We start from the raw sequence: 56,526 nt of genomic DNA, 5'->3' as shown, positions 1-56,526 counted from the left end.
CTCAGCGCGCAGGGCGGGCGGATGCCCCCGGCGCGCACCATGCTGGCGGGCGCCTTCCTGTGGTTCGCGCTGCTGCTTGTCTTCGCGGTGGTGCGCACGGCGGGCAGCGGCATGGTGCTGCTGGCGGTGGCGGGCTTCGTGCAGTCCTTCTGCATGGTGCCGATGGCCGTGGTGATCCTGCGTGTCGCGCATGAGCGGATGCGCGGCCGCGTGATGGGGCTGCGCATGCTCGCGGTCTATGGGTTGCCGCTGGGGCTGCTGGCCTCGGGGCCGCTGATCGCGTGGTTCGGCTTCGCGGCGACGGCGTTGCTCTATGCCGGGCTGGCGATCGCCAGCACCGGGGCGATCATGCTGCGGTGGCGGGCGTCGCTACTGCCGCTGGACGCGCCCGCCAACGCGTTGCAGCGCTGATTCCCGCGGCCGCCGAAGGCGGCCGTTGGAGTCGTTGTTGGACCTCAATCGCCGGCGCGCCCATCCGGGCGCTCGGCTTTCGCGCCATGCACTGTTGCATCGTCGAGCGCTGTCGGTCTGGGCGCGGTCGCGCTGTGCGCTCCCGGCCCGATGCATGGCATCGGCCCGAAGGTTGGCGCGATCGACAACTGTTCCTGCTACTCGGCCACAAGATTGAGCCGGCGGATCAGCGGGGCCCAGCGCTCGCCATCGCGCTTGGCGCGTTCGGCGAAGACCTCGGGCGGATGCGGGTCGGCCGGGTCGGCGCCGACGCGGGCATAGGCGGCGCGCACCTCGGGGTCGCGCAGCGCCGCCTGCAGCGCATCGTTCAGCCTGGTCACGATCGGCGCCGGCGTCCGCGCAGGCACTGCCAGGCCGAAATAGGTCGAGGCCTCGAAGCCCGGGATCACCTCCGCCACCGTGCCCACGCCAGGCCATTCGGGGCGCGGCAGCGGCGTGGTCACGGCGATCGGGCGAACGCTGGTCACGGAACGCAGCGGCTCGCCTTCCGGCAGGCCGAGGCAGCGCGCATGCACGCGACCGGCCATCAGGTCGGTCATCGCATTGGTCGTCTGGCGATACGGCACATGCACCATGTCGAGGTTCAGCCGCGCCCCGATATCCTCCATGATGATGTGGGTGATCGCGCCGACGCCGGCCGAGGCGTAGTTGAACTTGCCGGGATTGGCGCGGATCCACGCCACCACCTCGGCGAAGTTGGCGCCGGGGATCGAGTTGTGCACGATCAGCAGGTTGGAGGTGGTGCAGAACATCCCCACCCCGGTGAAGTCGCGCGCGGCATCATAGCCGACCGATCGGTACATCAGCGCATTCAGCCCGCTGTTGGTGCCCATGGTGGCGACCAGCATGGTGTAGCCATCGGGTGCCGCGCGGGCAACCGCCTCGGCCGCGGTGTTGCCCGCGCCGCCGGGGCGGTTGTCGGCGACCACGGGCTGGCCCAGGCGGTGCGACATCGCCTCGGCCGTGACGCGGGAGACGATGTCGGTCTGCCCGCCGCCGCCATAGGGCACGACAAGGCGGATCGGCTTGTCCGGGTAGCCCGGCTGAGCGAGCGTTGGTGCCGCGAGCAGTGTGCCCGCGGCGCCGAGCATGATGGCGCGGCGCGAGGCTTCGGTGCTGATGCTGCCCATGGTTTCCTCCGGTCGATCGTTATCGTTGGAAGGAAGCCTAGGGCAGCGGCGTCACGTCAGGAAGGCGCCGCCATTCACATGGATGGTCTGGCCGGTGATGTAGCCGCCCTCCGGCCCCGCCAGCAGGCGCACCACATCGGCGATCTCCTGCACATCCGCCTTGCGGCGCTGCGGAATGCCCTGGTCGCGGCCGAGGCTGTTCGGCATCGCGCCCGCGCTCGCCCCGCGCGTCGTGTCCACCGCGCCGGGGGCGACACAGTTGGCACGGACGCCCTGCGGCCCGAATTCCACCGCCACGGCGCGCATCAACCCCTCGAGCCCGGATTTCGACGCCGAGACATGCGCGCGGTTCGGCGTGCCCACATGCGTCGAGATGCCCGACAGCGCGATGATCGACCCCCCCCCGCGCGCCACCATCTGCGGCAGGAAGGCGCGCGACAGGATGAAGGCGCCATCGAGCGCGACGGACAGGATCTCCCGCCATTCCGCCAGGGACATGTCGAGGAAGGCGGTCTGCCGCCGCAGCCCGGCATTGCAGACCAGGATATCGACGCCGCCGAGTTGCTTCGCGACCGCCGCCGCCATGGCGGCCACCGCGTCCTCATTCGACACATCGGCGCGCAGCGCGATGGCCTTGCCGCCAGCTGCGTTGATCTCGGACGCCACCGCCGCGATCGCCGCGGCGTCGGACCGCCCGTTCACCACCACCGTCGCGCCGTCGCGCGCCAGCGTCAGCGCGATGGCGCGCCCGATGTTCTTGCCCGCGCCCGTCACCAGCGCGACCTTGCCCGTGAGTGTCCCCGCCATGCGTTCCTCCTGCGTCGTCGCCCGCGATAGCACGCGGTGCCGTCAGGCGGCAGGCGGGGGCAGGCAATCGGCCAGCGTCGTCGCGTCGAGCCGCGCGAGGAAAGCCTCCCGCGCCTGCCACAGCACGCCGCGCAGCAGGCATTCGGGGGACAGGCAGCAGGCGCCGCCATCGGCGCGGAAGCATTCGACCAGCGCCTGGCCGGCCTCGAAGCGACGGACCACCTCGCCCAGGCGGATCGCGGCCGGCGCGGCGGCGAGTTCGACGCCGCCGCCGGCCCCCCGCCAGGTGCGCAGCAGCCCGGCCTCGGCCAGTTCCTGGATGATCTTGTGGACATGGTTGCGCGGCACGCCGACCTCCTGTGCCAGCGCTTCTGCGCTGCGCCGGCGGGCGGGATCGGCGGCCAGGCGCATCAGCACACGAAGGGCGACATCGGTGGCGGCCAGGAGGCGCAAGGAGGTTCTCCAGTGAATTAGTATTGACGATACCACAATTCGGAGGCACCGTAACTGGCATTGGAGATACCACTTTGCAGCCCTCCCCGCCCATCCCGGAAGGTCCCGAACGCCGCGCCGCCCTGACCGCCGAGATCACGGCCGGCACCGGCCTGAATCCGTCGGCAATCGAGCACTTCCTGCGCGCCTTCTACGGTGCCGCGCGGACCGATCCGCTGCTCGCCCCCGCCTTCGCCGGCGTGACGGATTGGGAGGCGCATATCGCCACCATCACCCGCTTCTGGTCATCCGTGGCGCTGATGACGGGCGGGTATCACGGCCAGCCGATGCAGGCGCACGCGCATCTGCGGCTGACGCCGTCACATTTCGCCCGCTGGGTCGCGCTGTTCGAGGAGATCGCCCGCGCGCATTTCAGCGCCGCCGGTGCCGCGCACATGATCGATCGCGCCCGGCGCATCGCCCGCAGCCTGGAGATGGGTCTCATTCCCCTGACCCTGCCCACCGCGCACGCAAGCGCGCCACAAGGAGCCCTGTCATGAGCGCCAGCTTCGCCCAACGCACCATCGGGGAGATCGCCGCCACCCTGCCCGGCGCGACCGCGATCTTCCGCCGCCACAAGCTGGATTTCTGCTGCGGCGGCGGGGTGTCCCTGGCCGAGGCCGCGACGAAGCGCGCCGCGCCGCTGCCCGAGATCGAGGCGGCGCTGGCCGGCCTCGCGCCATCCGATGCCGCGCTGCCGCAATCGACTGCCGCGCTGGTTGACCTGATCGAGCAGCGCTACCACGCGGTGCATCGCCGTGAATTGCCGGAGCTGATCGCGCTGGCCCGCCGCGTCGAGCGCGTGCATGCCGGCAACCCCGACGTGCCCGCCGGCCTGGCCGATCTGCTGACGACGATGGAGGCGGAGCTGTCCGACCACATGGCGAAGGAGGAGCATGTTCTGTTCCCCATGATGCGCCGTGGTGGCCACCCGATGATCGCCCAGCCGATCGCGATGATGCGCGACGAGAATGACGACCATGGCGAGCACCTGGAGGCGATGGACCGCCTGACCCATGGCGGGCAGCCGCCGGAAGGGGCCTGCAACACCTGGCGAGCGCTGTATGCCGGCACGCGCAAGCTGGCCGAGGACCTGACCGAGCATGTCCACATCGAGAACAACATCCTGTTCCCGCGCTTCGTCGGGTGACCATGGCCGCGGCCGCGATCGGCATCCTCACCGTCTCCGATCGCGCGAGCCGGGGGGCGTATGAGGACAGGGGCGGGCCGGCCATCGCGGCGGAACTTGCCCGTATCCTCGCCTCGCCCTGGCAGGCCGTGCCGCGCCTGGTGCCCGACGAACAGCCGTTGATCGAGGCGGCGCTGCGTGACCTCGCCGACCAGCACGGTTGTTGCCTGGTGGTGACGACTGGCGGCACCGGCCCCGCCCCGCGCGACGTGACGCCCGAGGCGACGGAAGCGGTGTGCGAACGCATGCTGCCGGGCTTCGGCGAAGCGATGCGCGCCGCGTCGCTGCGATCGGTGCCGACGGCGATCCTGTCGCGCCAGACGGCAGGCACGCGCGGGCGCTGCCTGATCGTGAACCTGCCGGGCAAGCCCGCGGCGATCGCGGAATGCCTCGGCGCGGTCTTCCCGGCGATCCCCTATGGCATCGACCTGATCGGCGGGCCGCGGCTGGAGACCAACCCCGGCATCTGCCGCGCTTTCCGCCCGGCGGGGACCTGACCCGGGTGCGCGGCGGCGCTATGCCGCCTGCGCCACCTGCCGGTCCTGCACCCACAGCCACGTCACCGCGCCGAGTGCCGCGACCAGCAACAGCACCGCGAAGCCGTTCAGCGCCAGCCAGCCCATCCGTTCCAGCAGGAAGCCGGCCAGGAAGGACGCCGTCGCGGTGGTGCCGAACACCAGGAAGTCGTTCAGCGCCTGCACCTTGCCGCGCTCGTTGGGCCGGTAGCAGGTGGTCACCAGCGTCGTCGCGCCGACGAACAGGAAGTTCCAGCCCACCCCGTTCAGCGTCAGCGCGATGCGGAAGTTCCAGGCATCGATGCCCTCCACCCCGGCCAGCACGCCGAAGGAGAGCAGCAGGATGCCGGCGAACATCACCGGCGTGGTGCCGAAGCGGGTGATCAGGTGGCCGGTGAAGAAGGCCGGCACGAACATCCCCATGACATGCATGAAGATGACCCAATGCGCCTCGGCATGCGGCAGGCCGCAGGCAACGATGGCGAGCGGGGAGGCGCTCATCAGGAAGGACATGGTGCCGAACGCCACCATGGCGGAGATCACCGCGGCCATGAAGCGCGGCTGCGCGGCGATGGTCGCCAGCGGCCGCGGCGGTGCCGGCGGCGCGGCCGCCACGCCGGGCACCGGCGCGCTGCCCACGGGCACGGCGGGGAACCGGATGAAGGAGACGACGGTGAAGACCAGCGCATGGAGCACGAACATCGCCGCATAGGTCGCCAGATAGACCGGCGCCCAGGCGTCATGCGTCAGCCGCACCAGAGATGGCCCGAGCACCCCCGCCACCACGCCGCCCGCCGTGACCCAGGAGATGGCGCGCGCGCGGTAGCTGCCCGGCACCAGTTCGACCGCAGCGAAGCGATACTGGTGCAGGCTGGCCACGGCATAGCCGAGCAGCAGCCCGCCCAGGCACATGATCCAGAAATTCGCCAGGTACAGCCCGCTGCCGATCACCGCCGCCCCGGCCATGCCGAAGCTGGACCCGACCCGGAAGCCGAGCCGCCGCCCCCGCCGCTGCATCAGCAGCGCCGCCGGAAAGACCGAGAGCATGACGCCCACATGCGTGAGTGTCGCCGGCAGGGTGGCGAGGTCGCGGTTCGGGTAGAAGGTGACGATCGACAGCGCGGTTGCCGCCACCATCATGGTGTTGCTGGCCTGCCCCAGCGCCTGGCAGGCGGCGAGGAGGAAAAGATTGGCCTGGGTGGGACGATCCAGGGTTTGAATCGGCTGTGCGGGCGGCGTCATGGAGAAATATCTCGCCCAGACCAAGCCCGGCGGAAAGCACCGCCCGGGCCGGGTCTGGCATGCGTCAGGCGGGGGGCGCCGCCTCGATCAATGGAAGATGCGGCCCGCGTCGATGACCACGGTTTGGCCGGTCATCGTGCCGGTCCGGCACATGGTCACCACCATGTCGGCGCAGTCATCCTTGTCGGCGGGCTTCCGCAACAGGGCGTTGCCGGCGGCATTCTGCACCTGTTCGGGCCGCAGGTTGGCGGTGGCGCGGGTGCCTTCGAGCAGGCCGGGGGCGACGCAGTTGACCAGCGTCTCGGGCGCCAGCGCCACGGCCATGCACTTCGTGAGATGGATCAGCCCCGCCTTGGACACGGCATAGGCGATCGACGACCCGGTCGGCCCCAGCCCGGCCACCGAGGCAATGTTGACGATCCGCCCCTGCCCCTGCGCCTTCATCACCGGCGCGACCGCCTTGGTCAGGCGCATCGGGCCGGTGAGGTTCACCGCCATGATCTTGTCCCACACATCCTCGGTCAGGTTGTCGAGGTCCGGGAAGGGGATCGCCTTGTTGAAGGCGGCGTCGTTCACCAGGATATCGAGGCGGCCAAAGCGGGCCGCGACATCGGCGACCAGGCGCGTGACGGCCGCGCCATCGGTGATGTCGCAGGCGAAGGCGGCGGACTGCACGCCATGCTGCGCGGCGAGGTCACGGGCGACGGCCTCGGCCTGGTCGCGGCTGGCGGCATACATCACGGCGACATGAGCGCCTTCGCGCGCCAGGGCGTGACAGATGCGCTGGCCAAGCCCGCCATTGCCGCCCGTGACCAGGGCGACGGCGCCTTTGAGTTCCATGGGGTTCCTCCTGCCTGGCGCGCAGGGTGCGTCGGATGAGGAAGTGCGGCAAGGCTGGAGGGGCGCCGCCCCTCCAGACCACCCCGCCAAAGGCCAGGGGGCCTTTGGAATGCCGGCCCCAGGTGCCGGGCACCGCGGCTGCGACCGGACGCCGTGGTCCTGCCTATGGCATCGAGGGATGGCGCGTCGGCGTCAGGCGGGCGGCGCGGGGAATCTCTGCATCCAGTGGCGGGCGATCGCCTCGCGGCTCGTGACCCAGACGCTGTCGCCATGGGCCGCGACGTGGTCGAGGAAACGCGCCAGCCCGCCGATGCGCGCCGCGTGGCCGACCATGCGCGGGTGCAGGCCGACCGACATGATCCCGCCCGAACCTTCCGCATGCAGCCAGTCGAAGGCATCGCGCAGCAGGGTGAAGAATTCGCCGGCGGTGTTGATGGTGCCGGGGCTCAGCTTGCAGTCGTTGGTCACCAGTGAATACGGCACGACCAGATGCGGACGATCGGCGACCTGCACCCAGTAGGGCAATTCGTCGTCGTAGGCGTCGCTGTCGTAGAGAAAGCCACCATGCTCGACGAGCAACCGGCGGGTGTTCTCGGAAGGGCCATAGCGGCAGCACCAGCCGGTTGGCGCGACGCCGACCGTGCACTTGAGGCTCTCGACAGCGCGGGCAATGTGGTCGCGTTCCTCGGCTTCCGTCAGCGTCCAGTGCTTCACCCAGCGCCAGCCATGGCAGCAGATATCGGCCTTGCTGGCGGCGATGGCACGCGCGAGTTCCGGCGTCTTCTCCAGCGCCTGTGCGCAGGCGAAGGCGGTGAAGGGCATGGCGCGTTCGGCGAAGACGCGCAGCAGGCGCCAGGCGCCGACACGGCTGCCGTAGTCGAACATCGATTCCGCGGCGAGGTCGCGGCCCTTGATGCCGACATCCATGCCGACGGATTCCGTCAGCGCCCAGTCAGTGATCGGGTCGCCATTCTCAGCGCAGTATTCGCTGCCTTCCTCGATGTTGATGGCGAAGTTCAGCGCGAGGCGCGCGCCGCCCGGCCAAGCGGGGTCGGGGCGCGCGTCGGCGTAGCCGCGGCGGTCGCGCGGGGTCATTGGCGCGCCGGTGAGCGCGCGAAGGTTGGAGGGGCGCCGCCCCTCCAAACCACCCCGCCAGGGACCAGCGGGTCCCTGGACCGCGGGATTTTGGGGTGTTTGGGGACGCAGTCGCGCCTGTGGGGCCCGGTGTCCGGATCCGCGTCGCATGGCGCCAGAACCAAGGCCACCTTGCGTCTCGGGCCCTCGGAAAGCGCCCTGTGGCGTCGCGACGCTGCGCTGCCCCAAACCTGTCGCGTAGACGCTGCCCGACCGCCGCGCCCGGCGCCCGAAAACCGCATTCCAAAGGCCCGCTGGCCTTTGGTGGGGGAGGTCCGGAGGGGGCAAGGCCTCTTCCGGCGCTTCCACATCACAGCAGCCATAGCGCGATCCCCGGCACCCACAGCAACATCAACACCGCGAGGATATACACCGCCAGGAACGGCATCACGCCGGCGAAGACATCCTCAATCGGCCCGGCCGGCTGGCGCATGCCCTGCAGCACGTACAGCACCGTGCCATCGGGCGGAGAGATCATCGCGATCTCGACCAGCATGGTCACGATAACGCCGAACCAGATCGGGTCGTAGCCGAGTGCCTTCACCAGCGGGAAGATCACCGGGATGGTCGTGACGATCATGGAGAAGCCCTCCATGAAGGTACCGAGCGCGATGTAGAATCCGATGATGAACAGCATCAGCACCCAGGGCGGGAAGGGCAGTCCGCCGACCGCCTGGGCCAGCGCCTGCGGCACGCCGACCGAGGCCAGCACGAAGTTCAGCAGATAGGCACCAAGCAGGATCAGCCCGATCATGGATGTCGCGAGGGCGGTCGCCACCAGGCTGTCGCGCAGCAGCGGCCAGTTCATCTTGCGCTCGATCACCGCGAGGAGCATCGCGCCGACCACGCCGAACGCGGCGCTTTCCGTGGGCGTGGCGACGCCGGCATAGATGGTGCCGAGCACCAGGCCCATCAGCAGCAGCGTCGGTATCAGGTCGAACAGCGACTGGACCTTCTCCGCCCGTGTCGCCTTCGGTCCCGCTGGCGCCGGGTTGCGCCAGCCATGCACGACGATGACGAGCGCGAACAGCGCGACCACCAGGATCGACGGCCCGATCGCCGCGACATAGAGCTGACCGACCGAGGTTTCCGTGATCAGCGCATAGACGATGAAGGTGATCCCGGGCGGGATCAGGTTGCCCAAAGCCCCGCCGGCGGCGAGCGAGCCCACCACCATGCGCGGTGAATAATGCGTGCCGCGGAAATAAGGCAGCGCGACCGAACCCATCGTCGCGGCGGTGGCCACCGACGACCCGCTGATCGCCGAGAAGACGGCGCAGGAGGCGATGTTGGTGTGCAACAGCCCGCCGGGGAAGCGGTTCAGCCACACGCCCATGGCGCGATACAGCCGGCCGGACAGCCCGGCGCGCAGCATGATCTCGCCCATCAGCAGGAACAGGGGCACCGAGACGAGCACGAAATTCGTGCTGGTCCCCCACAGCGTCTGGCCGATGTAGAGCCAGAAGGGTCGGTCCGAGAGTAGAAAGCCCGCCACGAGCCCGAGGCAGCCGAGTGCTGCGCCAACATGCACCCCGGCACCGAAGAAGCCGAGGAACAGGCCGATCAGCATGACCGCCTCGGCCCAGGGCAGATGCGCCGGGCCGGCACCCATGAAGGTGGCATAGGCGAAGGCGCCGATGACGGCGACGATGAAGCCGATGGCGATCACCGGGACAGCGCGCCTCTGGCGCCGATCGCCTCCAGCGTCTCCTCCGCTTCGTCCATGTCGTTGCGTGCGCCGGCGATGTGGTCGATGTCGTCGAAACGACCTCCGATGATCAGCAGCAGGATGTCGAGCGTGCGCAGCAGCACCGAGACCATGAAGAAGGCCAGCCCCGCCCCCCACAGGCTTTGCGGGATCCACAGCGGTGCGCGCAGGGCGGAGATGTCGGTCGCGTTGAACATCAGGCTTTCATCCACCAGCGTGTAGGCGCCGTAGGCGAGGAAGGCGGCGAAGACGAAGAGCAGGCAGAAGGCCATCAGATGCGCGAAGGCGCGTGGCCGGGCCGGCAGCATCCGCACCAGCAGGTCGATGCGGATATGCGCGCGCCGCGCCAGCACACCGGCCAGCGACCAGGAAATGCCGATGGCGAGGAAATAGCCCGACAGCTCGATGGTCGATCGCGTCGAGAAGCCGAGGAAGTTCCGCGCGATCACGTCGCCCACGATCAGCAGCGTGGCGGCGAGGAACAACCCTCCTCCCAGCAGCATCAGCGCCAATGCGACGCGGTCGGCGCCGCGCCGCAGGGGACCGAGGGCGGTCGGTTCCACTACGACCCGATCCACACCGGTTGCGCGCCGCCGCGGCGGATCGGCCTTCCAGGCCAGATCGAAGCGGATTCCACCACGCGGATGCCGCCGATCACGCTTCAGGGCGCCCGCACGCCGCTGATCGGCGCGATCACCTGGTTGTAGATCTCGCCGCAGCGCGCGCCGCAGCGCGCCACCCAGGCCGGCAGCACCACGTCGCGGAAGGTGGTCTGGATGGTGGCGAGATCCTCGGCGGAAGGCACCACCTCGATCATGCGGCGCGCCTCGGGCACCACGGTGTGGATGCGGCACTTGTCGGCGAGGCCGAGATTGCAGTCGATGCCGTCCTGCGTCGCCACCGCGCCGAGTTCCCATTGCGCATCGGCGATGCGCTTGAAGCCGTCCTCAAGGAAGGCGCGTACCTCCGGCGTCTGGCGGTTCCACCAGGCGAGGTTCACGAAATAGCCGGACAGCGACCAGGTGGAAGGCAGCGTGTACATGTGGGTGGTGACTTCCCACCACTTGACGCCATTGGCCGTGCCGGTGCCGGTGATGGCGCAGTCGACGGTGCCGCGTTCCAGCGCGGCGTATACCTCGGGGAAGGCGATCGCCGCTGCCTGCGCGCCATAGGCCTGGACGAAATCCGCGACGGACGGGCCGTTGGTGCGCACGCGCAGGCCGCGCATGGACGCCATGCCCGCCACCGGCCGGCGGCAGAAGAACACCTGCGCCGGGAAGGGATAGACCGCGAGCAGCCGCACGCCGACGCGTTCCAGGTCGCGGTTCAGCACCGGCGTCATCGCATCCGCCACGCGGCGTGCCTGGTCCAGCGTCGGGTTCAGCCCGGCGAGGTCGAGCGCATCGAGCATCGGCACGTCGCCCGAAACGACGCCGAGCGTGGCCCCGCCGATCTCCACCTGGCCCGATCGTACCAGGCGGATCACTTCCGGTCCGCCGACCCCGCGCTCGGGCCAGGATTGCAGCGTGACGTTGACGCGCCCGCCGCTGCGCTGGGCGAAGCCGTCGCGCATCATCGGGATATCGACGCGGGTGTATTGCGGCAGCGTCGGGCCCGGCTGCGTCACCGCGGTCATGTTTACCCGCGGTCCAGCGACGAGGTCCTGCGCCAGGACCGGGGCTGCGACGGCCATCAGGGCGGCCGCTGCGGTGGCGAGAAGGCGGAGACGGACCATGGCGGATGTTTCCCAAGCGCTGGATCGGACGCTCGGCATTGCAAGGGTGATGCCAGCGGAGCAGCCCAGGGTGGGCCGCGTTCGAGCCAGGCGTTGCCCAATCCGGCGCCATTCTGTTGCTCCAGGTGGCATGGTTGCCGCCGCGCCCGACGCAACGCAGTCTGAACAGGCAGAAGGAGTGCGCCGCCGATGCCCAAGACGACCGTCTATTCGCCCTTGCTGATGACGCCGACCAATCCGCATTCCCAGGCGACCGTCGCCGGCGGCAATTTCTACGCCGCGACCGTTGCCCTGGATGTCGAGGGCAAGGTGGTCGGCATCGGCGACATCCGTGCCCAGACGCGCCAGGCGCTGACCAACCTGAAGCACCTGCTGGAAGCCGCCGGCGGCAGCCTCGACGACGTCGCGCGGGTGATGATCTACCTGACCGACATGCGCCACTTCGCCGGCATGAACGAGGTCTATCGCGAATTCTTCCATGGCGACTCGCTGCCCAGCCGCGCCAGCGTGACCGGCAGCATGGGCATGCCGGAACTGATGGTGGAATTCGACGTCATCGCCTGGCTTGGCGACAAGGCAACGCCGTCCGCCTGACGCGCGCGGGGCGCCGGCGCGGACAAGCGCGCCACGCATCCGCCCGCCCGGCCGCGATCACATAACGGCAACGCAGCCGTCATCGCTCCGTCGCGCCGCTCGGCTACCCACCCGGCCACTGACGGGGGTCTGGGCATGGCCGGGCGGCGCAACGTATTGCTTATCGTGGTCGATCAATGGCGCGCGGACTGCGTGCCGCATCTGGGCGCGGACTGGCTGCGCACGCCCAATCTCGACCGGCTGTGCCGGGAGGGCGTGACCTTCCGCAACCATGTCACCACCGCGGTGCCCTGCGGGCCGGCGCGCGCCTCGCTGCTGACCGGCCTGTACCTGATGAATCACCGGGCGGTGCAGAACACGGTGCCGCTCGATGCGCGGCACATGAATCTCGGCAAGGCGCTGCGGCTGATCGGCTATGACCCGGCGCTGATCGGCTACACCACCTCGACGCCCGATCCGCGCACCACCGGCCCGCGCGACCCGCGCTTCACGACGCTGGGCGACCTGATGGACGGGTTCCGCAGCGTCGGCGCCTTCGAACCTTCCATGGATGGGTATTTCGGCTGGCTGGCGCAGAACGGCTATCACCTGCCCGACCGCCGCAGCGACATCTGGCTGCCGGAAGGCAAGGATGCCGTGCCCGGCGCGACCGCCCTGCCCTGCCGCATCCCGGCCGAATTGTCGGACAGCGCGTATTTCACCGAACGCGCGCTGACCTACCTGAAAGGCAAGGGCAACAAGCCCTGGTTCCTGCATCTCGGCTACTGGCGCCCGCATCCGCCCTTCGTCGCCTCCGCGCCCTATCACGCGATGTACCGGCCGGAGGACATGCCCGCGCCGATCCGTGCCGCTAGCGTGCCCGATGAAGCGGCGCAGCATCCGATGCTCGGCCATTATCTCGATGCCATCCGCCAGGCGTCGTTCTTTGAGCGCGCCGATGGCCGCGGGGCGGAGCTGGACGCCGCCGAGATCGCGCAGATGCGCGCCACCTATGCCGGCATGATGAGCGAGGTCGATGACTGCCTCGGCCGCGTCTTCGACTACCTGGACGAGACCGGGCAGTGGGAAGACACGATGGTGATCTTCACCTCCGACCATGGCGAGCAGCTCGGCGACCATCACCTGCTTGGCAAGATCGGCTATTTCGACGAGAGCTTCCGCATCCCGCTGGTGGTGAAGGACCCCGACGCGGCGGACGCCGCGGGCCGCATCGAGGACGCCTTCACCGAAAGCGTGGACGTGATGCCGACCATCCTCGACTGGCTGGGCGGCGAGATCCCGCGTGCCTGCGACGGGCGCTCCGTGCTGCCGGTCCTGCATGGCGCGACGCCGGCCGATTGGCGGCGCTTCCTCACCTATGAATTCGACTTCCGCGACGTCTTCTACAGCCAGCCCGAGGGCGCGCTCGGCCTCGGGATGGAGGAAGCGTCGCTGATGGTGGTGCAGGATGCGCGGCGCAAATACGTGCATTTCGCCGCCCTGCCGCCGCTGTTCTTCGACCTGGAGCAGGACCCACACCAGTTCCGCAACCTGGCGCAGGACCCCGCCTATGCCGCCGAGGTGCGCGACTACGCGCAGATCGCGCTGTCGCAGCGCATGACGCATGCCGAACGCACACTGACGCATTTCCGCGCCACGCCGCATGGCCTTGAAGACCGGACCGCGACCGCGACCGTTTCGTTGAAGCGCGCCGCCGAGTGATCAGCGCATCGTTGAAAAGGGACATCGCATGACGACGATCAACCGCCGCGCGCTTCTCGCCGCGCCCGCCCTCGCCGCGCTGCCGCGCATCGCATTGGCCCAGGCCGACCAGCGGCCTTCCATCACAGTCGCGGTGCAGAAGGTGTCGAACTCCAACACACTGGAACCGCTGCGCGAACAGTCGAATGTGGGTGAACGCGTCTTCCTCACCTCGATGTGGGAAGGGCTGCTCGGGCGCGACTACGCCAGCAAGCTCGAGACGATCCCGATGCTGGCGGTGGAGAACCGCCGCATCAGCGACAGCGTGGTGGAATTCAAGCTGCGCCCCGGCGTGAAGTTCCACAACGGCGCGGAGATGACTGCCGAGGACATCGTGTTCTCCTTCGGCAATGACCGCATGTTCGGCCCCGGCGGCCCGAACAGCGGCAGCACCATCCGCGTCGGCGAGGCGATGCCGACGAACGGCGGCAAGGACTTGCCGGTCGAGGTGCCTGCCGTCGCCAACCGGTCCTTCCCCGGCTTCGAGAAGATCGAGATCGTCGATCGCCACACCATCCGCTGGATCAACCGCACGCCGGACGTGACGCTGGAAGGCCGCCTGGCGCGCATCGGCAGCGAGATCGGCAGCCGCCAGGGCTTCGAGCAGGCCTCGGGCTGGCTCGACTGGGCGCGCAAGCCCATCACCACCGGCCCATACAAGGTGGCCGAATACCGCGCCGACCAGTCGCTGACGCTGGTGGCGCATGACGAATACTGGGGCGGCCGCCCGCCGATCCGCCAGCTCCGCTTCGTCGAGGTGCCCGAAGTCGCATCCCGCGTGAACGGGTTGCTGTCGGGCGAATACCACTTCGCCTGCGACATCCCGCCGGACCAGATCACCGGCATCGAGCGCAACGCCGCATTCCAGGTCGTGGGCGGCACCATCCCGAACCACCGCCTGACGGTGTTCGACAAGACCCACGCCGTGCTGCGCAACCAGCTGGTGCGCCGCGCCTTCACCCATGCGATCGACCGCCAGGCGATCGTGGACAGCCTGTGGGCCGGGCGCACCGTGATCCCGAAGGGGCTGCAGTGGGAATTCTACGGCGACATGTTCATCGCCGACTGGGCCGTGCCGCGCTTCGACCAGGCGGAGGCGCGCCGCCTGCTGCGCGAAGCCGGGTATCGCGGCGAGCCGATCCCCTATCGCCTCCTCAACAACTACTACACCAACCAGACGCCGACCGCGCAGGTGCTGGTCGAGATGTGGCGTCAGGTCGGCCTGAACGTGCAGATCGAGATGAAGGAGAATTGGTCGCAGATCCTCGAGCGCTCGCCGAGCCGCGCGGTGCGCGACTGGTCGAATTCGGGGCTGTTCAGCGACCCCGTCTCCTCGCTGGTGAACCAGCATGGTCCGAACGGCCAGCAGCAGCAGGTCGGCGAGTACGCGAATGAGGAATTCAACCGCCTCTCGGTCGAGCTGGAGACCAGCACCGACCGCGCCCGCCGCCGCGTGGCCTTCCAGCGCATGCTGGTGATCGCGGAGCGCGAGGACCCCGCCTACACCGTGCTGCACCAGAACGCGACCTTCACCGCGAAGCGCAAGGATATCCGCTGGACCGCGGCGCCGGCCTTTGCGATGGATTTCCGCGCGCAGAACTGGGGCGCGTGATGATGCTGACCCGCCGGGCGGCGCTGGCTGGCGCCGCCGCGCTCACCCTGCCGCGTCCCGGCCTCGCCCAGGCGGATCAGCGGCCTTCCATCACCATCGCCGTGCAGAAGGTGGTGAACAGCAACACGCTGGAGATGGCGCGCGAGCAGTCCAATGTCGGCACGCGCGTCTTCGGCTCCTACGCCGAGATGCTGATCGACACCGATTGGATCGGCGATCTGTCGCTACGGCCGGGCCTGGCCACCGCCTGGCGGCGCATCGATGACCGCACGGTCGAACTCGACCTGCGGCAGGGCGTGCGCTTCCACAATGGCGACGTGATGACGGCGGAGGATGTCGTCTTCTCCTTCGGCCCGGAACGGCTGTGGGGCAGCGCTGCGCAGCCGTCGGCGGGCACGCTGTTCACCAGCGCCACCGCGGGCGGCGCCGGCAAGGCACCGCCGCCCGAGGTCTCGGGCATCGCGCGCCGCACCTATCCGGGTTTCGATCGCATCGAGATCGTCCGCCCCGGCGTCATCCGCTTCGTCAACCGCACGCCGGATGTCACGCTGGAAGGCCGCATCGCGCGCAATGTCGGCATGATCGGGTCGCAGCGTGGCTTCGCCGAGGCGGAATCCTGGCTCGCCTGGGCGCGCAAGCCGGTCGGCACCGGGCCTTATCGCATCGCCGAGTTCCGCCCCGACCGCGACCTGGTGCTGGAAGCCTTCGACGACTACTGGGGCGGCCGCCCGCCGCTGCGCCGCATCCGCTTCGTCGAGGTGCCTGAACCGTCGTCGCGCATCGCCGGCCTGCTGTCCGGCGAATACGACTTCGCCTGCGACGTGAACCCCGACCAGATCGCCGATATCGAGCGCAATCCGCGCTTCGAGGTGGTGGGCAGCACCATCACGAACCACCGCCTGACGGTGTTCGACCGTAACCATCCGCAATTGCGCGATGCGCGGGTGCGCCGCGCTTTCACCCATGCGATCGACCGCCAGGTGATCGTCGATGCGCTGTGGGCCGGCCGCACGGTGATCCCGAAAGGCCTGCAATGGGACTATTACGGCGAGATGTTCCAGGCCGACTGGTCTGTGCCGGCATTCAACCCCGCCGAAGCGCGTCGCCTGCTGCGTGAGGCCGGGTATCGCGGTGAGCCGATCCCCTACCGGCTGCTCAACAACTACTACACCGGGCAGACCGCGACCGCGCAGGTCCTGGTCGAGATGTGGCGCGCCGTCGGCCTCAACGTGCAGATCGAGATGCGCGAAAACTTCGGCCAGGTCTTCGACCGCAACGGGCCGCGCGCCGTGCGCGACTGGTCGAACAGCGCCGCCTTCAACGACCCCGTCTCCTCCATCACCGCCGCCTTCGGGCCGGAGGGCCAGAGCCAGCAGGTCGGCGAATGGACCAATGAGGAGTTCAACCGGCTCTCGGTGGAACTTGAGACCAGCACAGACCGCGCCCGTCGCCGCGTGGTGTTCCGCCGCCTGCTGGAAATCGCCGAGCGCGAGGACCCCGTCTACACCGTGCTGCACCAGACAGCGACCTTCACCGCCAAGCGGCGCGATATCCGTTGGAAGGCCGCGCAATCCTTCCTGATGGATTTCCGCCGCGAGAATTGGGGCCGCTGACCGTGGCGCGCCGCAGCCCGGTTGCCTGGCCATGAGTCTCGTCACCATCCGCGACCTTGCCGTCAGCTTCGACGACGTGCCCGCGCTGCGTGGCGTGGACCTCGACATCGCGCCCGGCGGCGCGTTGGGCATGGTGGGTGAATCCGGCTGCGGCAAGTCGGTCACCTGGCTCGCCGCGCTCGGCCTGCTGCCCGGGCGTGCGCGGGTCACCGGCCGCGTCACGCTGAGTGGCCAGGACATCCTGGCGGCACCGCCCGCGACGCTCGACCGCGTGCGCGGCGGGCGCGTCGCCATGATCTTCCAGGACCCGGCGAGCAGCCTCAATCCGGTGCATCGCCTCGGTGCTCAGGTGGGCGAAGCGCTGCGGCTGCACCGCGGCATCACCGGCGGCGCCGCGCGCGCCGAGGCCAGGCGCCTGTTCGACCAGGTCGGCATTCCCGACGCCGCGCGGCGCCTCGATGCCTATCCGCATGAATTGTCGGGCGGGCAGAACCAGCGCGTGATGATCGCCATGGCGCTCGCCGGCCAGCCGGAATTGCTGGTGGCGGATGAACCGACCACCGCGCTCGACGTGACGATCCAGGCGCAGATCCTGGACCTGCTGAACCGGTTGCGGCGGGAGACGGGCATGGCGCTGGTGCTGATCTCGCACGACCTCGGCGTCGTCTCGGAAACCTGCGAGGAAGTCGCCGTGATGTATGCCGGGCGCATCGTGGAACAGGCGCCGGCGGCGACGCTGTTCACCAATCCGACGCACCCCTACACGCAGGGGCTGCTGGCGGCGCTGCCGCCGATCGACGGTCCGAAGCGGCCGCTCGCGGCGATTCCGGGCGGCGTGCCGGAACCCTGGGCGATGCCGCCAGGCTGTGCCTTCGCGCCGCGATGCCCTCATGCGGCGGCCGCCTGCGCCGTGCGCGTCCCGGCGGCAGCCCGGATCGGCGCCGACCACAGCGCGGCCTGCATCCTCGCGTCGCGCGAAATGGTGCCGGCATGAGGGACACGCCGATGCTCAAGGCGCGCGACCTGGTGCGCCGCTATGGCATGCGCCGCGGCCTACTGGGGCGCAATGTTGATGTCACCGCGGTCGCCGGCGTGTCGCTCACGCTCGAACGCGGGCGCACGCTCGGGCTGGTGGGTGAATCGGGCTGCGGCAAATCGACCACCGGCCGAATGGTGCTGGGCCTCGAAACCTCCGATGCCGGCAGCGTGGATTTCGAGGGTCGGACCATGCCGCCACCCGGCAGCGCCACCTGGCGGGCGATGCGCGCGCGCATGCAGATGGTGTTCCAGGATCCGCTTGGCGCGCTCGACCGCCGCATGACGGTGGCGGCGCAGATCGCCGAACCGCTCGAGATCCATCGCATCGGCGATGCTGCGGGCCGGGCAGCGCGGGTCGAGACGCTGCTGCGCAGCGTCGGTCTGCGCCCGGACCAGGCGCTGCGCTATCCGCATGAATTGTCGGGCGGGCAACGCCAGCGCGTCGTGCTCGCGCGTGCGCTTGCGACCGACCCGGCGCTGCTGGTCTGCGACGAGCCGATCAGCGCGCTCGACGTGTCCATCCAGGCGCAGGTGATGAACCTGCTGGTCGAGTTGCAGGCCGCGCACGGCATGGCGGTGCTGTTCATCAGCCACGACCTCCGCGCGGTGCGCCAGGTCAGCGAGCGCGTCGCGGTGATGTATCTCGGCACCGTCGTCGAGGAAGGCGAACCCGACGCGCTGCTGCAGGATGCGCGGCATCCCTACACCCAGGCGCTGGTCTCGGCGATCCCGCAGCCGGGGCGTGGCGGCCAACGCATTGTGCTGCAGGGGGACCCGCCCAATCCCGCGACACGACCGACGGGCTGCCCGTTCCACCCGCGCTGCCCCGCGGCGGTCGCGCGATGTTCGCGTGACGTGCCGGTGCTGCGCGACCATCCGGGCGGCCGTCGCGTCGCCTGCCACCTGGCCGAACCGGCCGCCATCGCAGAGGCCGCCTGAATGCTCCGCTTCCTGGCCACGCGGCTGGCCCGCGCGCTGCTGACCATCGCCATGGTGGTGACCTTCGCCTTCGTCGTGCTGCGACTGTCGGGCGACCCCGCCCTTCTGATCATGAGCGTGGATGCACCGCCCGAGGCGATCGCCGCCTTCCGCCAATCCTGGGGCCTCGATGAGCCATTGTGGATGCAATACGCGAAGTATTTCGGCGCCATCCTGCATGGCGATCTCGGCCGGTCCATGCGCGACGGGCGCGACGCCATCGCGCTGGTGGCCGAACGCATCCCCGCCACGCTGGCGCTGACGCTGCCCGCGCTTGCGATCAAGGTCGGCATCGGCATCCCGGCCGGCATCAACGCGGCGCTGCACCGCAATTCGCTGACCGACCGCGCGGTGATGACGCTGGCGGTGATGGGCTTCACCGTGCCGTCCTTCGTGCTGGGGCTGCTGCTGGTGCTTCTGTTCGCGGTGCAACTCGGCTGGCTGCCCTCGGGTGGGCAGGGCACCTGGCGGCATGCGGTGCTGCCGGTGATCACGCTCGGCGTCGGCGGCGCGGCGGTGCTGGCGCGCTTCACGCGGTCCGCCATGCTGGAAGTGCTCGGCCAGCCCTATATCCGCACGGCGAGTGCCAAGGGCGTGCCCTGGGGCGCGGTGGTGCGCGGCCATGCACTGCCGAATGCCGCCATTCCGACCGTGACCATCATCGGCTTCATGGTGGGCAGCCTGATCGCCGGGGCGGTGGTGGTGGAGAGCGTGTTCTCCTGGCCCGGCGTCGGTCGACTGCTGGTGGTGGCGGTGGCGAACCGCGACCTCGCCGTCGTGCAATGCATCCTGCTGCTGGTGGCGGCGACCATGGTCAGCTCGAACTTCATCGTGGACCTGCTGTATGGCGCGCTGGATCCACGCCTGCGCCAGGCACGCGCCGGGGGGGCGGGCTGATGTCGGACATCGCCATTGCCGCCCCTGTCGCGGCCCCGGTCAAGGCGCGGCTGCGCATCCCGCCCTGTGTCGCCATCGGGCTCGGCTGGATCGCGCTGATGCTGGCGGTCGCACTGCTGGCTGATGTGATCAGCCCCTATGGCTACACGGCGCTCGACCTGCGCAACCGGCTGTCGCCGCCGGTCGGTTTCGGCGGCAATTGGGCGCATGCGCTGGGCACGGATGAACTCGGGCGGGACGTACTGTCGCGGCTGATCCAGTCGATCCGCATGAGCCTGGTGATCGCCTTCGGCGCGACCATTATCGGCGCCGCCTTCGGCACGACGATGGGTTTCCTCGCCGCGCATTTCCGCGGGCCGGTGGAACAGGCGGTCCTCGCGCTGGTGGATTTCTCGGCCGCCCTGCCCTTCCTGATCCTCGCACTCTCCGTGCTCGCCTTCTTCGGCAATGCGCTGTGGCTGTTCGTCCTGCTGCTGGGCTTCCATGCCTGGGAACGCTATGCGCGCATTGCGCGCGGCCTGGCGATCAGCGCCGGCGCGCAGGGCTATGCGGCGGCGGTGCGGCAGCTCGGCGCCGGACCGTTGCGCATCTATGGGCGGCACATCCTGCCCAACATCGCCTCGACGCTGATCATCTCGATGACGCTGGCGTTTCCGGAAGTCATCCTGCTGGAGAGCGGGCTGTCCTTCCTCGGTCTCGGCGTGCAGCCGCCGGCGACCTCGCTGGGCAACATGGTGGGCTATGGGCGCGAATACCTGACGCGGGCGCCGTGGATCCTGCTGGCACCCGCCTTCACCATCATCCTGACGACGCTCGCGATTTCCATCGTCGGCGACTGGCTGCGCGACCGGCTGGATCCGACGCTGCGCTGAAGGCGCTACAGCCCGAAGCGGTCGCGGATGCGGCCTTCCATCACCTTCGCCATCACGCCGAGGCGCCAGAAGCCATGGAAGGGGATCGGGCGGATCGGCGTCACCGGCATGGCGATGTCGCCTGCGGGCGTGCCGGTGGCAAGCCTCGCGATCTCGCCACCCATGGCGGTGGACAGGGCGACGCCGCGGCCATTGTAGCCGAGGCAGGCCCACAGGCCCGGCGCGGCCTCGTGGATATGCGGGTAGTGGTCCTTGGTCATGGCCAACTGCCCGTTCCAGCCATGCGTCCAGGCGGCGCCACGCAATTGCGGCCAGAGCTTCTGCGCGTAGTCGATCAGGTATTGGACGGGCCGATGGTCTCCGATCGGCCGCTGCGGCCCGCGCCCGCCGATCAGCAGCCGCCCGGCCTGGTCGACGCGCAGGTAGACGGTGATGTGCCCGCTTTCATAGAGCGACCCGCGATGCGGCATGATGCCGCGCACGACATCGTCCGGAACCGGCGCGGTGGCCGCGATGGAGCTGAACACCGGCACGACCGACTGCCGCAGGCCAGGCCACAGGTCGCCGGTATAGCCATTGGTCGCAAGCACGACCGTGTCGGCGCGCACGGTGCCGGTGGGCGTCGCGGCGTGCCAGCGGCCGCCGTCGCGCGACAGCGCCGTGACCGGCGTCCCGCCATGGATCACCGCGCCGGCCCGCTGCGCCGCGCCGGCCAGGCCGCGCGCGTAATCGAGCGGCTGCACATCGCCGCCGCTCGCATCCACCATCACCGCAAGGTAGCGATCATGACCGGTCGCCGCGCGCGCCGCATCGCCTTCCAACAGCGTGACGGGCATGCCGCGGCGCATGCCTTGCTCGGCCGAACGGCGCACGCCATCGGCGTGGCGCGGCTGATAGGCGGCGCGCAGCGTTCCGCCCTGCCGCGCGTCGCATTCAATCTGCCAGCGGCGGATCAGGGCGAAGGTCGTCTCCGGCGCGGCCCAGGCGAAGCGCACCATGCGGCCGCCGAGCTCCGCGCCGAAATCGCGCTCCACCTCGTCCGGATCGGGTTTGAGGCCCGGGTTGACCTGTCCGCCATTGCGCCCCGAAGCGCCCCAGCCGGGCTCGGCCGCTTCCAGCACGATCACGCGCACGCCGCGCTCGGCCAGGTGCAGGGCGGTGGACAGGCCGGTGAAGCCGCCGCCGACCACCAGCACATCGGCCTGCGCGTCGCCGTCCAGCGGCGGCGTCACCGGTGCGGGGCGCGCGGTCGCGGCGTAGAGGCTCGGGGGCAGGGCAGAAGCGGTCATGGTCAGCCCGTCGGCAAGGTGTTCCCCACGACAGGCACGCCGCATGCCATGGGGCGCGGGGTCAGCGGGCAAGTCGTACGAATCGGCACGCCAGGCCAGCGTCCCCGGACGTTCTTCCACGCGCCGATCACGCCTTCAATGCGCAGCGCGACGCGCGGATCGGCATCCGGCGCCGGATGACCGGCGCGGTACCGCGCTCGGCCGCTTCATCGGCGCCCCGTTCCTGCGCGTCGGGGATGCGCCACCGGGGATACCTCCGTCGATGGCCGCGCAGCCGAGGGCGATGCCGCCGGTATCCGCGTCCGACGCATGGAAGGTGGTCGGGCCGGGGCGCGCGCTCCCCGCCCGCGGGCCGTCGCCCATTTCCAACTGCCGGGCATCCGGTATTCTCGCCGACGCATGAAATTCCTCCACGCCGCCGACATCCATCTGGACAGCCCCCTGTCCGGCCTTCATGCGCGAGCGGACCTGCCGGCCGACATCATCGCCCACTGCACGCGTCGCGCCTTCTCCGCGATGGTCGATCTCGCGCTGGCCGAGGACGTCGCCTTCGTCGTGATCGCCGGCGACCTCTACGACGGCAACTGGAAGGATTTCTCCACCGGCCTGTTCTTCGCGGCGGAGATGCAACGGCTCGACCGGCCATGTTTCCTGTTGCGCGGCAACCACGACGCCCGCTCGGTCATCACGCGCAGCCTCCGCGCGCCGACCAATGTGCGCGAATTCTCCTCGCGCACCTGCGAAACCATCCAGCTTCCCGAGCTTGGCGTCGCCCTGCATGGACATTCCTTCCCCAACCGCGCGGTGCCGGAGGATCTCTCCGCCGGCTATCGCGATGCCGTCCCCGGCATGCTCAACATCGGCGTCCTGCACACCTCGGCCGAGGATCCCGGCGAGCACGAAACCTACGCGCCGTGCCAGGTCGAGAGTCTTCGCCTGAAGGGCTACGACTACTGGGCCCTGGGCCACATCCATGCGCGCCGTATCCTGTCCGAGCGCCCCTGGATCGTCTTCCCCGGCAATCTCCAGGGCCGTCACGCGCGGGAGTCCGGTCCCAAGGGCTGCTCGCTGGTAACGGTGGAGGACGGCCAGGTCGTCGCGGTCGAACACCGCAGCGTCGATGTGCTGCGCTGGGCGATGCTCGACGTCGATGCGGAAGGCGCCGATGTCGCGATGCTCACCGAACGCATCGCACAGGCCACGGCGGCGGCGGTCGCGGCGGCGGATGACCGCCCGCTGCTCGCGCGGCTGAGCCTCGCCGGCGCCACCGCGCTGCATGGCCGGCTGGTCGGCGACACCGACCAGCTCGCCGCCGAGTGCCGCGCCGCCGCGATCGAGGCCGGCGGCGCGCTGTGGGTTGAAGCGGTCCGGGTGCGCACGCGGCCGCTGCGCGTCGCGGCGGATGATGCGCTGCTGCCGCTGCGCGCCGCCTTCGACGCGGGCCTCGACGATGAGGACTTGGCGCGCGGCGTGCTGGCCGACATGCAGGCCATCCGCGAGAAACTGCCCGCGGTCGCGCAGGCGGATCTGGACCTGCCTACCGATGCCGGGGCGCTGGGCGCCCTCGCCACCGATGCCTGGGAGATCGTGGCGGCAGCGATCGCCGCGGCGGACCCGCGCACATGAGGCTGCGCCGCCTCGACCTGCTGCGCTACGGGCATCTGAGCGATGTCGCGCTCGATTTCCCGGCGGATGCGCCGCTGTGCGTCGTGGCCGGCCGGAACGAGGCCGGCAAGTCCACGGCACTGGCGGCGATCTCGGATGCGCTGTTCGGCTTCCCCGAGCGCACCCCGTTCGGCTTCCTTCACGAAGGGTCGCAGTTGCGGGTCGGGTTCACCCTGGCGGCCCGCGACGGTGGCGAGACCGCCTTCCTGCGCCGGAAGGGCCGGCGCGACACCTTGCGGGATGCCGAGGACCAGCCGGTGCCGGAGGCCGTGCTGGCGCGCTTCCTCGGTGGCATCGGGCGCAAGCCCTTCGAGGCGCGCTTCGGCCTGAACGGCGCCCGCCTGCGCGAAGGGGCCCAGGACCTGCTGCTGAGCGGCGGCGAGGCCGGCGAGAGCATCCTCGCCGGCATGGGACTGATGCATCTGCGCACCGCGCTCGCACGGTTGGACGAGGAGGCGAAGTCGCTGTTCGGCGACGGACGCGGCAGGCGCCGCCTGTCCGCCGCCATCGACACCTGGCGCACCGCCCAGGCCGCCGCCGAGGAGGCCTCGGTCCGGCCCCGCGACTGGGAACAGGCCACCGAGGACCACGCCCGCACGGTCGCCAGGCTGGCGGAGCTGCGGGACACGCTGCGCGCGCTGACGGCGGAGGCGCGTCGCCTCGAGCGATTCCGCCGTGTCAGGCTGCCGCTGGCGGAACTGCAGGCGGCCCGCCACGGTCTCGCGGCGGTGGCCGACGCCCCCCGGCTGCCCGCCGATGCCGAGGCGGTGCTGCGCCGCGCCGCGGATGAACGTCGCATCGCGCGGCTGGATGCCGAGCGGGAAGCGGCGGATATCGCCCGCCTGGATGCGGCGCGGGCGGCGTTGCCGCAGGACCCGGCGGTGCTGGACCTGCAGGATGAGATCGACGCGCTGGCCGAACGCCGGCCCATCGCCGGGCAGGCGGCGCAGGACCTGCCGGGCGTGCATGCCGGCATCCTGGCGTTGCGCGCGGCGGTTGCCGATGCCGCCCGGGACCTCGGGATCGCCACGCCGCCCGAGGCGCTGCGCGACAGCGTTCCGCCCGACAGCCTGCGGCGGCGCGCGCACGCGCTGATCCGCCAGCGCGCCGCCCTGGCCGCGCAGGCCGGTGCCGCGGCCGAGGCCCTGGCCGCCGCCCGCCGGCGCCATGAGGCGGCGACCGCCGAGTTGGACCGGATGCCGGTGCCGCCCTCGCCGGCGCCGTTGCGTCGGGCGATCGAGGCCGTCCGGGCGGAAGGGCCGCTCGACCTCGACCTCGGCCGGGCCGAACGCGCCCTGGCCGGCGCCGCGCAGGCCACGCAGGCGGCGCTGGCCGCCCTGCCGCTGTGGGCCGGCGACGCGGCGGCCCTGGTTGCCTGCGCCGTGCCGCTGCAGGCGGAAACCGAGGCGGTAGCCGCGCGGCTGGCCGCCTCGGCTCAGGCCCAGGCGGCGGCACGCCAGTCGGCCGCCGACCTGGCCACCGCCATCGCCCAGCTCGACGAGGAGATCGCCGAACTGGCGCGCGGCGAGACCGTGGCGACCCGCGACGCCGTCGCGGCCGCCCGCGCGTTGCGCGACCGTAGCTGGGGGCTGATCCGTGGTGCCCTGGATGGCGCCGCGGCACCGCCCGTTGCGCAGCAGCGTGCCGACCTGCCGGACGGCCCGCTGGCCGATGTCTTCGAGACGCTGCGCGACGAGGCCGACAGGATCGCCGACCAGCGCGCGGACGACGCGCAGCGCGTCGCCGACTACCAGGCCCGGACCGCGCGACGGGCCGTTCTGCTTGGGCGCAGGGCGGAGGCAGAGGCGGCCTTGGCGGACGCCATCGCGGGCATGGCCGCCGCGGAGGCCGCGTGGCAGGCGCTGTGGTCCCCGGCGGGGCTCGAACCGCAGGGCCCGGCGGCCATGGTGGAATGGCGCCGCGCCCGATCCGAGGTGCTGCGGCTGCTGGATGCCGAGCATCTGTCGCGCCAGCGGCGCGACGAACTGGCGGACCGGCGCGAACGGGCGCGCGCGGCCCTGATGGCGATGCTGCCCGCGGCCGAACCGACCGACACCGTCGCGGGTGTGCTGACGAAGGCGGATACCGCCTGCCTGGACGCGGAGGCCGCCGTGCTGGCGCGCCAGCGGCTTGCCGACAGGGTCCGCCAGGATGGCGAACGCCTGCCGGAACTGCGCGACGCGGCGGACGCTGCCGCCACGAAGCTCGAAGCCTCCGGCGCCGAGTGGCGATCGGTCGCCGCGGCCCTTGGCCTGGATGCGCAGGCCGGCGGGGAGGCCGTTGAATCGGCACTGACCGCCTGGATGCGCATCGCCGAGGCTGCCGAGGCCTGGCGTCGGGACGAAAGCCGCATTGCGCGGATGGAGCAGGAGACCGGCCGTTTCGCCCGGCAGACGCAGGACCTCCTGGCGCGCCTGTCGGAGCCGGCGTCCGATGCGCCCGCCGCTTTCGCATGCGGCAGGCTGGCCGGCCGGCTGGCCGACGCGCGCAAGGCGCGCGACGAGGCGCTGGCCCTGTCCCGGCGCATCGCCGAGCGCGATGCGGCACGGGCCGCGGCCACGCAGCGCCTGCTCGCGGCCGAACGGGTGCTGGAGGATTTGCGCGCCAGCGCCGGTGCCGGCGATGACCAGGCGCTTGAGGCCGCGATCGCGCGCGCCCGCCAGCGCGACGCCCTGGTGACCGGGATCGACCGCCTCGAAACCCTCGTCCTGGAGCAGGGGGATGGGCTGGGCGAGGAGGCCTTGCGCACCGAGGCCGCAGGCATCGATGCGGATGCCGTGCCGGCGCGCCTGGCGGAAATCGAAGCGGAGCACGCCGCGCTGGGCGATGAGCGGGATCGCCTCGGCACGGCCCGTGCCGAGGCGGAGGCCCGGCTGGCGCGGATGCGTGCCGGCCAGGATGCCGCGGGCCGAGCGCAGGAGGCGGAGACCGCGCTCGCCGATGCCCGCGACGCAGCCGAGCGATATGGCCGGGTGCATCTCGCCCGCGTCCTGCTGCGCGCCGGGATCGAACGGTTCCGGGCCGAACAGCAGGGACCGCTGCTGCGCGGCGCGGGGGAGCATTTCGCGCGCCTCACGGCCGGCCGCTATGCGCGGCTCGGTGTGGACGAGGATGCCACCGGGCGCACCATCCTGCGCGCGGTGCGGGAGGATGGCCTGGAATGCCCGGTCGAGTCGCTCAGCGAGGGCACGCGCGACCAGCTCTACCTGGCGCTGCGCATCGCGGCGGTCCAGGACCACGCCCGGCATGCCGAGCCGCTGCCCTTCATCGCCGACGACCTGCTGGTGCATTTCGACGACACCCGCGCCGATGCGGCGCTCACGGTGCTCAGCGACCTCGGGCGCGCCACCCAGGTCGTGCTGTTCACGCATCACGAGCACATCGTCGAATTGGCCCGGCGGCAGCCCGGCGCGGCGATACGGCGCCTGCCGGAGGGCTTCGGTGGGTTGGTCGCGCAGGGCGCCGGGCGGGCCGCGGTCTCCCCGTGACCTGGGTGATCGACGCAAGGCCAGGCCCGGTGGCACGGCGTCGCGGCCCCCGGCACGCAAGGGTTGCCGATGGCGCGGGAACCGCCGCGGTCCGGCGCCCGCACCCCGCGACCATGGCTTCTCCTTGCTATTTCGGCCGGCTTATACTAGTTTCTGCACGTCAGCCTTGTTTGGTTCGGCCTGCTCTCCGAGCTCGTGATCGAGCGCCGAGGCCGCTGACCGCTCCCTAAAGAAGATTGATCCAGCATGCGGTTTCGCATGCTGGCACCGCATGTTTGAACGGAGCTTCCCCATGTCCATCGGCACCATCAAGTGGTTCAACGCCACGAAGGGCTATGGCTTCATCCAGCCCGATGACGGCACCAAGGACGTGTTCCTGCACATTTCCGACGTCGAGCGTTCGGGCATCGGCACGCCGCAGGAAGGCGACAAGATCGAATTCGACATCCAGAAGGGTCAGCAGGGCAAGATGTCCGCGACCAATCTGCGTCGGGCCTGACAGCCGTCTGCGCGACGCTGGCGGCGCCGTCCACCCGGACGGGGCCGCCAGCACCCGCAGGCAGGCATCGCGACATGCGCGGCGCGGGACCCGTCCCGGCGCGCAACGGCATCACCGCCGCGGCGGTGATGGTCCGGCGTCCACGCCGGACACCGGCCCGCCGGGACCCACCCGGCCGCGCCGGGCATCCCCCACCGGGATGGCAACGGCCACCCCCAACGCAGGACAGCAGTAAGCAACGATGCAAGGTATGAAGCGCGACGACTTCAACGACCGCCGCAAGACCGCGGAAAGCGCGCGCAACGCGCTGCTGGAGCGCTTCCGCGCACAGCCCCGCCCCGATGACCCCGTGGTGCAGGAGCGCCTCGCCGCACAGCGCGCCGTTGCCGAGGCCCGCGAGCAGCGCCGTGCCGACCGCGAGGCCGAACGCGCCGCGCAGGCCGTGGCCGCCGCCGCCGAGGCCGCGCGCCTGGTCGCCGAGGAAGCCGCACGCCAGGCCGAGCTCGCCCGCCTGGCCGCCGAGGAAGCGCAGCGGGTCGCCGAAGCCGCACGCCAGGCCGCCGCTGCGTCCATGGAACAGGAGGAGCGCGCCGCCCTTCTCGATGCCGAGAAGAAGGCCCGCGCCCTGGCGCTCGCCGCCGAACAGAAGGCCATGCGCGACGCGCGCTACGCCGCCCGCAAGGCGCGCCGCGGGTAACACCGCCGGCCAGCCTGGCACCCGCACTTCATCGAGGCGGCCGCATCGCGGCCGCCGACTGAGAGGATACCCTCATGGCGATCCCAGCCCTCCAGCCCACGGCCCCGAAATCGGAAGCCGAGATCGATGAAGAAGTCGCGTCCCTGGCCAAGCGGCATCGCATCTCGCCGGCCATCGTGCGTGAGATCATGCGGCGCGCGGGTGCGACGGACCGCACGCTGATCGAACGCGAGATCGCCAAGGGCAAGGCGCGCCGCTGACCTCGCGCCCCGGCCAGGTGGATCACCTGACCGGGTAACCCGCCACCCGGCCGCGGCTCAGTAGACGTCGCGCCGGTATCGTCCCTCCGCCGCCAGGGCCTCGAGACCCTCCACGCCCAGCGCCTCCTGCAGCACGGCGTGCATGCCGGGCGCCATGCCCTGCAGGCTGCCGCAGACCAGGATGACCGCGCCGTCGGCGATCCATCGCCGCAACGCGGGTTCCGCGGCCCGTAGCGCGTCCTGCACATACCGTCCCGGTCCGTCGCGCGAGAAGGCGAGGTCCAGCCGCGCCAGGTCGCCCGCGGCAAGCCAGCCCTCGATCTCCTCGCCGCACAGGAAATCCCGCGCGCTGCTGCGTTCGCCGAACAGCAGCCAGTTCCGTCGGCGCCCGGCGCGCCGCCGTGCCTGCAGATGCGCCCGCAGGCCGGCGATGCCGGTGCCATTGCCGATCAGGATCATCGGCACGTCCTGGTCCGGTGCGCGGAAGGCGGGATTCGGGCGCAGCCGCAGCGTGACCTCGCCGCCGATCGGGACATGCGCCGTCAGCCAACCGGAACCGAGGCCGATCTCGCCGTCGGCGCCGCGCACCTGGCGCACCAGCAGTTCGAGCCGACCGGCCTCCGGAATGGAGGCGATGGAATAGTCGCGGCGGGGCAGCGGCGGCAGCCGCGCGAGCAGCGCCGCCGGCGCCAGGCCGGTCAGGCCCGAGGCGTCCGCAGGCAGGCGCCGGGTCGCCAGCGCCTCGGACAGCGCCGGGCTGCCGCCACCGCCGAGCCCGAGGGCGGCAAGCAGTCCCTGCACCGCCCGCGGCGGATTGCACGGCGCCAGCACCGCGATGTCGCCGGCCTGCCAGCACGGCTGGCCCGCCAAAGGTTCGAAGGCCAGCCGGAACACCGGGGCGCCAAGCCCATCGGGGTTCAGCACGCAGCGCTCAACCAGCCTCCAGGGCGCGAAATCCTCGGCAAGGGCAAGGATGGTGCTGGCCGGCGTGGTGCCGGCCAGTCCCTCGACTTGCGCCTGCCAGTGGTCCAGCGCCTCGACCGCGCCGCCATCGACTTCGATGCGGTCGAACAGCGGCGTGGCGCCCTGGGCCTGAAGCCAGGCATCCAGGCGCCGGCCGAAATCGCAATACCGCGCATAGTCGCTGTCACCGAGCGCGAGCAGCCCGTAATCCAGCCCCGACAGGGCTGCCGGCCCGCCCATCACCCGGCGCACGAAGCGCGCGGCGCTGTCGGGGGCATCGCCCTCGCCGGTGGTGCTGATCAGGAACAGCGCGCGGCGTGCCGAGGCCAGCGCATCCGCATCCAGACCATCCACGCCGCTGACCCGCACCGGCACTGCGCCGGCCCGCAGCACCGCCGCGGTGCGCTGCGCGAGTTCCTCGGCGAAGCCGGTCTGGCTGGCATAGGCGACCAGTATCGGCGGCGCGCCGGCCGCAACGGCCGCTGGCGCGGCGGGCCGGCGGCGGCGTGCGGCACGCCAGGCGATCAGCCCGCACAAGGCGGCATAGGCGGCCAGCACGGCCAGGGCGGCGAGCAGCCGTCCGCTTTCCGGCGACATCGTCGGTTCCATGTTCAGTCGAGCATGGCGGCGAGCGCGGGCGACATATGTTCGGCAATGCGCCCGGCGGCGTCGCGCGCCACGACCAGTGCCGCGATGCCGTGGCGCGTCGCGTGGTCGAGCCCCGCCGGCAACCCAAGCACCGCCAGCGCGGTCGCCAGCGCATCGGCCTGCATGCAACGCCGATGCAGCACCGTGACGGCGACGACATCCGGCGCGATCGGCCAACCGCTGCGCGGGTCGATCGTATGCCCGTAGGTCACGCCGCCATGGACGAAGTTGCGCCGATAATCGCCCGAGGTGGCGACGGCGAGGTCGTGCAGCGCGACCAGATAGCCTGGCGCCTGGTCCGGCACCGGTCGCTCCAGCGCCACCCACCAGGGCGAGCCGTCCGGCTTCACGCCGCGCCCGCGCAACTCGCCGCCGATCTCGACGAGGTAGCAGGTGACGCCTGCCGCCTCGAGACCGTCCGCGACAAGGTCCACCGCATGGCCCTTGGCGATGCCACTGAGGTCGAGCGCCACGCCACCGGGCTGGCGCAATCCGCCGGCCGCATCGATGGCCAGTTGCCGCCAGCCGACCCGGCCAAGGGCTTCGGCCATCGCACCCTGTGGCGGCGGTCCTTCATGAATGGTCGGCACCGCGCCGAAGCCCCACAGATCGACCAGCGGGCCGATCGTCGGGTCGAAGGCGCCGCCGCTCGCCGCGGCGGTCGCCAGCGCGCACTCCAGCACGCCGCGGAACCCGGGCGGCAGCACCATCGTGCCGCCGGCGGGCAGGCGGTTGAAGCGGCTCAGCGCGGAATCGGCGCGCCAGCCGCTCATCTCCGAGATCACCCGGTCGAGCCGCCTCTCGATCTCCGCGCGCAGCCGACCGGCATCGCCGCCGGCGACGCAACGCACCGACCAGCTCGTGCCCATCGTCGCGCCGTCCAGCACTTGAACAGGCAGGCCGCGCGGCGGCGACGGCGGCGCGAAGGCCGTCGGTATCAGGACCTTATGCATGGCCGGCCGTGTCAGCGTCGCACCGGCCCCGCGATCACGGCAGCACCTCGAGCGTGGCGATGTAGCTCGCATTGCGCTGCACGTTCGGCAGGCCGGAATTGGTGTCGCGCACCGCGGCTTCCAGCCAGTACATGCCCGGCCCCGGCCAGGTGACGGTGAAGGTGCCGTCCTCGGCGGTCTGGATCTTCATGTCGCCGAGCCGGTCGCGGTAGCGATTGCCGCCCGGTACGACCTCGACCTCCACCCCGCCGGCCGGCTTGCCGTCGAGCACGAGGCGGAAGCGCGCGGGCTCGCCCGCGACCAGGTCGTTGGGATGGGTGATCGGCACCATCTCCAGCCCCTCGTTGATCGGCTGCAGCACGCGGTCGGTGGGAGCGCCGCGGGTCACGAAGAACTCGATGCGGCGCTGGCCGAGGGTGACGCGCAGATTCTCGGCATTGGCCGGTACGGCGGCGGCCATCGCCTCACGCGTGCCGCGCCAGCGGCGGGTCTGGCCATTTTCCCGCCAGGAGGCGCTGAAGCCCCCACCGGCAACGGCGATGCGATAGGTGCCGGGCACCGTCAGGCGCACGTCGAAGGTGCTGCGATACCGTCCGCGCGCCTGGTTCGCCGCCTCGCCGGGCGACCCGTCCGGGGTCATCACCGTCAGGCCGTCCAGCTGCATCGGGAAATGCTCGAAATAGAACAGGTCGTTGGACACCGCGGCATCGACGGTGATCCACGGATCCTCGCCCGATAGCACGGTCGCCGAGGGCAGCATCCAGGCACGGTGGGCGACCGCCGTGACCGGCACGGCGAGCATTGCGGCGAGTGCCAAGCGCTGCAGGGCGCGGATGTTCATGCGGATCTCCTTCATGTCAGGGCGTCAGCTGGACGGTGATGGCGCCGAGTTCGTGGCTGCCCTGCGCCGCGCCGGTCTGCGGCGCGGCCGGCGGCCACTGGAACGGCACGCGCAGCATCTCGCGGCCGCCGACCTCGCGCGCCGCCTCGACGACCAGGTTGTATTGGCCCGGTTCCAGGGTTGAGAGGCCGCTGCGCGCGGCATCGAAGCGCAGCGTGTGGCGGCCGGGCGCGCGCGTCGCACCCGTCACGCCATCGACCGGCACCTGCAAGGCGCGACCGCCGCGGCGCCACCATTGCCGCAGATCCTTCAGCCACTTCTCGCCTTCGCGGTTGCGCATGCCGAGGTCGTACCAGACCGACAGGTTCGCCGCCGTCTGCTGGTCCGGGCGCTCCACCCAGATCGCGACATAGGGGCGGTGATACTCGGCCACCGGGAGCTGCGGGACCTCGACGGTCACGGCGAGTTCCGGGCCGGCCTGGGCGGCCGCGATGGGCGCCGTGGCGAGTCCCAGCAGGGCCAGGGAGGAGGCGATACGCATGAATATCCTCGGTCAGTGGATGAACAGGATGGCCAGGATCAGTGGCGCGACCACGCCGAGCCCGACCAGTGGCCAGGTGGCCGGCCGCGTGCGCGCGTGGAATTGCAGAAGCACCAAGCCGGTGAGGCAGAAGACCAGGCAGGCGCCGGCGAAGATGTCGATGAACCACGACCAGGCGGCGCCGGTGTTGCGGCCCTTGTGGAGGTCGTTGAGATAGGAGACCCAGCCGCGCGTGGTGACCTCATGCGTCACGAGGCCGCTCTCCCGCTCGATGGTCAGCCAGGCGTCGCCGCCCGGGCGCGGCAGCGGCAGGTAGATCTCATCGGCCGACCATTCGGCGATGCGCTCGCCGGCGGTGACACCGAAGCGCGTGCCGATCCAGTCGCGCAACGGCGGCGGCAGCACGCGCTTCTCCTCGCCGCCCGGCGCCCCCAGGCTGGCCAGCAGATCGGGCGGCATGGTCGCGGTGCGCGTCATGACCTGCGGCGCGCCCTCGATCTCGCCGGCATGGTTCAGCGTGATGCCGGTGGCGGCGAACAGGACCATGCCGATCAGGCTCATGGCCGCGCTGATCCAATGCCAGCGATGCAGATGCTTCAGCCAGAAGCCACGACCGCCGCGCGTGACAGCGCGGCGCGCCGGCAGCCCGGGCGGGGTGGTCGCGTGCAGCGGCCCATCGGCCGGCGTGAAGGCCGTGCGCGTCACGGCCGCGCGGCCGGGGCACGGGTGCCGTGCAGGTCGGATGCTGCCGAAGACGATCGCAAAGCCACGGGAATCCGAAACCCCTCTGCACCGGAGATGGCTGCAGATAATCGCAATTGCGAGTCATTTGCAAATTAACTGACGGCCGTTGGGCGCTCCCACCCTCCGGCGCGCATCCCGGGCGCGTCCTCGCCGCGGCTCATGGCCAATCGGGATGCGCCGGACCCAGCCGGTTCCAGATCACCTGGGGCCCGATATCCGCCAGCCGCGCGCAGCCGGTCAGCACCATCGCCATCTCGAATTCGATGCGCAGCAGGTGCAGCGCATGCGCCACCCCGGCCGGCCCCGCCACGGCCAGGGCGAAGATGGCGGGCCGCCCGATCATCACCGCCGTCGCCCCGAGCGCGAGCGCCTTCAGCACATCCGTCCCACGGCGGATGCCGCCATCCACCAGGATAGGCACCCGCCCGGCCACCACCGCGGCGATGCCGGGCAGCACCGCGATGGTGGGCGGCAGGGTGTCGAGCACGCGCCCGCCATGGTTGGACACGATGATGCCGTCCACGCCTGCGCCGATCGCCCGCTCGGCATCCTGCGGCGCCATGATGCCCTTCACCAGCAGCGGCAGTCTCGTCGCCGCGCGCAGGCGGGCGATGTCGTCCCAGCGCGCGGCGCTGGCCAGGAAGCCGTCGAACAGCAGGCTGGCGCCCAGCGGCGCATGCGCGACGGGGCCCGGGGCAATACCGCGGAGGTGGACCGCCTCGCCAAGGCTGCCAGGCATGACGCCGGCGCGCTGTTCCTGGTTGCGAACCCCGCTGACCGGCGCATCGACCGTGACCACGATCGCCCTGGCCCCCGCCCGTTCCGCCCGCGCGACCAGGGCGTGCGTGAAGGCGCGGTCGTGCTGGATATAGATCTGGAACCAGAAGGGCCCCTTGGTTGCCGCCGCGATCTCCTCGATGGCGATATCGGCCTCGGTGCTGACCACCAGGCCGGAGCCGGCCGCGGTCGCGCCGATGACGGTCGCCACCTCGGCGGCCGGACAGGCGAGGCCGTGATGGGCGACGGGTGCGACCAGCACCGGAAAGTCGAAGCTGTTCCCGAACAGGTCGAGCCGGGTGCTGCCGCCGCGGAGATCCGCCAGCACCCGCCCGTTGAGCTGGATCGCGTCATAGGCATCGCGGTTGCGCCGCATTGTCAGCCCATCCGCCGCGGCGCCGGCGACATAGGCCCAGGCCGCGGGCGAAAGCCGGGCCCGGGCGTGGTCCTCGTAGTCGGCCAGGCAGGTGACGTCGGGCGGGATCGCATGGGCACGGGTCATGGTCGGTTCCTGGTCCCGCGGGCTTCCGATCCGGCGCGCCGCCCCGCGGGAGTGTTGCCAGAATGCAATTCGCCGCAACGCCGGCAACGATGCCTGACGAATCGCAACTCTCTGTATTGATAATGACTCGCATTTGCATATTGTGCGATCACCAACGCAGCGGCGCGAGCCGCCAGGAGATCGCCACCGTGAATACCCAGTCGATCCTTCGGTCCGGACTATCGAGAACCGCCTTCGGCACCAGCCTGGCGGCCGGCTTCGCCCTTGGCGCCGCCGGGCCGGCCGGCGCCCAGACCGCCGAATCGGGCCAACCCGACGCCGCGGTCGCGCTGCCGCAGATCAGCGTGCAGGGCGCCCAGCCGGAGAACACGCTCCAGGGCGCCACCGGCCTTGGCCGCATGCCTGGTCGCATCGAGGACCAGCCGCAGACCATCCAGGTCATCCCGCAGGAGATCATGCGCCAGCAGAGCGTCACCACGCTCGGCGAGGCGCTGCGCAACGTCCCCGGCGTGACGGCCTCGGCCGGCGAAGGCGGCGGCGGCGTCGCCGGCGACCAGCTGCGCATCCGCGGCTTCAATTCGCAGAACGACCTGTATGTCGACGGCATGCGCGACTTCGGCAGCTTCCGCCGGGACGCCTTCACCTTCGAGGAAGTGCAGGCGATCCTCGGCCCGTCGGGCGTGAATTTCGGATCCGGCTCGGCCGGCGGCATCGTCAACGTCAACAGCCGCACGCCGCATCTGGGCAATGCGCTCAACATGGACGTGACGGGCGGCATGAACTGGATGCTGCGCGGCACGGCCGACGCCAATTATCAGATCGGCGAGACCACCGCGCTGCGCATGAACGTGATGTACCAGCAGCAGCGTCTGGTGGACCGGCACATGCCGACCGGCGAACGCTGGGGCATTGCGCCGTCGATCGCCTTCGGCCTCGGCACCGATACGACGCTGACCCTCGAATACCTCTACTACCGCTACGATGAACCGACCGATGCCGGCATCATGGTGGCGACGCGACCGGGCCAGACGGTCGGCCGCCCGGTGTCGGAGTACGGCGTCTCCCGTTCCACCTGGTATGGCAGCAACTTCACCGATCGCGACCAGTCCACGGTCAACCGCCTGACCGCGCGCATCCAGCACCGCGCCAATGACGCGATCACCATCTACAACGACACGCGCGTGGGCGTGCAGGAACGCTACTTCAGCTATTCCATCGCATCCTGCGACGCGACCTGCTCCGCGCGATTGTTCTCCGGCGTCGGCGGCGTGCCGCAATATGCCCTCAGCGGCGGCGGCTCACCCTACGAGTCCTCGACCTGGGGCGTGCAGAACATCACCTCGATGGTGGCGCGCTTCAACACCTGGTCGCTGCGGCATGAGGCGACGCTCGGCCTCGACGCCTGGTACGAGGATTTCGAGCGCACCACCTACGCCTACGGCGCCGACCGGACCGCCTACCGCGGCAACCTCTTCGCGCCGAACAACACGCTGAACTTCGCCTATGGTCCCGGCACCACCGTGTCCTCGAACCGGCGCTCGCAGACCACCCAGATCGCGGCCTTCGCCAGCGATCGCATCTGGTTCACGCCGGAGATCTCGGTGCTCGGCGGCCTGCGCTGGACCCGCCAGCAATCCGACTACACGCAATGGGGCGGCACCAACCCAGTGCAGGATTTCAGCGCGGACAACGCCTTCATCGATCCGCGCGTGTCGCTGATCTGGGAACCGACGCCGCAGTACATGGTCTACGCATCCTACGCGCAGTCCACCTTCGCGCCGGGGTCCAACTGGACGACGCAGCCCGGCCAGGCGACCGCGAACAACTCGAACCTCGAACCCGAGGTGAACACGATCTACGAGGTCGGTGCGCGGGTGAACGTCCTCGAAGGACGCCTCGGCCTGACCGCATCGGTCTATCAGATCGAGAAGAACAACGCGACGGAGACCGATCCGTCCACCGGCACGGTCTTCTCCTCGGGCGACCAGCAGCGCGTCCGCGGCATCGATATCGGCGCGACGGGCCGCATCACCCCGGCCTGGCTGATCAATGCGCGCTACAGCTACATGAACAGCGAGACCACCAGCTCGCTGACGCCCGCCAATGTCGGCAAGCGCGTGGTCTATGTGCCGGAGAACGCCGCCACGCTGTGGACGAGCTACGAGTTCGGCCAGGGCACGCCGTGGAACCTGACGGTCGGTGGAGGCATCGTCTATGGTGGCCAGGCCTTCCTGAACGCCGCGAACACCGCGGAAGTGCCGTACAACTTCTCGCTTGATGCCTTCGTCTCGCATCGCATCAACGACCAGCTGTCGGTGCGCATCAACGGCACCAACCTGACCGACAACCGCAACTACGTCTCGCTGTTCGGCAACCGCGCCGTGCTAGGCCAGGGGCGTGGGGTGATGATGACGGTCTCGACGAACTTCTGAAGCGTCTCGCCTGACTCGAACCATCGGGGCCGACCGCATCCAGGAGATCCGGTCGGCCTCGCCTCGCCTTCGCTTGCGGCCGGGCCGGGCGCGCCTGGCTGCCGCGGGAGACACCACATGCTCGTTCACATTCCCGGCCTGCTCACCGCCGAGGAAGTCGCCACCTGCCGCCGTCGCCTCGACGCCGCCGATTGGGTCGATGGACGGATCACCGCGGGCGGCCAATCCGCCCAGGTCAAGAACAACCTCCAGGTGCCCGAGGGCAGCGCCTCGGCACGGGATCTCGGCGACATCGTGCTCCGCGCGCTCGGCCGCAATCCGATGTTCAACTCGGCAGCCGTGCCGCTGCGCGTCTATCCGCCCATGTTCAACCGCTATGACGTGGGCATGACCTTCGACACCCATGTCGACAACGCCATCCGCAACGTCCCAGGCGGCGGCCGGCTCCGCACGGATGTGTCGTCCACGCTGTTCCTGACGTCTCCGGATGAGTACGACGGCGGCGAGCTGGTGATCGAGGACACCTACGGCGCCCAGGCGGTGAAGCTGCCGGCCGGCGACATGGTGCTCTATCCCGGGACCAGCCTGCACCGGGTCAATGCGGTGACCCGCGGCAGCCGCTGGGCGTCCTTCTTCTGGACCCAGTCGATGATCGAGGACGACCGCAAGCGCCGACTGCTGTTCGAGATGGACATGTCCATAATCCAGATGCGGATGGCGGTCCCCGACACCCATGTCGGCGTGCTCGGCCTCACGACCTGCTACCACAACCTGATGCGCATGTGGTGCACGCTCTGAGGCCACAGGCCGAGCAAGCCCCGACCCACCGTCACCTTCCGCGACCGACCCAGGGCATGGATCGCTATGCACCAGCCGGATGGCACTGGCCCACTCAACCTCCACCGCGAACCCGCGACGGGGGCTGGCGTGGCCAGGTGCCGGACCGTTCGCGCTACAGCGCGACGTCGCGATTGACGTCCTTGTAGAGGAGATAGGCCGCCTCGTCGGGACCCGTCGGGTAGAATTGCTGCGGGCAGTAGGCGCCCATCCAGATGAAGTCGTCCTCCCAGATCTCGTGCCACTCCGTCCCGAGCAGGTAGAGCCCTTGTCCGTGCAGCATGTACAGGCCGTGCTCCATGATGTGGGTTTCCACGGCCGGGAAGAAGGTGCCCGGAGCGAACCACATGAGGTTCATCTCAAAATCGAAGGCGAGGTCGCCGAAGGGGAGAAGGTGCTGGAAGCCCCGACCCGCGAACCCGGTGTGATTGGTTCGCGGAACCTGATTCTCATGGGAGAGGATCGGGCCCGGCGCCGACAGGCCGATGGCCTCGTAACGCTTGCGCAGGCCGAGTATCCGCGCCTGGGTCTTGCCCTCATTGCGCAGAAGGACCGGCGTGCCGGGCGGGGCATACAGGAAGCCGCCGCGGCCCAGTTCCTGCGGGGGCAGATCGCCCAGCTGGAGCACGGCCGTGCCGGACAGCACGTAGTAGAAGTGCTGGATGGCCGCTTCCGCGAACGGAGCGCGGGAGCCACCACCCGGTTCGATTTCCAGCACGAACTGGGCAAAGCGCGCGCCCAAGGCCGGTGCTGCCAGGAACCGCACGGCGGTATTCTCGTATTGTGGGAGGCGGCTCTTCAGCACGCCCTCCGGCGGCAGGAAGGCGTAGTTCCGGCGAACGATGCCGCGGTTGTGGCCGAAAGCGCCTGGAAGGGCGCGCCCGGCCGGTCGGTTCAGGGCATGAGGCTGCATGAAGGGTCTCTCGCGGCGCGCAGGACAGGTGGTGAGGCGGAACGGCGCGCCGGCCATCCCCTCGGGTGCTCATTCCATCACGCCATGCCGGACGCGCGACGGCGGCATGGCGCCACATCTTTCCGTCTCGCGGCCAAGCCTACGCCTGAATCCGCGCGGCACAACGGGCTGTGCTTCCGGAACGACGCAGCCAACCGCAGGACGCCTCGCCGAGCCGAATGGAGTTCGTTGGCGTCGCCCTCCTCGAACCTTCGCGGCGCCATCGGTCTTGCCGGCTATGTCCCGCCGGATGCTGGCAGCTGTGGCGTCGGCACGATGTGGTGCCCGAAATGGTCGGCCTCCGGCGTGGTCTCGGCGTGCTCCCAGACAAACAGGTCGCCACGGTACAGCACGACGCAGGCGTAGATGACCACGCCCGCGGCGTCCGTCCGCCATCGCCGCACCCGCACCAACGGCGCCGCGATCGGGCAGCGCAGCAGCTCCGCCGCGCTGCGGTTGGCGCCGGTGATCGTCATTTCCTCGCGACTTTCCGAGATGCGCACGCCGCTGTGGTCGCGCAGCAGCAGCGAGAGCTTGTGTTGCTCGTCGGCACCGGCCGGAAAGTGCTGGTAGATGCCGGCTTCGACGTAGATGTCCATCAGCGCGAAGGCGGTGCCACGGTATTCGTGCAGCTTGTGCACATGCTGGTAGCGTGCCGCGCGCCGATGCCGGTGGTCGAGTTCGCCCGGAAGGCCATCGACCTCCCGCCGCGCCAGGATGCGGATCGCGTGGTCCGGGCCGAGGACACGCGGGTCGTTGATTGCCGCCCGCAGCCCCGCGCTGGCGAGCGGAACGGACGGGCTGCGCAGCACATGCGTGCCGCGGCCGCGGGACGTGCGCAGCGTGCCTTCGTCGACCAGCAGCCGGACCGCCAGGCGCACCGTGATGGTTGCCACGCCATATTCCGTGGCGAGCGCCTCGATGGTCGCGATCTGGTCGCCCGGCAACCATTCCCCCTGGGCGATGCGCGCGCGCAGCGCTGAGGCAACGCGCGCATAGAGCGACACGCCGCCCGATCCCTGCGCCTCACCGGCCAGTGCCTGCACGCCTGTGGTCGGCCCCATCGCACCCAACCTTGTCCCCATCTGCCCCATGCCAGAAGTCCAGCGCCCTGATGACACATCGCTTGACGACGGAAAAAGCCTAATTCACCATCTATATCACTATTAGGGAGAAAACGATGTCCCTCGGCGCCTGGCAGCTCCCCGAGGAGCTGCGGATGATGCAGGAGACGGCCCGCCGCTTCATGGCCTCGGAAGTCTGGCCTCTTGAGGAGAAGCTGCCGCACGACGCCGTGGAGATGCCGCCCGAGATGCTGGCGCCGCTGCAGGATCGGGCGAGGCGCCTCGGCCTGTGGTGCTACCGCACGCCCGAACAGTACGGCGGCGCCGGCCTGAACCTGCTTGGCCAGGCGATCCTCGCCGAGGAAGCCGCGCGCTGCCGCATGGGTGCCTATATCCCGGCCTGCGGTGCCTTCGGCGCCGACCCGCCCAATGCCATCTGGGAAGGCACGCCGGACCAGATCGCGCGCTACGGCATCCCTGGCGTCCAGCAGGGCAAGCGGATCTTCGTCGCCATCAGCGAGCCCTCCGGCGGGTCGGACCCCGCCCGCGCCATCCGCACGCGGGCGGAGAAGAAGGGCGACCGGTACGTCATCAACGGCCAGAAGATGTGGATCACCGGCGCGGCCAAGGCCGATTGGGGCATCGTCTTCGCCCGCACCGGGCCGGGTGGCGACCGCGGCGGCATCACCTGCTTCATCGTCGATGGCGGTACCAAGGGCATGACGACGCGCGAGATCCCGGTGATCCGTGCCTATGCCCCGTATGAGGTCTTCTTCGACGATGTCGAGGTGCCCGAGGAGAACCGCCTGGGTGGCGAGGGCGCGGGCTTCTCCATCTGCGAGAAGTGGCTCGTCGAGGGGCGCATTCCCTATGCCGCGGGCACGCTCGGAATCGCCCAGGCGGCGCTCGAGATCGCCATCGAATGGGTGAAGCAGCGTGAGACGTTCCGCTCCAAGCTCGCCGACAAGCAGGCGATCCAGTGGATGATCGCCGATAGCGAGATCGAACTGCGGTCGGCCAGGCTGCTGGTCTGGCAGGCCGCCTGGGAGGCCGATCTCGGTCGCAACCCGAAGATCGCGGCCTCCATCGCCAAGGTGGCAGCGACCGAAACCGCGCATCGCGTGGTCGACCGCTGCGTCCAGATGCTGGGCGGGTTGGGCGTCGCCAAGGCGGTGCCACTGGAACGCTGGTTCCGTGAGCTTCGCATCAAGCGCATCGGCGAGGGGCCCTCCGAGGTCCAGCGGATGGTTGTCGCGCGTCACATGCTGAGCACCGGCGGGAGGAACTGAGGATGTCCATCGACTTCGCGCTCGACGCGGACGGCATCGCACTCATCACCATCAACAGGCCCGAGCGGCGCAACGCGCTCGACGCCGAGCACTATGCCGCCATCTCGGAAGCCTGGATCCGCGTGCGCGACGACCCGGAGGTTCGCGCCGCCATCATCACCGGTGCCGGCGACAAGGCCTTCTGCGCCGGCGCCGACATCAAGTCCTATATTGGGCGCAAGGTCGAACCCTCGGAACTCTGGCTGACCCAGAAAGGCCAGCTGCTCAATCGCGGGCTCGAGGTGTGGAAACCGATCATCGCCGCGGTGAATGGGCAATGCATCGGCGGCGGCACCACGCTGCTGCTGGCCACCGATCTGCGCGTGGCGGTGCCGACCGCGACCTTCGGGGTCGCCGAGGTCAAGCGCGGCGTGATCGCCGCCAATGGCGGGACGCAGCGCCTGGCGCAACAGCTTCCACACTGCATCGCCATGGACATGCTGCTGACCGGCGACGCGATGGATGCCGCCACCGCCGAGCGCTGGGGCCTGGTGAACAAGGTCGTGCCGCACGGTGAACTGATGGACACGGCCTACGACTATGCCCGCCGCGTCGCAGCCAATGCGCCGCTGGCGGTGCAGGCGGCGAAGGAACTCGCGGTTCGGTCGCGCGACATGGACCTCGCCTCCGGCCTGCGCATGGAGCAGATGGTCAGCCGCATCCTGCAGCAGACCGAGGATGTCCAGGAGGGCCGCGCCGCCTTTGCCGAGAAGCGGAAGCCGAACTTCCGGGGGCGGTGATGCAACCGCTCGCAGGTCTCTCCGTCCTTGACCTGACGCAGATCTACAACGGCCCCTACGCGACCTTCCTGCTGGCCGCCGCGGGGGCCGAGGTGATCAAGGTCGAGCCGCCAGGCGGCGAGCACCTGCGCAAGCGCTCGGGCTCCGCGGCGAGCACCCTCCCCTACGCCATGCTGAATGCCGGCAAGCTTTCGGTCCGGCTGGATCTCAAGACCGAGGAAGGGCGCACCATACTCGCGCGGCTGGCGGACAAGGCGGACATACTGGTCGAGAATTTCGCTCCCGGCGTGATGGAGCGCCTGGGCCTTGGCGCCGCGGCGCTGCAGGCCCGCAACCCGCGCCTCATCTATGCCAGCAGCTCCGGCTATGGCAGCGACGGACCCTATCGCGACTATCCCGCCATGGACCTCACGGTGCAGGCCATGTCGGGGATCATGGCGAGCACCGGGTTTCCCGACCAGCCACCGGTCAAGGCCGGCCCGGCCATCTGCGACTTCACCTCGGGCATCCATCTATACGCAGCCATCACCACCGCGCTCGTTGAACGGGCACGCACCGGACGGGGGCGCGTCGTCGAAGTCTCGATGATGGAAGCGATCTATTTCTCGCTCAGTTCCAACCTCGGCATGCTGCATGCCCAGGGCGATGCCGCGCCGCAGCGAACGGGCAACCGGCATGGCGGCCTCTCGCTGTGTCCGTACAACGTCTATCCGGCGGCCGACGGCCACATCGCCATCATCGTCAACCATGAGACGCATTGGCGCTCGCTGCTGACAGCATTCGGCCGGACCGACATCCTCGACGGCCCGCGCTGGCGGACCAATGCCGAACGCGTCGCCGAGATGAATGAGGTGGACTCGCTGGTCGCCTCCTTCACGCGGGATCTGCCGCGGCAGGAGGCCTTCGAGCGGCTCGTCGCCCATCGTGTCCCCTGCGCGCCGGTGCGCAGCCTGGACGAGGTGATGCACGACCCGCACCTGCACGCGCGCGGCATGCTTCGGCCGATCGACCACCCGCAATACGGGCCGATGATCGCCGCCGGCAGCCCGCTGCGCTTCGACGGCATCGCCAACGACCCCGGGCGACCGAGCGTGCCGCTGGGCACCGACACGCGCTCCGTGCTGGGCCAGCGCCTCGGGCTGAGCGAGGCCGAACTCGATCGAATGGAGACCGAGCGAATCATCTGACGCAGCCACCGCAACCGGGAGGAACGAAGAATGACATGCGATCGCGTGAGGCTAGGGCGACGAGACGCCGGACGTGCCATGCTCGGGCTCTGTGCCGCGGCAGTGGCGGCCGGTGACGCGACCGCCCAGGGCAGCTGGCCGACCCGCCCGATCCGCGTCGTCGTCCCTTCATCCCCGGGTGGGCCAACCGATGTCGTCACGCGGCTGATCGGCGACCACATCCTGGCGGATCTCGGTCAGCCGCTGGTGATCGACAACCGCAGTGGCGGTGGCGGCATGATCGGCTTCCGCCTCGCGGCGCGTGCGGAGCCCGACGGCTACACGCTCATCATGGGCAATCCCGGCCCGGTGGCGATCGTGCCCTACACCGAGGCCACCGTCGGCTACGATATCCTGCGCGACTTCGAGGCGGTCTCGATGGTCATGATCGTGCCGGTGATGCTGGTGGTGCGGGCCGAGATCCCTGTGCATACGCCACGCGAGCTCGCCGCCTACATGCGCGCGAATCCGGGCGTCGTCGCCTTCGGTTCGTCCGGACCCGGCCAGTCGCCGCACATGGCCGCGGAGCTGTTCGGCAAGATGGCGGATGTGCCGGTGCTGATCAGCCCCTATCGCGGCGCTGCTCCGGCCGTCAGCGATCTCGTCGCCGGCACGATCCAGGCGATGTTCGACACCACCACCGCCCTGCCTCACACGCAGGCGGGAAGGCTTCGGGCGCTCGCCATCGGAAGTCGCGTTCGATCCACATTGATGCCGGACGTTCCAACGATGGAGGAGGCCGGCTTCCCGGGCTTCGAGATCAGTTCGTGGTATCCGCTGTTTGCGCCGACCGGCACGCCGCCTGAGATCATCGCGCGGCTCAACGCGGTCGTCGTGAAGGCACTGAACGACCCGGTGTCGCGCACACGCCTGGCATCGATGAATGCCGAGGCGATCCCGAGCACGCCCACGGAAGCACGCGCATATGTCGAGGGCCAGCTGGCCAACTGGGGCAACATCGTCCGCCGCATCCGTACCGCGTGACGACGGGCAGAAGGAGGAGAAAGGCATGCGGGGCAAGGCGGTCATCGCCGGCATCGGCCACACGGCTTTCGGCAAGCAGCCGGGGCGCGACACGGTCTCGCTCAACGTCGAGGCCTGCCGCAAGGCGCTGGACGATGCAGGCGTACCAAAGGACGCGGTCGACGCGGTGTTCGTCAAGACACCCACTTCGGCACGCGAACTCATGTACGGGCAGAAGCTGGCGGAGGCGCTCGGGGTGCAGCCGCGCATGGGCTGTGCGCTGGACCAGGGTGGTGCGGCGAACATCACCGGCATCATGCTCGCCGTCATGGCGATCGAGGCCGGGCAGTGCGAGGTCGCGCTGTGTTGCTACGCCGACAATCCCCGCAGCGGCAGCCGCCAGGTCTATGCGCGTCCGCGCGGTGACGACGCGGCCTATGGCTGGTTCTCGACCGCGGCCGGCTACGCGATGATCCACCAGGCCTATGCCCAGCGCTACAAGCCGCCGCCCGAAGCCTTCGGTGCGGTTGCCGTCGCCTGTCGTGCGAATGGCGCGGCCAATCCGCACGCGCAGCTGAAGCTGCCGATCACCATGGACCAGTACATGAGCGCGCCCTGGGTGGTGGAGCCACTGCGTCGGGACGATTGCTGCCTGGTCTCGGACGGCGCGGCAGCCGTAGTGGTGATGAGTGCGAAGCGCGCGCGCGAATCGGGGGTGCCGGCACCGGTGCCGATCCTGGGTTTCGGCCAGGGCCAGACGTCCTGGGAGATCGCCTTGCGGCCTGACCTTACTACCACCGAGGCGAAGCGTGCCGCCGCCACCGCCTTCGCCATGGCGGGCATCGTGCCGAAGGATGTGGACGTCGCACAGATCTACGACTGCTTCACCATCACGGTGTTGATGACGCTCGAAGACTACGGCTTCTGCCCGCCTGGCGGCGCGGCGGAGTTCGTGCGCGATGGGCGTATCGCCCTCGGCGGCGACCTGCCGATCAATACCAGCGGCGGGCTGCTGTCCGAAACCGGAATGCCGGGCCTGCAACTGGTTCTGGAAGGCGTGCGACAGATCCGCGGCACGGCGGTGTCACAGGTGAAGGGCGCCGATGTCGCGCTGGTCACCAACCAAGGCGGCACCATGCATACCCACGCCACGCTGATCCTGGGGAGTTGAGAGATGGACTTTCCCTTGCCGCAGGTCACGCCGCTGACCGAGCCTTTCTGGGGCGCGCTGCGCCGCGGCCGCATCGCCTTCCAGGCCTGCGCCTGCGGCCATCACTGGCTGCCTGCCCGGGAGGCCTGCCCACGCTGCCTCGGTACCGACCACGGCTGGCAGGACGGCTCCGGCCGCGCGGAGGTGGTGAGTTGGGTCGTCTACCACACGGCGCATCACGACGCATTCAAGGATCGCGTGCCCTACAACGTCGCAATCGTCGCGCTGGAGGAGGGGCCACGGCTCATCACCAACATTCTCGCGCCGCACGATACGCTGCGCCCGGGCATGAAGGTGGTTCTGAAGGTCGAGGAGGAAGCCGGCTTCGCCCTGGCGCGCTTCACGCCGGCCGGTGCCTGACGCTGTGGAGGAACCAACGATGCCCCACGGATCTCCCGCATCGCGCCGCGCGCTCCTTGCCGCCTTCGCCGCCATGGGGCTGACGCGCAGCGCCCGCGCCCAGGCCTGGCCGTCGCGACCGATCCGCATGATCGTCGCCTTCGGCGCCGGCAGCGGCAGCGACATCCGCGCCCGCGTCATCGGCGATCGGTTGGCCGTCGATCTGGGCCAGCCCGTGGTGATCGACAACCGCGGCGGCGCCAACGGCTTCCTCGCCGCCGAGGCGGTAGCCCGCGCGCGCCCCGACGGCTACACGCTGCTGTTCACCTCCAACAGCACCCACGCCGCCAACCCGGCCCTGTTCCGCCGCCTGCCCTACGATCCGATCGCGGATTTCGAGCCGGTCGCGATGGTCGGCGAGACGCCGCTCATCATCGTGGTGAACAACGACCTGCCGGTGCACGACCTCGCCGGGCTGGTTGCCTATGCCAAGCGCCAACCCGGCGGGCTGAACTATGCCAGCGGCAACACCTCCTCACGCGTCGGGGCGGAGATGTTCAAGATCGCGACCGGCATCGACATGACCTATGTCAGCTACCGCTCCAATGCACAGGGCATCACCGACGTCATCGCCGGCAATCCGCAGGTGATGTTCAGCGATGCCAGCGTCGGCATCCCGCAGGTGCGCGAAGGCCGGGTGCGCGCGATCGGCATCACCGGCAAGCAGCCGGTGCGCGCCCTGCCGGGCGTGCCAACGGTCGAGGCCGCGCTCGGGCTTCCCGACTTCGCGATCCATTCCTGGAGCGCGGTGTTCGCCCCGGCCGGCACGCCGGCCGAGATCGTCGCGAAGCTCAACGCCGGGATCCGTGACATCCTCAATCAACCGGAGATCCGGACGCGCATGGAGGAAGAAGGCACCGAGGTTCCGCCCCTCGACCCGGCGGGGGTTGGTCGCTTCGTCGTGGCCGAAATCGCGAAATGGCGGCGCGTCGTGGCGCAGGCGGGCATCGAGGTCGCACCATGACCATCCTCACCGGCATTCGCGTGGTGGAAATCGGCCAGGTCCTGGCTGGGCCCTTCGCCGGCGCCATCCTGGCGGATCTCGGCGCCCAGGTGATCAAGGTGGAGAAACCCGGCGGCGGCGATGATGCGCGCAACATGGGCCCTGCCTTCCGTCATGGCGACAGCCTCACATTCCACGAGGTGAACCGCGGCAAGTCCTCCCTGGTGCTCGACCTGCGCGCACCGGAGGGCCTTGCCTCGCTGCACGCGCTGCTCGGCGATGCCGACATCCTGGTGCACAACCTGCGGCCCGGCGTACCGGAGGAACTCGGCATCGGGCCGGACGCGGTGACCGCGCGGCATCCGCGGCTCATCTATTGCGCCATGTCCGCCTTCGGCCATGTCGGTCCCCTGCGACTTCGCCCTGGCTATGAGCCGCTTCTGCAGGCCTTCGCGGGCCTGTGCTCCATCAATGGAGCGCCGGAAGGCCCGATGGCGCGCATGGGCGCCTCGGTGGTGGATCTTGGAACCGGAATGTGGACGGTGATCGGCGCACTCGCCGCGCTGCAGCGGCGCGAACGCACCGGGCGCGGCGGCGTGATCAACACCTCCCTCTTCGAGACGGCGCTGACTTGGGCCGGTCAGCGCTTCAATGCCTATGTCAACGAAGGCCGCCTGCCGGAACGCATGGCGACCGGGCATGCGAATCTGGTGCCCTACCAGGCCTTCGATGCGGCCGATGCGCCACTGATGATCTGTTGCGGCAACGACAGGCTTTTCGCGCGACTGGCGGATGCCCTGGGCCGACCGGACTGGGCGACGGACCCGCGCTTCGCCCGCAACCGTGACCGCTTGGCCAACCGGGCCGAGATCGTCGGGCAGATAGGCGCCGTGCTGGCAACGGCACCGCGCGCCGAATGGCTCGCCAGGCTTTCGGCGGTCGGCATCCCGAATGGGCCAATGAACACGATCGCCGAGGTGGCGGCGGAAGCGCAGACCGCTGCCATCGGGCTGATGCAGAAGGTGCCAGGCGAGGATTTCAGCCTGCTCGGCCTGCCGATCTCCTTCGACGGGGAGCGCCCCGCCATCCGCGCCGGGGCACCGCGCCTCGGATTGTCGCCCGGTGCGCAGACGTCATGAGCCAGCCTGCATCGCGCGTGGGAGAAGACCGATGGTGACGTCGCGCCGCACTTTGCTGACCGCTTCCGCTGCCGGAATCCTTGGCGGGCGAAGCGCCGTCGCACAGGGGGATTTCCCGAACCGCTCATTGCGGCTGATCGTCGCCTTTCCGCCAGGCAGCATCAACGATGTATCGGCACGCCTGATCGCGCCCGAGATGGCGAAGCAGCTCGGCCAGTCGGTGGTGGTTGAAAACCGCAGCGGCGCCGGCGGCCTGGTGGGCACCGAAGCAGTGGCGCGCGCCACCCCCGATGGGCACACCATCGGGATCGGCACCATGTCGCAGCTGGTGATGAACCTTGCACTCTATCGCAACATCCCCTTCGACCTCGACAACGGCCTGGCGCCGGTCGGCGTGATCTCCGAGACGCCCTCGGTGCTGGTGGTCCACCCTTCGGTGCCGGTGACGACGCTGGCGGAACTGCTCGCCTATGCGCGGGCCAATCCGGGGAAGCTGAACTACGCCTCGGCCGGCAACGGGTCGATCAACCATGTCGGCACCGAGCACTTCATGGCGCTGGCCGGCATCCAGATGACGCATATCCCGTATCGCGGCGCGGGCCCGGCGCAGAGCGACCTGGTGGCAGGCAAGGTGGATCTCGCCTTCGATTCCGGGCCGGCCTGCGTCGCGCATGTGCAGTCGGGACGGCTGCGCGCGCTGGCCGTATCCTTCCGTCATCGCTCCCGCCAATTGCCGGAGGTGCCGCTGTTCGCCGAGGCTGGCTTGCCGCAATACGCGAACAACAGCTGGAACTTGCTGATGGCGCCAGCCGGCACGCCGGTGGCGGTGATGTCTCGGCTCAATGCCGCTCTCAATGCGACGCTCGCCAACCCCGATGTTCGGGCACGCTTCGAGGCAGGCGGGTCCGAAGTGGCGATCAACACGACGCCGGAGGCCGCTGCCACCTTCGTGGCAGCCCAGCGCGCAACCTGGGTGCCGGTTGCGCGCGGCCTCGGCCTGACGCTGAACTGAGCGACGGCGCAAGTGTCATCATGGGTCTGCGGCGTCCGTGTACGCGCCCCGCTGGCGACGGCACCGCGGAGCCCGCGCGGCCCGTCTGCTTCGCGCCAGCCCAGCACCGGCGGGCGACGCGCAGGCGAGCATCCCGATACGGTGCGGATCGTCGCCAGCCTGCGCGGCGCGCTCGCTCGCTTGGGGGCGGAGCGTGTCCTTGTGCCGACGGCAGGAGAATGGGCGGCAGCCGGTCGGCCGGTGGGCAGCGTCACTCGGCGACATGGGGGCGCACCGAAGAAGGCGACCGCCAGGCGAGTGGATTGAACGGCTAAACGACTGTCTTTCGGCATTGGTTGCGGTGCGCATAGGCACCACAATCCTGGCGAACGACCTCGACTTCGATCTGATCCAGCAAGCAACGCCAGAGTTGCGCGTGGCATTCTTCCGTTGAAGATCGAGCTGTGCCGAGCGTACCGTCCTCGCCGATAAGGCGGATGCCCCGCCGCGACGAGGATTGTCGGTGAACATCACGCGGAAGACCCTTGTCATATCCTTTGCTGCCGGCGCGGGCCTGTTTCACAGCCGCTTCGCCCAGGCGCAACCGGGCGGTTCGGCGACCCTTTCGCCCGAACGGATCGCGCAGATTGTCGCCAGCCCCGACCGGAGCACCGCCGATCGCACAAACGATCTGCGCCGCAAGCCTGCAGAGATGCTCGCCTTCATCGGAATCCGTCCTGGCATGACGGCGCTCGATCTCAGCGCGGCCGGTGGCTACACGACGGAATTGCTCGCTCGGGCGATCGGACCGACAGGCATGGTGTACGGCCAGAGCCGCCCTCCGAATCCCGGCTCGCAGATGACGCGTCCCGTTTCACCCGAGGGCAACAGCCATCCGAATGTCGCGCCCGCGGCAGTGCCGCCAGGTGCGCCGCGCCCGTCGCCTGTCGCTTTGGCCGAGCGCGATGCGAGGCTTCGCGCCGCCGGCGTGGCGGCCGCGCCGATTGCCGCAGTGTCTCGACCGTTCGAGGACCCCGCTCCGCCTGAGCTCGCGGAGGGGGGGTTCGACCTCGTGACGCTGATGTTCAACTATCACGATCTCGGGCACCTCGGTACGGATCGGACAATGATGAACCAGGCTGTCTTCCGTGCGCTGAAGCCTGGCGGCATTTACGTCATCGCGGACCATGCCGGCCGCCCCGGCACCGGCATATCCGAAGCCGGTACCTTGCATCGCATCGAGGAAGACTTCCTTCGCCATGAAGTTGAAGCCGCGGGCTTCAGGCTCGTTGCGACGGGCGACTTCCTGCGCAATCCCAACGACCCCCGTGACCGGAACACGCCTGATCCACCGCAGCCGAAGGACGAGTTCGTCTTGAAGTTCGGCAAGCCCTGAGGATCTGTTCGACATCCGTAGATGCGTGACGCGACGGAGCAGCAGGGCGCCCATGACGAAGTGGACCATGGCCTCGGATGCGTCGAGGCGCTCTTCGTAGTCGTGGGCCAGGCGCCGCCGGCAGACCATCCATCCGAAGGTGCGTTCGACAACCCGGCGGTGCGAGATGACCTTGAAGCCCACTGCCTTGTCGGAGCGGCGGACGATTTCGACCACGAAGTCGAGAAAGGCGGCCTTGAGCCTACGGACATCCGCCGGCGGGCGATGGCATGGCCGCGATGGGACGCCAGCCGCGGATAACTGACCCAGCGCATTGCGCGCATGCCGCTCCGCCCGCAGCGGAAGGGTCTTCAGCCCGCGCAGGATCAGCGTGGCGGCCACCCGCAAGGTCAACAACCGGCCGTCGCCGCCCGATCCGCAACGAACCCTTGCGAGAAACGCAGGATGGCCTCGAACCTATCCTCTCTGCCACTAGCCGGCGATCGGATGACCAGCTCACCGCCAAGCTGCTCCGCAATCATCCGGACGATGGACAGTCCGAGGCCGGATCCCTGGTCCGGGCGCGACGCAAAGCGCGCCGGGAATGCCCCGAGGCGCTCCCGCGCGATCACCGGCCCTTCATTCACGACGCGCACCGCGCCTTCGGGCAGCGCGCCCTGATGGCGACGATCCCACCAGCCGGGCCATGACGCAGCGCGTCCTCGACCAGGTTGCGCAGTGCGATCGCGACGGCATCCAGATCGGCGGCGACGATCAGTTCCGGCAGTCCGCCATCGTCGAAATGCAGCCGTGCCCCGACGCCCGACTGCGCCGCGAATTCCTCCACCAGCAGCCGTAACGGCACGAGCAGGTCGACCGGACCCCGCCGCAGCAGAGTGCTGCTCCATGCTGGCGCAGGATCTCCATGGCGATGGTGGACAACGGCATCCGGTGTTCCTTGCCAGCCATCAGCCGATCACCGGCCCGAGCCATGCCTCTGCACCCCAACCAACGAACAGACCCGCGCTATACAGCGTGGGGGCAGGGGGCGATGAGAATGATGCAGACATGAAAAATGCCCCGTTATCTGGGGCTTTGGGGTCTACTCTGTGGACTTTAGAGGAGGCGGGAAAGAGGTTTCTGGCGGAGCGAGTGCTTCCGGGTTCGAATCATCTCTGGGGACTGCGAGGAGAACCTTTCGCCAGAGATCAGCCCTTCACGGCCCCAGCGGTCAACCCCGCGATTACGTAACGCTGCGCCGACAGGATGAAGGCGAGGACGGGCGCGAGCTGCACTGTCGCTGCGGCAAACAGCACGCCCCAGTCAACGCCATCCGTCGTGCTCATCATCTCGCTCATCACCAGCGGCGCCGTGCGGGCGACCCGCGTCGTGAACACTAAGGCGAAGATGAACTCGTTCCAGGCATAGACGATTACGAAGAGCGCCGCCGCGATCACGCCATTGGTGACCAATGGCAGCACCACCATCCGCAGCACCTGGAATAACCCTGCACCATCAACCAATGCCGCCTCTTCCAGCTCACGCGGAACTTGGTCGATGAATGCGCGCATGATCCAAGTCGAAAGGCTGACAAAGAACGCAGCGTAGAGGATTACCAGCACCAGATGCGTGTCGTTGATACGCAGCCAGGAGAACAGAGGGAACAGCGGCAAGGTGACGACGATCGGCGGCAGCATTCGGACCACGACCATGAAAAAGGCCGATAGCGCCAGCAGCCGCCCCCGATACCGCGCATAGACATAGCCTGCGAGCGTCGAGAACAGCACCGTCACCAACGTCGCGCCGATAGTGACAATCAGGCTGTTGAGCAAATTTGGCAGGAAGGCCGGCCATTCGGCCAGCAACCGCACGTAGTTTTCGAGCGTCGGCGCGAAGACGAGTTGAGGCGGGATCGCAAAGATGTCGCGCTGCGGCTTGAATGAAGAAAGCACGACCATAGCGATGGGGAAAATCGACCAGACGACGGCCGCTGCGGCAGCGGAGAGCCGCAGCGCCCGTCCCATCGCCCTCGGTCTACGCATGGCGAAACATCCTGATCCAGACGGCGTAGAGATAGGGCGCTGCGATTGCCAGTGAGAGAATCACCATCGCGAAGGCGGTTGCCGACGCTAGCCCGAATTCGTGGTATCGAAAGGCAGCGCGGTAGAGATAGACGGCAAGCACCTCGGTCATTCGCGCCGGCCCGCCTTCAGTCAGCAGCCAAATCTCCGAGAAGATGCGCATCGCCGTGATATAGCGAAACATTAGTGCAACCAGCAGTGCCGGCAGAATGAAGGGCAGAATGACGTGGCGGAATGACTGCCATGCATTGGCTCCGTCCACCGTCGCTGCTTCCTTTACCTCCTGTGGCACTGCCTGCAGCGCGGCGTAGAGGATCAGGAAGGTGAACGGCGTGTGGATCCAGATGCTGAGCAGCGCGGCAAGTGCCAGCGCATCAGTGGGATCCGCCGTCCAGTCGAGCTGCCCGACGCCCAGCCACATCAAGGCCCAGCTCACCATGCCGATATCCGGCTCCAGCACGAAGCGCCACATCGCCACCGCCGAAACCTCGTTGATCGCGTAGGGCGCGATCAGCAACGCGATGATCGTGCGACGGAACGGCATCCAGCCCGAGACGAGAAGCGCAAGGCCCAGGCCGAGCAGAAGCTCGCCATAGACCACGGCGTTGACGACGAGGAAGGTGTTCCAGGCGGCACGCCAGAACACCGTATCGGCGAGCAGGGCGCGGTAATTGTCCAGGCCGACGAACACCGCATCCGCCCCGAAGCTCACCTTCTGGAGGCTCATCCACGCAACGTAGATGGCCGGCAGCAGGATCAACCCGATCAGCAGCATCTGAGCCGGTGCGAGCAGCGCGTAGTGTATCGGCGCCGGTCGCGTGCCGCTCGGCAAGCGTGACCGGCGGGCGCGTGTGCTCCTTGAGGAATCGGACAGAGTGGCCGTGCCAGCGGTCACGTCGGATGGCGCCACGGCCTCAGCTCGGCAGCAGCGGCTCGATGCGGCCCTTCGCAGCACGCATCGCGGCCTGCGGCTCCGACTGGCCGAGCATGGCCCTCTGCACCTCCTCCATGAAGATGTCCATCGCCCGGCCCGCCTGCTCGAAGCCGGGCAGCGTCAAGGCCGCGGTCGGCAGCGCGCGGCGTTCCAGATCGGCATAGGGCGCCAGTTCACGCACGCGCGGATCGTCATAGGCCGACATGCGCACCGGCCCATTGCCGTTGACTGCCGCGCGGATCGTGTTCTCCACCGATGACATCTCGCGAATGAAAGACCACGCCAGCCGCTTGTCCGGCGCGTTGCGCGGGATACCCATCGCCCAGACGGAGGTCTTGGCCGGCACCAGCGCGCCTTTCTGGCCCGCGACCGACTGCATCATCGGGATGTTCGCGACGGTGATCTCGCCCGGGAACCGGCTGGCGCGCCGGTCATTGTAGTTGACGATGCGGCCGAAGGGCTGGTTGGTCAGCGCTGCACGCCCCTGCTGCATCGCAGTGATCACCTCCTCCGTCTTGAAGGTCATTACGTTACGCGGCAGCACGCCGCGCCGGTACCAGTCGCGCAGCAGCACAAGCGCCGCGACCGCCTGTGGCTGGTCGGCGACGAAGCGATAGTCGCGCGTGATGAAGTCGCCGCCATGCGCTCGGATCACATCCATCAGCGCCGAGGGATCGTCCATCGACAGCGTGTAGCCCGCCACGCGGCTGCCATCAGGGCGAAAGAAAGTCATGCGCTCGGCCAGCGCGATGATCTCCTCGAAGGATTCCGGCATCTGCTCGACACCGCGCTCGCGCATCAGCGCCTTGTTGGTAAAGAACCCGTGCGTGGCGTGGCGAAACGGCAGGCCTACCTGCCGACCACGATAGGTGTGCGCCGCGACCATCGAGGGCGAGATCTCATCCGGGTTTTCGATCGGCTCGGCCTGCTGGTAGGGCTGAAGATCCTCGAACAGCGGGGCGATGTGCGGCCCGCCGTAGCGCTCCAGCATGAAGCAGGCATTCACGCCGCCCTGGGACAATTGTGCCTCGCGGTACAGCCGTTCATGCACCGCCTCGACGCCAAAGGTCAGCCATTCGATGTCCATGCCGGTGCGGCGGCGCCACTCGGCCGTGCTGTCGCCCCCCGGCCCGGTGGTCAAAACGTTGCGATGCACCGCGTGGCTGATGATGACGAAGCGGCGCGGCTGCGCCAGAGCGGGTCTTAGCAACGGCGCGGCCAGCGCGGCTGTCGCGGCCAGCAGGGTCCTTCTGTGTGTCGCCATGGTGCTGCCTCCCTCGGGTCGCGTCGCCGTCACACCTGTTCATCTGCGATGTGCGCCGGATGGCGCTGGTACACGTGCTGGCGAGCGGCGTTGATATGCGCCTGCATCTCGGCCTCGGCGCGCGCCGCGTCACGCGCGTGTATCGCCTCCAGGATCGAGCGATGCTCCGCATTGATCCGTGCAATGCGCGCCGCCGGATCGCGTTCGTCGAAGTTGCGTACCTCGACGGGACCGAGTCCGATCAGATTCGGCAACTGCTCGATGGTCGCGACGTGAAATGCGTTGCCGGTGGCGCGCGCAACCGCCCGATGGAAGCGGAAATTGGCATCGCGCGCCAGTTCGGGTGCGCCGAGCAGCAACACCTGTTCCGGCTCGACCAATGCTGCCTCGATCTCGTCCAGTGCCTCCGGCGTGCGGCGCAGCGCGGCGAGCCGTGCGATCTCACCCTCCAGCGCGGCTCGATACTCGAAGAACTGCTCGACATCGGCGATCGTCCGGATCAGTGGAAAGCGGAGGCCTCCGGGATCGGGGCCGCGCAGCACCATCGTGCCGGACCCCTTGAGCGAGCTGACATATCCCGCCTCCCGCAGTTTCTGCAGTGCCGTGCGCACGATCGGGCGCGAGACGGAGAAACGGCGGCACAGTTCAAACTCGGTCGGCAGGCGGACGTCGCGCGGGAATTCGCCGCGGTCGATCAGGCGGCGGATCTGCTCCTCCACCCGATCAGCCAGGCTCGCCGGCCGTCCTTCGGCGGCCGGCACGTCCGGAAGGGCGTTGCCGCGCGTCATGCGCTCAGGACGGCCGCTCGCCAAGCGTGGTCAGCCTGTGCATCCGGCGCAGGCCGAGGCCGGTGAAGGCGTCGCGCCGATGCATCGTGCAGCGGTTGTCCCAGATGATCAGGTCACCGACGCGCCATTCCTGGGTCCAGACGTTCTGCGGCAGCGCTGCTACCGACCAGAGCTCGTCTAGCAGCGCTTCACTCTGCGCCAGTCTCAGCCCAGGGATGTAGCCGCCGAAGCGGCGGCCGAGGAACAGCGCCTTGCGACCGGTTTCGGGATGGGTGCGCAACATCGGGTGGATCGGCCCGGGCATCTCGCGCACGTCGTCGGTATCGATGTCCTTGAAGCCCGGCCGCGCCCCGCCCTGGGCGTTGTGGCTTGCCTGGTGTTTGCACGTCAGCCCCGCCTTGCGGCCGCCGGGATGTTCCAGATAATCGCGAGTCTCGGGCCGCAGCGCCTCGACCGCCGCATACATATTTGCAAAGGATGTGTTGCCCCCGGTCGGCGGTACCTCCCGCGCCAACAGCATTGTCAGCGCCGAGGGCTCGTCCGTGAAGGCGAGGTCGGTGTGCCAGTTCAGTTCGCCGTCGCCGTGCTCGCCGATCGGCTTTCCGTCCTCCGTCACGTTCGAGATGATGGTGACCGAGGGTGCGTCGCGCAGATAGACAGGCCGGCTGCGGGTGAAATCCGGCGAAGGCTTCAGCGTCCCGAACCGCGCGCCAAAGCGCTCGAAATCGGCGTCAGTGATGTCGGTGCCGCGGATCCGAATCACCAAGTGGTCCAGCAGCGCCTGGCGCACCGCCGCGAAGTCTCCGGGCGTGAAGTCAGCCGGGTCGAAGCCGACTATGTCGGCGCCGAGCGCCGCGCCCGTGGGCAGCACGGCCACGCGGGTCTTCTCCATGACGGTCATCAAACATTCCTCCCTGACAGGATTGTTTGAATGCTGCGGACAATTTATCAAAAGTGTCAATTCGAATCACGCGATCCCGTATCCCGTAGATCGGCGTTAGGGCCGGGCAGGGGAAATCGAGGAACGGGCGACCGAGGCGCAAAAGTCTCTACGACACGACAGCACCTACCTGCTTCCAAGGTCGTCGATTGATTGTCTCCGCATGGTTTCACGGCCGGGTGTTCTTCACATCAGTTCGCCGTCGCGGCAATCACAGAGAAATGGGAGGCGGCTCACGACTGGCGGACAGCGTGTCCGCTCAGACCCATTATACCCCCTACAGATTCTGCAGGAATTTGTTTCGTCTCCACGTTGAGCCCCTCAGAGCCCATCCGGAAAGGAATTGAATCGGCTGAATCGGATGTGATTCGCTGATCCTGCGGACGATTCGTGGGGCGGATGATGGTGTGGACGGTAGAGCATCGGCGTGCGGCGGATCGACGTGG

Annotated in this window: 54 protein-coding genes and 1 pseudogene (1 of these 55 only partly in view); 29 read left to right on the top strand and 26 right to left on the bottom strand. The window is 69.4% G+C overall.

All coding sequences use genetic code 11. The annotated features are described in order from the left end of the window. Nucleotides 1-411: the 3' end of an MFS transporter gene (locus AAFN86_RS20735; protein ID WP_347545458.1), read on the top strand. It extends 840 nt beyond the left edge of the window; the window shows 411 of its 1,251 coding nt (coding positions 841-1,251); its start codon lies beyond the left edge, outside the window; it ends in the stop codon at nt 409-411. 197 nt (nt 412-608) lie between these two features. On the opposite strand, the gene AAFN86_RS20730 is transcribed toward AAFN86_RS20735, so the two are convergent. From AAFN86_RS20730 to AAFN86_RS20720, 3 genes are read right to left on the bottom strand one after another with little or no spacing between them, the layout of a single operon-like run. Next, the gene (locus AAFN86_RS20730; RefSeq protein WP_347545457.1) at nt 609-1,601 is read right to left on the bottom strand and encodes a tripartite tricarboxylate transporter substrate binding protein; all 993 of its coding nucleotides are present in this window, start codon (nt 1,599-1,601) and stop codon (nt 609-611) included. A gap of 51 nt (nt 1,602-1,652) precedes the next feature. Then, nucleotides 1,653-2,408, bottom strand: a complete 756-nt coding sequence (locus tag AAFN86_RS20725) for an SDR family NAD(P)-dependent oxidoreductase (protein ID WP_347545456.1) — start codon at nt 2,406-2,408, stop codon at nt 1,653-1,655. Nucleotides 2,409-2,450: 42 nt separating this feature from the next. Continuing rightward, nucleotides 2,451-2,861: an Rrf2 family transcriptional regulator gene (locus AAFN86_RS20720; protein ID WP_347545455.1), complete on the bottom strand. Its 411-nt coding sequence runs from the start codon at nt 2,859-2,861 to the stop codon at nt 2,451-2,453. 74 nt (nt 2,862-2,935) lie between these two features. Between AAFN86_RS20720 and AAFN86_RS20715 the strand changes: the two genes are divergently transcribed. From AAFN86_RS20715 to mog, 3 genes are read left to right on the top strand one after another with little or no spacing between them, the layout of a single operon-like run. After that, complete coding sequence (locus AAFN86_RS20715; RefSeq protein ID WP_347545454.1) at nt 2,936-3,400, top strand: group III truncated hemoglobin; 465 nt, start codon at nt 2,936-2,938, stop codon at nt 3,398-3,400. Further along, nucleotides 3,397-4,050: an iron-sulfur cluster repair protein YtfE gene (gene ytfE, locus AAFN86_RS20710; RefSeq protein ID WP_347545453.1), complete on the top strand. Its 654-nt coding sequence runs from the start codon at nt 3,397-3,399 to the stop codon at nt 4,048-4,050. Before AAFN86_RS20715 ends, ytfE begins: the two co-directional genes overlap by 4 nt. A gap of 2 nt (nt 4,051-4,052) precedes the next feature. Beyond that, complete coding sequence (mog, locus tag AAFN86_RS20705) at nt 4,053-4,586, top strand: molybdopterin adenylyltransferase (RefSeq protein WP_347545452.1); 534 nt, start codon at nt 4,053-4,055, stop codon at nt 4,584-4,586. 18 nt (nt 4,587-4,604) lie between these two features. Here mog and AAFN86_RS20700 read toward each other — a convergent pair whose 3' ends face one another. The 6 genes from AAFN86_RS20700 to AAFN86_RS20675 form a co-directional block, all read right to left on the bottom strand. Then, nucleotides 4,605-5,846 carry an MFS transporter gene (locus tag AAFN86_RS20700; RefSeq protein ID WP_347545451.1) on the bottom strand — a complete coding sequence of 414 codons (1,242 nt, stop codon included), beginning with the start codon at nt 5,844-5,846 and terminating at the stop codon, nt 4,605-4,607. Nucleotides 5,847-5,933: 87 nt separating this feature from the next. Beyond that, nucleotides 5,934-6,686: an SDR family oxidoreductase gene (locus tag AAFN86_RS20695; RefSeq protein ID WP_347545450.1), complete on the bottom strand. Its 753-nt coding sequence runs from the start codon at nt 6,684-6,686 to the stop codon at nt 5,934-5,936. A gap of 192 nt (nt 6,687-6,878) precedes the next feature. Then, a complete protein-coding gene (locus AAFN86_RS20690; protein WP_347545449.1) occupies nt 6,879-7,781 on the bottom strand; it encodes a polysaccharide deacetylase family protein in 903 nt (300 codons plus the stop codon). A gap of 349 nt (nt 7,782-8,130) precedes the next feature. After that, complete coding sequence (locus tag AAFN86_RS20685) at nt 8,131-9,489, bottom strand: TRAP transporter large permease subunit (RefSeq protein WP_347545448.1); 1,359 nt, start codon at nt 9,487-9,489, stop codon at nt 8,131-8,133. Then, nucleotides 9,486-10,091: a TRAP transporter small permease gene (locus AAFN86_RS20680; RefSeq protein WP_347545447.1), complete on the bottom strand. Its 606-nt coding sequence runs from the start codon at nt 10,089-10,091 to the stop codon at nt 9,486-9,488. Before AAFN86_RS20680 ends, AAFN86_RS20685 begins: the two co-directional genes overlap by 4 nt. 98 nt (nt 10,092-10,189) lie before the next feature. Further along, nucleotides 10,190-11,263 carry a TRAP transporter substrate-binding protein gene (locus AAFN86_RS20675; RefSeq protein ID WP_347545446.1) on the bottom strand — a complete coding sequence of 358 codons (1,074 nt, stop codon included), beginning with the start codon at nt 11,261-11,263 and terminating at the stop codon, nt 10,190-10,192. Nucleotides 11,264-11,452: 189 nt separating this feature from the next. Between AAFN86_RS20675 and AAFN86_RS20670 the strand changes: the two genes are divergently transcribed. The 8 genes from AAFN86_RS20670 to AAFN86_RS20635 all read left to right on the top strand — a co-directional run bounded on the left by AAFN86_RS20670 (nt 11,453) and on the right by AAFN86_RS20635 (nt 20,607). Continuing rightward, on the top strand, nt 11,453-11,857 hold the full coding sequence (locus AAFN86_RS20670; RefSeq protein ID WP_347545445.1) for a RidA family protein: 405 nt from the start codon (nt 11,453-11,455) through the stop codon (nt 11,855-11,857). A gap of 135 nt (nt 11,858-11,992) precedes the next feature. Next, on the top strand, nt 11,993-13,558 hold the full coding sequence (gene pehA, locus AAFN86_RS20665) for a phosphoric/sulfuric ester hydrolase PehA (protein WP_347545444.1): 1,566 nt from the start codon (nt 11,993-11,995) through the stop codon (nt 13,556-13,558). A gap of 28 nt (nt 13,559-13,586) precedes the next feature. Further along, nucleotides 13,587-15,209, top strand: coding sequence for an ABC transporter substrate-binding protein (locus AAFN86_RS20660; protein ID WP_347545443.1), 1,623 nt, complete (start codon nt 13,587-13,589; stop codon nt 15,207-15,209). Beyond that, nucleotides 15,209-16,822, top strand: coding sequence for an ABC transporter substrate-binding protein (locus tag AAFN86_RS20655; protein WP_347545442.1), 1,614 nt, complete (start codon nt 15,209-15,211; stop codon nt 16,820-16,822). The genes AAFN86_RS20660 and AAFN86_RS20655 overlap by 1 nt, the downstream gene beginning before the upstream one ends. 31 nt (nt 16,823-16,853) lie before the next feature. After that, nucleotides 16,854-17,816 carry an ABC transporter ATP-binding protein gene (locus AAFN86_RS20650; RefSeq protein ID WP_408906621.1) on the top strand — a complete coding sequence of 321 codons (963 nt, stop codon included), beginning with the start codon at nt 16,854-16,856 and terminating at the stop codon, nt 17,814-17,816. Further along, on the top strand, nt 17,813-18,799 hold the full coding sequence (locus AAFN86_RS20645; RefSeq protein WP_347545441.1) for an oligopeptide/dipeptide ABC transporter ATP-binding protein: 987 nt from the start codon (nt 17,813-17,815) through the stop codon (nt 18,797-18,799). The genes AAFN86_RS20650 and AAFN86_RS20645 overlap by 4 nt, the downstream gene beginning before the upstream one ends. Then, nucleotides 18,800-19,735, top strand: coding sequence for an ABC transporter permease (locus tag AAFN86_RS20640; RefSeq protein WP_347545440.1), 936 nt, complete (start codon nt 18,800-18,802; stop codon nt 19,733-19,735). Beyond that, entirely contained in the window at nt 19,735-20,607 is an 873-nt protein-coding gene (locus AAFN86_RS20635; RefSeq protein WP_347545439.1) for an ABC transporter permease, read from the top strand. Before AAFN86_RS20640 ends, AAFN86_RS20635 begins: the two co-directional genes overlap by 1 nt. 5 nt (nt 20,608-20,612) lie before the next feature. Here AAFN86_RS20635 and AAFN86_RS20630 read toward each other — a convergent pair whose 3' ends face one another. Beyond that, complete coding sequence (locus tag AAFN86_RS20630; protein WP_347545438.1) at nt 20,613-21,896, bottom strand: FAD-binding oxidoreductase; 1,284 nt, start codon at nt 21,894-21,896, stop codon at nt 20,613-20,615. A gap of 399 nt (nt 21,897-22,295) precedes the next feature. On the opposite strand from AAFN86_RS20630, the gene AAFN86_RS20625 reads away from it, so the two are divergent. From AAFN86_RS20625 to AAFN86_RS20605, 5 genes are all read left to right on the top strand, one after another. After that, entirely contained in the window at nt 22,296-23,522 is a 1,227-nt protein-coding gene (locus tag AAFN86_RS20625) for a DNA repair exonuclease (protein ID WP_347545437.1), read from the top strand. After that, nucleotides 23,519-27,049, top strand: coding sequence for an AAA family ATPase (locus AAFN86_RS20620; RefSeq protein ID WP_347545436.1), 3,531 nt, complete (start codon nt 23,519-23,521; stop codon nt 27,047-27,049). The genes AAFN86_RS20625 and AAFN86_RS20620 overlap by 4 nt, the downstream gene beginning before the upstream one ends. Nucleotides 27,050-27,341: 292 nt before the next feature. Beyond that, a complete protein-coding gene (locus tag AAFN86_RS20615; RefSeq protein WP_347545435.1) occupies nt 27,342-27,548 on the top strand; it encodes a cold-shock protein in 207 nt (68 codons plus the stop codon). A 241-nt stretch (nt 27,549-27,789) separates the two neighbouring features. After that, nucleotides 27,790-28,245 carry a DUF6481 family protein gene (locus AAFN86_RS20610; RefSeq protein ID WP_347545434.1) on the top strand — a complete coding sequence of 152 codons (456 nt, stop codon included), beginning with the start codon at nt 27,790-27,792 and terminating at the stop codon, nt 28,243-28,245. Between the two features lie 74 nt (nt 28,246-28,319). Further along, complete coding sequence (locus tag AAFN86_RS20605) at nt 28,320-28,505, top strand: hypothetical protein (protein ID WP_347545433.1); 186 nt, start codon at nt 28,320-28,322, stop codon at nt 28,503-28,505. 57 nt (nt 28,506-28,562) lie between these two features. Here AAFN86_RS20605 and AAFN86_RS20600 read toward each other — a convergent pair whose 3' ends face one another. The 6 genes from AAFN86_RS20600 to AAFN86_RS20575 all read right to left on the bottom strand — a co-directional run bounded on the left by AAFN86_RS20600 (nt 28,563) and on the right by AAFN86_RS20575 (nt 34,474). Next, a complete protein-coding gene (locus AAFN86_RS20600; protein WP_347545432.1) occupies nt 28,563-30,065 on the bottom strand; it encodes a sulfite reductase subunit alpha in 1,503 nt (500 codons plus the stop codon). Between the two features lie 14 nt (nt 30,066-30,079). Next, nucleotides 30,080-31,069, bottom strand: a complete 990-nt coding sequence (locus AAFN86_RS20595; protein WP_347545431.1) for an FAD:protein FMN transferase — start codon at nt 31,067-31,069, stop codon at nt 30,080-30,082. Nucleotides 31,070-31,103: 34 nt separating this feature from the next. Continuing rightward, nucleotides 31,104-31,910, bottom strand: a complete 807-nt coding sequence (locus AAFN86_RS20590; RefSeq protein WP_347545430.1) for a DUF4198 domain-containing protein — start codon at nt 31,908-31,910, stop codon at nt 31,104-31,106. Between the two features lie 16 nt (nt 31,911-31,926). After that, nucleotides 31,927-32,451 carry a DUF2271 domain-containing protein gene (locus AAFN86_RS20585; protein WP_347545429.1) on the bottom strand — a complete coding sequence of 175 codons (525 nt, stop codon included), beginning with the start codon at nt 32,449-32,451 and terminating at the stop codon, nt 31,927-31,929. A gap of 12 nt (nt 32,452-32,463) precedes the next feature. After that, complete coding sequence (locus AAFN86_RS20580; RefSeq protein WP_347545428.1) at nt 32,464-33,156, bottom strand: PepSY-associated TM helix domain-containing protein; 693 nt, start codon at nt 33,154-33,156, stop codon at nt 32,464-32,466. 196 nt (nt 33,157-33,352) lie between these two features. Next, a complete protein-coding gene (locus AAFN86_RS20575) occupies nt 33,353-34,474 on the bottom strand; it encodes an alpha-hydroxy acid oxidase (protein ID WP_347545427.1) in 1,122 nt (373 codons plus the stop codon). Nucleotides 34,475-34,662: 188 nt separating this feature from the next. Here AAFN86_RS20575 and AAFN86_RS20570 point away from each other — a divergent pair, with 188 nt between their 5' ends. After that, nucleotides 34,663-36,906 carry a TonB-dependent siderophore receptor gene (locus AAFN86_RS20570; RefSeq protein WP_347545426.1) on the top strand — a complete coding sequence of 748 codons (2,244 nt, stop codon included), beginning with the start codon at nt 34,663-34,665 and terminating at the stop codon, nt 36,904-36,906. A gap of 117 nt (nt 36,907-37,023) precedes the next feature. After that, complete coding sequence (locus AAFN86_RS20565) at nt 37,024-37,704, top strand: Fe2+-dependent dioxygenase (protein WP_347545425.1); 681 nt, start codon at nt 37,024-37,026, stop codon at nt 37,702-37,704. Between the two features lie 154 nt (nt 37,705-37,858). On the opposite strand, the gene allE is transcribed toward AAFN86_RS20565, so the two are convergent. Together allE and AAFN86_RS20555 are read right to left on the bottom strand one after the other, a co-directional pair. Then, nucleotides 37,859-38,713 (bottom strand): (S)-ureidoglycine aminohydrolase, encoded by an 855-nt coding sequence (gene allE / locus AAFN86_RS20560; RefSeq protein WP_347545424.1) that lies wholly within the window; start codon nt 38,711-38,713, stop codon nt 37,859-37,861. Between the two features lie 218 nt (nt 38,714-38,931). After that, on the bottom strand, nt 38,932-39,759 hold the full coding sequence (locus AAFN86_RS20555) for a GntR family transcriptional regulator (protein WP_347545423.1): 828 nt from the start codon (nt 39,757-39,759) through the stop codon (nt 38,932-38,934). Between the two features lie 116 nt (nt 39,760-39,875). On the opposite strand from AAFN86_RS20555, the gene AAFN86_RS20550 reads away from it, so the two are divergent. The 10 genes from AAFN86_RS20550 (at nt 39,876) to AAFN86_RS20505 (ending at nt 50,094) form a co-directional block, all read left to right on the top strand. Next, nucleotides 39,876-41,048, top strand: coding sequence for an acyl-CoA dehydrogenase family protein (locus AAFN86_RS20550; RefSeq protein WP_347545422.1), 1,173 nt, complete (start codon nt 39,876-39,878; stop codon nt 41,046-41,048). A 2-nt stretch (nt 41,049-41,050) separates the two neighbouring features. Next, nucleotides 41,051-41,827 carry an enoyl-CoA hydratase-related protein gene (locus AAFN86_RS20545; protein ID WP_347545421.1) on the top strand — a complete coding sequence of 259 codons (777 nt, stop codon included), beginning with the start codon at nt 41,051-41,053 and terminating at the stop codon, nt 41,825-41,827. Next, a complete protein-coding gene (locus AAFN86_RS20540; protein ID WP_347545420.1) occupies nt 41,827-43,014 on the top strand; it encodes a CoA transferase in 1,188 nt (395 codons plus the stop codon). The genes AAFN86_RS20545 and AAFN86_RS20540 overlap by 1 nt, the downstream gene beginning before the upstream one ends. A gap of 78 nt (nt 43,015-43,092) precedes the next feature. Then, a complete protein-coding gene (locus AAFN86_RS20535; RefSeq protein ID WP_347545419.1) occupies nt 43,093-44,037 on the top strand; it encodes a tripartite tricarboxylate transporter substrate binding protein in 945 nt (314 codons plus the stop codon). Nucleotides 44,038-44,062: 25 nt separating this feature from the next. Then, nucleotides 44,063-45,187: a thiolase family protein gene (locus AAFN86_RS20530; RefSeq protein ID WP_347545418.1), complete on the top strand. Its 1,125-nt coding sequence runs from the start codon at nt 44,063-44,065 to the stop codon at nt 45,185-45,187. A gap of 3 nt (nt 45,188-45,190) precedes the next feature. Further along, nucleotides 45,191-45,586 carry an OB-fold domain-containing protein gene (locus AAFN86_RS20525; RefSeq protein ID WP_347545417.1) on the top strand — a complete coding sequence of 132 codons (396 nt, stop codon included), beginning with the start codon at nt 45,191-45,193 and terminating at the stop codon, nt 45,584-45,586. A gap of 19 nt (nt 45,587-45,605) precedes the next feature. Then, nucleotides 45,606-46,589: a tripartite tricarboxylate transporter substrate binding protein gene (locus tag AAFN86_RS20520; protein WP_347545416.1), complete on the top strand. Its 984-nt coding sequence runs from the start codon at nt 45,606-45,608 to the stop codon at nt 46,587-46,589. Continuing rightward, nucleotides 46,586-47,707 (top strand): CoA transferase, encoded by a 1,122-nt coding sequence (locus tag AAFN86_RS20515; RefSeq protein WP_347545415.1) that lies wholly within the window; start codon nt 46,586-46,588, stop codon nt 47,705-47,707. The genes AAFN86_RS20520 and AAFN86_RS20515 overlap by 4 nt, the downstream gene beginning before the upstream one ends. 31 nt (nt 47,708-47,738) lie before the next feature. Then, nucleotides 47,739-48,719, top strand: coding sequence for a tripartite tricarboxylate transporter substrate binding protein (locus tag AAFN86_RS20510; protein WP_347545414.1), 981 nt, complete (start codon nt 47,739-47,741; stop codon nt 48,717-48,719). Between the two features lie 502 nt (nt 48,720-49,221). After that, entirely contained in the window at nt 49,222-50,094 is an 873-nt protein-coding gene (locus AAFN86_RS20505) for a hypothetical protein (protein WP_347545573.1), read from the top strand. A 21-nt stretch (nt 50,095-50,115) separates the two neighbouring features. Here AAFN86_RS20505 and AAFN86_RS20500 read toward each other — a convergent pair. From AAFN86_RS20500 to AAFN86_RS20470, 8 genes and pseudogenes are all read right to left on the bottom strand, one after another. Next, nucleotides 50,116-50,331 (bottom strand): annotated as a pseudogene (locus AAFN86_RS20500) (transposase); the annotation flags it as partial. A 152-nt stretch (nt 50,332-50,483) separates the two neighbouring features. Beyond that, complete coding sequence (locus AAFN86_RS29615) at nt 50,484-50,705, bottom strand: ATP-binding protein (protein WP_408906622.1); 222 nt, start codon at nt 50,703-50,705, stop codon at nt 50,484-50,486. 11 nt (nt 50,706-50,716) lie between these two features. Next, nucleotides 50,717-50,938: a hypothetical protein gene (locus AAFN86_RS20495; RefSeq protein WP_347545413.1), complete on the bottom strand. Its 222-nt coding sequence runs from the start codon at nt 50,936-50,938 to the stop codon at nt 50,717-50,719. A gap of 343 nt (nt 50,939-51,281) precedes the next feature. Then, complete coding sequence (locus AAFN86_RS20490) at nt 51,282-52,097, bottom strand: carbohydrate ABC transporter permease (protein WP_347545412.1); 816 nt, start codon at nt 52,095-52,097, stop codon at nt 51,282-51,284. Nucleotides 52,098-52,107: 10 nt separating this feature from the next. Further along, nucleotides 52,108-52,929, bottom strand: coding sequence for a sugar ABC transporter permease (locus AAFN86_RS20485; RefSeq protein ID WP_347545411.1), 822 nt, complete (start codon nt 52,927-52,929; stop codon nt 52,108-52,110). A gap of 139 nt (nt 52,930-53,068) precedes the next feature. After that, a complete protein-coding gene (locus AAFN86_RS20480) occupies nt 53,069-54,352 on the bottom strand; it encodes an extracellular solute-binding protein (RefSeq protein WP_347545410.1) in 1,284 nt (427 codons plus the stop codon). 29 nt (nt 54,353-54,381) lie between these two features. After that, nucleotides 54,382-55,140: an FCD domain-containing protein gene (locus tag AAFN86_RS20475; protein ID WP_347545409.1), complete on the bottom strand. Its 759-nt coding sequence runs from the start codon at nt 55,138-55,140 to the stop codon at nt 54,382-54,384. A 4-nt stretch (nt 55,141-55,144) separates the two neighbouring features. Then, complete coding sequence (locus AAFN86_RS20470; protein ID WP_347545408.1) at nt 55,145-56,017, bottom strand: TauD/TfdA family dioxygenase; 873 nt, start codon at nt 56,015-56,017, stop codon at nt 55,145-55,147. Nucleotides 56,018-56,526 lie beyond the last annotated feature (509 nt).

The organism is Roseomonas sp. CAU 1739 (assembly GCF_039839775.1).
Classification (GTDB): domain Bacteria; phylum Pseudomonadota; class Alphaproteobacteria; order Acetobacterales; family Acetobacteraceae; genus Neoroseomonas.
Note: the sequence above shows the minus strand (reverse complement) of the source record. Positions and strands in the feature narration are given on the sequence as shown.

Excerpts from the sequence above, each read along its gene's own strand:
- AAFN86_RS20700 (WP_347545451.1), bottom strand. The coding sequence starts at position 5,846 with ATGACGCCGCCCGCACAGCCGATTCAAACCCTGGATCGTCCCACCCAG.
- AAFN86_RS20690 (WP_347545449.1), bottom strand. The coding sequence starts at position 7,781 with ATGACCCCGCGCGACCGCCGCGGCTACGCCGACGCGCGCCCCGACCCC.
- AAFN86_RS20480 (WP_347545410.1), bottom strand. The coding sequence starts at position 54,352 with ATGGCGACACACAGAAGGACCCTGCTGGCCGCGACAGCCGCGCTGGCC.
- pehA (WP_347545444.1), top strand. The coding sequence starts at position 11,993 with ATGGCCGGGCGGCGCAACGTATTGCTTATCGTGGTCGATCAATGGCGC.
- AAFN86_RS20585 (WP_347545429.1), bottom strand. The coding sequence starts at position 32,451 with ATGCGTATCGCCTCCTCCCTGGCCCTGCTGGGACTCGCCACGGCGCCC.
- AAFN86_RS20485 (WP_347545411.1), bottom strand. The coding sequence starts at position 52,929 with ATGCTGCTGATCGGGTTGATCCTGCTGCCGGCCATCTACGTTGCGTGG.
- AAFN86_RS20610 (WP_347545434.1), top strand. The coding sequence starts at position 27,790 with ATGCAAGGTATGAAGCGCGACGACTTCAACGACCGCCGCAAGACCGCG.
- AAFN86_RS20645 (WP_347545441.1), top strand. The coding sequence starts at position 17,813 with ATGAGGGACACGCCGATGCTCAAGGCGCGCGACCTGGTGCGCCGCTAT.
- AAFN86_RS20515 (WP_347545415.1), top strand. The coding sequence starts at position 46,586 with ATGACCATCCTCACCGGCATTCGCGTGGTGGAAATCGGCCAGGTCCTG.
- AAFN86_RS20660 (WP_347545443.1), top strand. The coding sequence starts at position 13,587 with ATGACGACGATCAACCGCCGCGCGCTTCTCGCCGCGCCCGCCCTCGCC.
- AAFN86_RS20615 (WP_347545435.1), top strand. The coding sequence starts at position 27,342 with ATGTCCATCGGCACCATCAAGTGGTTCAACGCCACGAAGGGCTATGGC.
- AAFN86_RS20625 (WP_347545437.1), top strand. The coding sequence starts at position 22,296 with ATGAAATTCCTCCACGCCGCCGACATCCATCTGGACAGCCCCCTGTCC.
- AAFN86_RS20670 (WP_347545445.1), top strand. The coding sequence starts at position 11,453 with ATGCCCAAGACGACCGTCTATTCGCCCTTGCTGATGACGCCGACCAAT.
- AAFN86_RS20475 (WP_347545409.1), bottom strand. The coding sequence starts at position 55,140 with ATGACGCGCGGCAACGCCCTTCCGGACGTGCCGGCCGCCGAAGGACGG.
- AAFN86_RS20600 (WP_347545432.1), bottom strand. The coding sequence starts at position 30,065 with ATGTCGCCGGAAAGCGGACGGCTGCTCGCCGCCCTGGCCGTGCTGGCC.
- AAFN86_RS20595 (WP_347545431.1), bottom strand. The coding sequence starts at position 31,069 with ATGCATAAGGTCCTGATACCGACGGCCTTCGCGCCGCCGTCGCCGCCG.
- AAFN86_RS20490 (WP_347545412.1), bottom strand. The coding sequence starts at position 52,097 with ATGGGACGGGCGCTGCGGCTCTCCGCTGCCGCAGCGGCCGTCGTCTGG.
- AAFN86_RS20725 (WP_347545456.1), bottom strand. The coding sequence starts at position 2,408 with ATGGCGGGGACACTCACGGGCAAGGTCGCGCTGGTGACGGGCGCGGGC.
- allE (WP_347545424.1), bottom strand. The coding sequence starts at position 38,713 with ATGGCCGGCGCGCCGTTCCGCCTCACCACCTGTCCTGCGCGCCGCGAG.
- AAFN86_RS20590 (WP_347545430.1), bottom strand. The coding sequence starts at position 31,910 with ATGAACATCCGCGCCCTGCAGCGCTTGGCACTCGCCGCAATGCTCGCC.
- AAFN86_RS20510 (WP_347545414.1), top strand. The coding sequence starts at position 47,739 with ATGGTGACGTCGCGCCGCACTTTGCTGACCGCTTCCGCTGCCGGAATC.
- AAFN86_RS20620 (WP_347545436.1), top strand. The coding sequence starts at position 23,519 with ATGAGGCTGCGCCGCCTCGACCTGCTGCGCTACGGGCATCTGAGCGAT.
- AAFN86_RS20655 (WP_347545442.1), top strand. The coding sequence starts at position 15,209 with ATGATGCTGACCCGCCGGGCGGCGCTGGCTGGCGCCGCCGCGCTCACC.
- AAFN86_RS20525 (WP_347545417.1), top strand. The coding sequence starts at position 45,191 with ATGGACTTTCCCTTGCCGCAGGTCACGCCGCTGACCGAGCCTTTCTGG.
- AAFN86_RS20550 (WP_347545422.1), top strand. The coding sequence starts at position 39,876 with ATGTCCCTCGGCGCCTGGCAGCTCCCCGAGGAGCTGCGGATGATGCAG.
- AAFN86_RS20575 (WP_347545427.1), bottom strand. The coding sequence starts at position 34,474 with ATGACCCGTGCCCATGCGATCCCGCCCGACGTCACCTGCCTGGCCGAC.
- mog (WP_347545452.1), top strand. The coding sequence starts at position 4,053 with ATGGCCGCGGCCGCGATCGGCATCCTCACCGTCTCCGATCGCGCGAGC.
- AAFN86_RS20540 (WP_347545420.1), top strand. The coding sequence starts at position 41,827 with ATGCAACCGCTCGCAGGTCTCTCCGTCCTTGACCTGACGCAGATCTAC.
- AAFN86_RS20530 (WP_347545418.1), top strand. The coding sequence starts at position 44,063 with ATGCGGGGCAAGGCGGTCATCGCCGGCATCGGCCACACGGCTTTCGGC.
- AAFN86_RS20640 (WP_347545440.1), top strand. The coding sequence starts at position 18,800 with ATGCTCCGCTTCCTGGCCACGCGGCTGGCCCGCGCGCTGCTGACCATC.
- AAFN86_RS20635 (WP_347545439.1), top strand. The coding sequence starts at position 19,735 with ATGTCGGACATCGCCATTGCCGCCCCTGTCGCGGCCCCGGTCAAGGCG.
- AAFN86_RS20520 (WP_347545416.1), top strand. The coding sequence starts at position 45,606 with ATGCCCCACGGATCTCCCGCATCGCGCCGCGCGCTCCTTGCCGCCTTC.
- AAFN86_RS20675 (WP_347545446.1), bottom strand. The coding sequence starts at position 11,263 with ATGGTCCGTCTCCGCCTTCTCGCCACCGCAGCGGCCGCCCTGATGGCC.
- AAFN86_RS20545 (WP_347545421.1), top strand. The coding sequence starts at position 41,051 with ATGTCCATCGACTTCGCGCTCGACGCGGACGGCATCGCACTCATCACC.
- AAFN86_RS20535 (WP_347545419.1), top strand. The coding sequence starts at position 43,093 with ATGCTCGGGCTCTGTGCCGCGGCAGTGGCGGCCGGTGACGCGACCGCC.
- AAFN86_RS20695 (WP_347545450.1), bottom strand. The coding sequence starts at position 6,686 with ATGGAACTCAAAGGCGCCGTCGCCCTGGTCACGGGCGGCAATGGCGGG.
- AAFN86_RS20565 (WP_347545425.1), top strand. The coding sequence starts at position 37,024 with ATGCTCGTTCACATTCCCGGCCTGCTCACCGCCGAGGAAGTCGCCACC.
- AAFN86_RS20630 (WP_347545438.1), bottom strand. The coding sequence starts at position 21,896 with ATGACCGCTTCTGCCCTGCCCCCGAGCCTCTACGCCGCGACCGCGCGC.
- AAFN86_RS20605 (WP_347545433.1), top strand. The coding sequence starts at position 28,320 with ATGGCGATCCCAGCCCTCCAGCCCACGGCCCCGAAATCGGAAGCCGAG.
- AAFN86_RS20650 (WP_408906621.1), top strand. The coding sequence starts at position 16,854 with ATGAGTCTCGTCACCATCCGCGACCTTGCCGTCAGCTTCGACGACGTG.
- AAFN86_RS20730 (WP_347545457.1), bottom strand. The coding sequence starts at position 1,601 with ATGGGCAGCATCAGCACCGAAGCCTCGCGCCGCGCCATCATGCTCGGC.
- AAFN86_RS20555 (WP_347545423.1), bottom strand. The coding sequence starts at position 39,759 with ATGGGGCCGACCACAGGCGTGCAGGCACTGGCCGGTGAGGCGCAGGGA.
- ytfE (WP_347545453.1), top strand. The coding sequence starts at position 3,397 with ATGAGCGCCAGCTTCGCCCAACGCACCATCGGGGAGATCGCCGCCACC.